Origin of the sequence: Bradyrhizobium sp. BR13661 (genome assembly GCF_029892425.1) — a bacterium.
Taxonomy (GTDB): domain Bacteria; phylum Pseudomonadota; class Alphaproteobacteria; order Rhizobiales; family Xanthobacteraceae; genus Bradyrhizobium.
This window is the reverse complement of record NZ_JARXWB010000001.1, coordinates 115,344-171,448: the sequence shown is the minus strand read 5'-3', so window position 1 is coordinate 171,448 and position 56,105 is coordinate 115,344. Positions and strand designations below refer to the sequence as shown.

At 64.9% G+C, this 56,105-nt stretch carries 53 protein-coding genes and 1 other RNA gene (2 of these 54 cut by a window edge); 20 read left to right on the top strand and 34 right to left on the bottom strand.

Annotated elements, in window-relative coordinates; translation table 11 throughout:
- Nucleotides 1–1,244: the 3' portion of a dicarboxylate/amino acid:cation symporter gene (locus tag M2427_RS00795; protein WP_280704151.1), read on the top strand. The gene continues 85 nt to the left of window position 1, outside the view; only the last 1,244 of its 1,329 coding nucleotides appear in the window; its start codon lies off the left edge, out of view; the stop codon is at nucleotides 1,242–1,244.
- Nucleotides 1,245–1,291: 47 nt separating this feature from the next.
- On the opposite strand, the gene M2427_RS00790 is transcribed toward M2427_RS00795, so the two are convergent.
- The 4 genes from M2427_RS00790 to M2427_RS00775 form a co-directional block, all read right to left on the bottom strand.
- Nucleotides 1,292–2,884: an ABC-F family ATP-binding cassette domain-containing protein gene (locus M2427_RS00790; protein ID WP_280704150.1), complete on the bottom strand. Its 1,593-nt coding sequence runs from the start codon at nucleotides 2,882–2,884 to the stop codon at nucleotides 1,292–1,294.
- A gap of 132 nt (nucleotides 2,885–3,016) precedes the next feature.
- A complete protein-coding gene (locus tag M2427_RS00785) occupies nucleotides 3,017–4,264 on the bottom strand; it encodes an amidohydrolase family protein (protein ID WP_280704149.1) in 1,248 nt (415 codons plus the stop codon).
- 14 nt (nucleotides 4,265–4,278) lie between these two features.
- The gene (locus M2427_RS00780; RefSeq protein ID WP_280704148.1) at nucleotides 4,279–4,776 is read right to left on the bottom strand and encodes a GAF domain-containing protein; all 498 of its coding nucleotides are present in this window, start codon (nucleotides 4,774–4,776) and stop codon (nucleotides 4,279–4,281) included.
- Nucleotides 4,773–6,131, bottom strand: a complete 1,359-nt coding sequence (locus M2427_RS00775) for an MFS transporter (RefSeq protein WP_280704147.1) — start codon at nucleotides 6,129–6,131, stop codon at nucleotides 4,773–4,775. Before M2427_RS00775 ends, M2427_RS00780 begins: the two co-directional genes overlap by 4 nt.
- 115 nt (nucleotides 6,132–6,246) lie before the next feature.
- On the opposite strand from M2427_RS00775, the gene M2427_RS00770 reads away from it, so the two are divergent.
- Nucleotides 6,247–7,170 carry a LysR family transcriptional regulator gene (locus tag M2427_RS00770; protein WP_280704146.1) on the top strand — a complete coding sequence of 308 codons (924 nt, stop codon included), beginning with the start codon at nucleotides 6,247–6,249 and terminating at the stop codon, nucleotides 7,168–7,170.
- A 13-nt stretch (nucleotides 7,171–7,183) separates the two neighbouring features.
- Here M2427_RS00770 and M2427_RS00765 read toward each other — a convergent pair whose 3' ends face one another.
- The 8 genes from M2427_RS00765 to M2427_RS00730 are packed head-to-tail and all read right to left on the bottom strand — an operon-like array spanning nucleotide 7,184 to nucleotide 14,970.
- Nucleotides 7,184–8,308, bottom strand: coding sequence for an FAD-dependent oxidoreductase (locus tag M2427_RS00765; RefSeq protein WP_280704145.1), 1,125 nt, complete (start codon nucleotides 8,306–8,308; stop codon nucleotides 7,184–7,186).
- Nucleotides 8,305–9,723 carry an FAD-dependent oxidoreductase gene (locus tag M2427_RS00760; protein ID WP_280704144.1) on the bottom strand — a complete coding sequence of 473 codons (1,419 nt, stop codon included), beginning with the start codon at nucleotides 9,721–9,723 and terminating at the stop codon, nucleotides 8,305–8,307. Before M2427_RS00760 ends, M2427_RS00765 begins: the two co-directional genes overlap by 4 nt.
- Nucleotides 9,720–10,016, bottom strand: coding sequence for a (2Fe-2S)-binding protein (locus M2427_RS00755; RefSeq protein ID WP_280704142.1), 297 nt, complete (start codon nucleotides 10,014–10,016; stop codon nucleotides 9,720–9,722). Before M2427_RS00755 ends, M2427_RS00760 begins: the two co-directional genes overlap by 4 nt.
- 27 nt (nucleotides 10,017–10,043) lie before the next feature.
- Complete coding sequence (locus M2427_RS00750; protein ID WP_280704141.1) at nucleotides 10,044–11,180, bottom strand: FAD-dependent oxidoreductase; 1,137 nt, start codon at nucleotides 11,178–11,180, stop codon at nucleotides 10,044–10,046.
- 8 nt (nucleotides 11,181–11,188) lie between these two features.
- Complete coding sequence (locus M2427_RS00745) at nucleotides 11,189–11,995, bottom strand: ABC transporter permease (RefSeq protein ID WP_280704140.1); 807 nt, start codon at nucleotides 11,993–11,995, stop codon at nucleotides 11,189–11,191.
- Nucleotides 11,992–12,867, bottom strand: a complete 876-nt coding sequence (locus M2427_RS00740) for an ABC transporter permease (RefSeq protein WP_280704139.1) — start codon at nucleotides 12,865–12,867, stop codon at nucleotides 11,992–11,994. The genes M2427_RS00745 and M2427_RS00740 overlap by 4 nt, the downstream gene beginning before the upstream one ends.
- Nucleotides 12,864–13,904, bottom strand: coding sequence for an ABC transporter ATP-binding protein (locus tag M2427_RS00735; RefSeq protein ID WP_280704138.1), 1,041 nt, complete (start codon nucleotides 13,902–13,904; stop codon nucleotides 12,864–12,866). Before M2427_RS00735 ends, M2427_RS00740 begins: the two co-directional genes overlap by 4 nt.
- A gap of 28 nt (nucleotides 13,905–13,932) precedes the next feature.
- Nucleotides 13,933–14,970, bottom strand: coding sequence for an ABC transporter substrate-binding protein (locus tag M2427_RS00730; RefSeq protein WP_280704137.1), 1,038 nt, complete (start codon nucleotides 14,968–14,970; stop codon nucleotides 13,933–13,935).
- A 134-nt stretch (nucleotides 14,971–15,104) separates the two neighbouring features.
- Between M2427_RS00730 and M2427_RS00725 the strand changes: the two genes are divergently transcribed.
- Complete coding sequence (locus tag M2427_RS00725) at nucleotides 15,105–16,004, top strand: LysR substrate-binding domain-containing protein (RefSeq protein WP_280704136.1); 900 nt, start codon at nucleotides 15,105–15,107, stop codon at nucleotides 16,002–16,004.
- Here the strand turns inward: M2427_RS00725 and M2427_RS00720 are convergent.
- From M2427_RS00720 to M2427_RS00680, 9 genes are all read right to left on the bottom strand, one after another.
- Complete coding sequence (locus M2427_RS00720) at nucleotides 16,001–17,374, bottom strand: amidohydrolase family protein (protein WP_280704135.1); 1,374 nt, start codon at nucleotides 17,372–17,374, stop codon at nucleotides 16,001–16,003. The genes M2427_RS00725 and M2427_RS00720 overlap by 4 nt on opposite strands.
- A complete protein-coding gene (locus tag M2427_RS00715) occupies nucleotides 17,371–18,954 on the bottom strand; it encodes an ABC transporter substrate-binding protein (protein WP_280704134.1) in 1,584 nt (527 codons plus the stop codon). The genes M2427_RS00720 and M2427_RS00715 overlap by 4 nt, the downstream gene beginning before the upstream one ends.
- Nucleotides 18,955–18,977: 23 nt before the next feature.
- A complete protein-coding gene (locus tag M2427_RS00710) occupies nucleotides 18,978–19,634 on the bottom strand; it encodes an aspartate/glutamate racemase family protein (RefSeq protein WP_280704132.1) in 657 nt (218 codons plus the stop codon).
- 8 nt (nucleotides 19,635–19,642) lie between these two features.
- Entirely contained in the window at nucleotides 19,643–20,527 is an 885-nt protein-coding gene (locus M2427_RS00705; protein ID WP_280704131.1) for a polysaccharide deacetylase, read from the bottom strand.
- Nucleotides 20,514–21,329, bottom strand: coding sequence for an ABC transporter substrate-binding protein (locus tag M2427_RS00700; RefSeq protein ID WP_280704130.1), 816 nt, complete (start codon nucleotides 21,327–21,329; stop codon nucleotides 20,514–20,516). Before M2427_RS00700 ends, M2427_RS00705 begins: the two co-directional genes overlap by 14 nt.
- Nucleotides 21,330–21,344: 15 nt before the next feature.
- Entirely contained in the window at nucleotides 21,345–22,109 is a 765-nt protein-coding gene (locus M2427_RS00695) for an amino acid ABC transporter ATP-binding protein (RefSeq protein ID WP_280704129.1), read from the bottom strand.
- Nucleotides 22,106–22,963 carry an amino acid ABC transporter permease gene (locus M2427_RS00690; protein ID WP_280704128.1) on the bottom strand — a complete coding sequence of 286 codons (858 nt, stop codon included), beginning with the start codon at nucleotides 22,961–22,963 and terminating at the stop codon, nucleotides 22,106–22,108. The genes M2427_RS00695 and M2427_RS00690 overlap by 4 nt, the downstream gene beginning before the upstream one ends.
- Entirely contained in the window at nucleotides 22,960–23,787 is an 828-nt protein-coding gene (locus tag M2427_RS00685) for an ABC transporter substrate-binding protein (protein WP_280704127.1), read from the bottom strand. The genes M2427_RS00690 and M2427_RS00685 overlap by 4 nt, the downstream gene beginning before the upstream one ends.
- Nucleotides 23,788–23,860: 73 nt before the next feature.
- On the bottom strand, nucleotides 23,861–24,817 hold the full coding sequence (locus M2427_RS00680) for an N-carbamoyl-D-amino-acid hydrolase (RefSeq protein WP_280704126.1): 957 nt from the start codon (nucleotides 24,815–24,817) through the stop codon (nucleotides 23,861–23,863).
- A gap of 150 nt (nucleotides 24,818–24,967) precedes the next feature.
- Between M2427_RS00680 and M2427_RS00675 the strand changes: the two genes are divergently transcribed.
- Together M2427_RS00675 and M2427_RS00670 are read left to right on the top strand one after the other, a co-directional pair.
- On the top strand, nucleotides 24,968–25,909 hold the full coding sequence (locus M2427_RS00675; protein ID WP_280704125.1) for a LysR family transcriptional regulator: 942 nt from the start codon (nucleotides 24,968–24,970) through the stop codon (nucleotides 25,907–25,909).
- An 11-nt stretch (nucleotides 25,910–25,920) separates the two neighbouring features.
- Entirely contained in the window at nucleotides 25,921–26,640 is a 720-nt protein-coding gene (locus M2427_RS00670; protein WP_280704124.1) for a type 1 glutamine amidotransferase, read from the top strand.
- A 111-nt stretch (nucleotides 26,641–26,751) separates the two neighbouring features.
- On the opposite strand, the gene M2427_RS00665 is transcribed toward M2427_RS00670, so the two are convergent.
- The 7 genes from M2427_RS00665 to M2427_RS00635 form a co-directional block, all read right to left on the bottom strand.
- Nucleotides 26,752–27,219 (bottom strand): nuclear transport factor 2 family protein, encoded by a 468-nt coding sequence (locus M2427_RS00665; protein ID WP_280704123.1) that lies wholly within the window; start codon nucleotides 27,217–27,219, stop codon nucleotides 26,752–26,754.
- Nucleotides 27,220–27,312: 93 nt separating this feature from the next.
- Nucleotides 27,313–27,762, bottom strand: a complete 450-nt coding sequence (gene ybgC / locus M2427_RS00660) for a tol-pal system-associated acyl-CoA thioesterase (protein WP_082813630.1) — start codon at nucleotides 27,760–27,762, stop codon at nucleotides 27,313–27,315.
- A 64-nt stretch (nucleotides 27,763–27,826) separates the two neighbouring features.
- The gene (locus M2427_RS00655; protein WP_280704122.1) at nucleotides 27,827–28,744 is read right to left on the bottom strand and encodes a metallophosphoesterase; all 918 of its coding nucleotides are present in this window, start codon (nucleotides 28,742–28,744) and stop codon (nucleotides 27,827–27,829) included.
- Nucleotides 28,745–28,874: 130 nt separating this feature from the next.
- The gene (ruvB, locus tag M2427_RS00650) at nucleotides 28,875–29,909 is read right to left on the bottom strand and encodes a Holliday junction branch migration DNA helicase RuvB (protein ID WP_280704687.1); all 1,035 of its coding nucleotides are present in this window, start codon (nucleotides 29,907–29,909) and stop codon (nucleotides 28,875–28,877) included.
- Between the two features lie 20 nt (nucleotides 29,910–29,929).
- Nucleotides 29,930–30,547: a Holliday junction branch migration protein RuvA gene (gene ruvA, locus M2427_RS00645; protein ID WP_280704121.1), complete on the bottom strand. Its 618-nt coding sequence runs from the start codon at nucleotides 30,545–30,547 to the stop codon at nucleotides 29,930–29,932.
- Complete coding sequence (gene ruvC / locus M2427_RS00640; RefSeq protein WP_280704120.1) at nucleotides 30,544–31,071, bottom strand: crossover junction endodeoxyribonuclease RuvC; 528 nt, start codon at nucleotides 31,069–31,071, stop codon at nucleotides 30,544–30,546. The genes ruvA and ruvC overlap by 4 nt, the downstream gene beginning before the upstream one ends.
- Before the next feature lie 94 nt (nucleotides 31,072–31,165).
- Nucleotides 31,166–31,912, bottom strand: a complete 747-nt coding sequence (locus M2427_RS00635; protein WP_280704119.1) for a YebC/PmpR family DNA-binding transcriptional regulator — start codon at nucleotides 31,910–31,912, stop codon at nucleotides 31,166–31,168.
- Between the two features lie 208 nt (nucleotides 31,913–32,120).
- On the opposite strand from M2427_RS00635, the gene M2427_RS00630 reads away from it, so the two are divergent.
- The 6 genes from M2427_RS00630 (at nucleotide 32,121) to M2427_RS00605 (ending at nucleotide 41,371) form a co-directional block, all read left to right on the top strand.
- Nucleotides 32,121–33,863, top strand: coding sequence for a methyl-accepting chemotaxis protein (locus M2427_RS00630; RefSeq protein ID WP_280704118.1), 1,743 nt, complete (start codon nucleotides 32,121–32,123; stop codon nucleotides 33,861–33,863).
- Between the two features lie 126 nt (nucleotides 33,864–33,989).
- Nucleotides 33,990–35,414: a methyl-accepting chemotaxis protein gene (locus tag M2427_RS00625; RefSeq protein WP_280704117.1), complete on the top strand. Its 1,425-nt coding sequence runs from the start codon at nucleotides 33,990–33,992 to the stop codon at nucleotides 35,412–35,414.
- A gap of 647 nt (nucleotides 35,415–36,061) precedes the next feature.
- Nucleotides 36,062–36,526, top strand: a complete 465-nt coding sequence (locus M2427_RS00620; protein WP_280704115.1) for a 2Fe-2S iron-sulfur cluster-binding protein — start codon at nucleotides 36,062–36,064, stop codon at nucleotides 36,524–36,526.
- Between the two features lie 8 nt (nucleotides 36,527–36,534).
- On the top strand, nucleotides 36,535–38,700 hold the full coding sequence (locus M2427_RS00615) for a molybdopterin cofactor-binding domain-containing protein (protein ID WP_280704114.1): 2,166 nt from the start codon (nucleotides 36,535–36,537) through the stop codon (nucleotides 38,698–38,700).
- The gene (locus M2427_RS00610) at nucleotides 38,697–40,040 is read left to right on the top strand and encodes a cytochrome c (protein WP_280704113.1); all 1,344 of its coding nucleotides are present in this window, start codon (nucleotides 38,697–38,699) and stop codon (nucleotides 40,038–40,040) included. The genes M2427_RS00615 and M2427_RS00610 overlap by 4 nt, the downstream gene beginning before the upstream one ends.
- 194 nt (nucleotides 40,041–40,234) lie before the next feature.
- Nucleotides 40,235–41,371, top strand: coding sequence for a DSD1 family PLP-dependent enzyme (locus M2427_RS00605; RefSeq protein WP_280704686.1), 1,137 nt, complete (start codon nucleotides 40,235–40,237; stop codon nucleotides 41,369–41,371).
- 264 nt (nucleotides 41,372–41,635) lie between these two features.
- Here the strand turns inward: M2427_RS00605 and M2427_RS00600 are convergent, their stop codons facing one another.
- A complete protein-coding gene (locus M2427_RS00600) occupies nucleotides 41,636–42,733 on the bottom strand; it encodes a cyclase family protein (protein ID WP_280704112.1) in 1,098 nt (365 codons plus the stop codon).
- Nucleotides 42,734–42,854: 121 nt separating this feature from the next.
- Here M2427_RS00600 and M2427_RS00595 point away from each other — a divergent pair, with 121 nt between their 5' ends.
- The gene (locus M2427_RS00595) at nucleotides 42,855–43,919 is read left to right on the top strand and encodes a GTP-binding protein (RefSeq protein ID WP_280704110.1); all 1,065 of its coding nucleotides are present in this window, start codon (nucleotides 42,855–42,857) and stop codon (nucleotides 43,917–43,919) included.
- 227 nt (nucleotides 43,920–44,146) lie between these two features.
- Here the strand turns inward: M2427_RS00595 and M2427_RS00590 are convergent, their stop codons facing one another.
- From M2427_RS00590 to M2427_RS00570, 5 genes are all read right to left on the bottom strand, one after another.
- Nucleotides 44,147–44,971 carry a TIGR00282 family metallophosphoesterase gene (locus M2427_RS00590; protein ID WP_280704108.1) on the bottom strand — a complete coding sequence of 275 codons (825 nt, stop codon included), beginning with the start codon at nucleotides 44,969–44,971 and terminating at the stop codon, nucleotides 44,147–44,149.
- Nucleotides 44,949–45,545 (bottom strand): 5-formyltetrahydrofolate cyclo-ligase, encoded by a 597-nt coding sequence (locus M2427_RS00585; RefSeq protein WP_280704107.1) that lies wholly within the window; start codon nucleotides 45,543–45,545, stop codon nucleotides 44,949–44,951. The genes M2427_RS00590 and M2427_RS00585 overlap by 23 nt, the downstream gene beginning before the upstream one ends.
- 172 nt (nucleotides 45,546–45,717) lie before the next feature.
- A non-coding RNA gene (gene ssrS, locus M2427_RS00580) (6S RNA) lies at nucleotides 45,718–45,878 on the bottom strand.
- A gap of 257 nt (nucleotides 45,879–46,135) precedes the next feature.
- Nucleotides 46,136–46,519, bottom strand: a complete 384-nt coding sequence (locus tag M2427_RS00575) for a cell division protein ZapA (RefSeq protein ID WP_212241336.1) — start codon at nucleotides 46,517–46,519, stop codon at nucleotides 46,136–46,138.
- Nucleotides 46,516–46,806 carry a DUF4164 domain-containing protein gene (locus M2427_RS00570; protein WP_280704105.1) on the bottom strand — a complete coding sequence of 97 codons (291 nt, stop codon included), beginning with the start codon at nucleotides 46,804–46,806 and terminating at the stop codon, nucleotides 46,516–46,518. The genes M2427_RS00575 and M2427_RS00570 overlap by 4 nt, the downstream gene beginning before the upstream one ends.
- A 341-nt stretch (nucleotides 46,807–47,147) precedes the next feature.
- Between M2427_RS00570 and tkt the strand changes: the two genes are divergently transcribed.
- The 8 genes from tkt to M2427_RS00530 form a co-directional block, all read left to right on the top strand.
- Nucleotides 47,148–49,133: a transketolase gene (tkt, locus tag M2427_RS00565; RefSeq protein ID WP_280704104.1), complete on the top strand. Its 1,986-nt coding sequence runs from the start codon at nucleotides 47,148–47,150 to the stop codon at nucleotides 49,131–49,133.
- Between the two features lie 149 nt (nucleotides 49,134–49,282).
- Nucleotides 49,283–50,290: a type I glyceraldehyde-3-phosphate dehydrogenase gene (gene gap / locus M2427_RS00560; RefSeq protein WP_280704102.1), complete on the top strand. Its 1,008-nt coding sequence runs from the start codon at nucleotides 49,283–49,285 to the stop codon at nucleotides 50,288–50,290.
- 154 nt (nucleotides 50,291–50,444) lie between these two features.
- Nucleotides 50,445–51,641 (top strand): phosphoglycerate kinase, encoded by a 1,197-nt coding sequence (locus M2427_RS00555; RefSeq protein ID WP_280704100.1) that lies wholly within the window; start codon nucleotides 50,445–50,447, stop codon nucleotides 51,639–51,641.
- 39 nt (nucleotides 51,642–51,680) lie between these two features.
- Nucleotides 51,681–52,748, top strand: a complete 1,068-nt coding sequence (fba, locus tag M2427_RS00550) for a class II fructose-bisphosphate aldolase (RefSeq protein ID WP_280704098.1) — start codon at nucleotides 51,681–51,683, stop codon at nucleotides 52,746–52,748.
- Nucleotides 52,749–52,992: 244 nt separating this feature from the next.
- On the top strand, nucleotides 52,993–54,033 hold the full coding sequence (locus tag M2427_RS00545) for a class I fructose-bisphosphate aldolase (RefSeq protein ID WP_280704096.1): 1,041 nt from the start codon (nucleotides 52,993–52,995) through the stop codon (nucleotides 54,031–54,033).
- A gap of 3 nt (nucleotides 54,034–54,036) precedes the next feature.
- Nucleotides 54,037–54,717 carry a thiamine phosphate synthase gene (locus M2427_RS00540; RefSeq protein WP_280704095.1) on the top strand — a complete coding sequence of 227 codons (681 nt, stop codon included), beginning with the start codon at nucleotides 54,037–54,039 and terminating at the stop codon, nucleotides 54,715–54,717.
- Nucleotides 54,714–55,814, top strand: a complete 1,101-nt coding sequence (locus M2427_RS00535) for an HcpA family protein (protein ID WP_280704094.1) — start codon at nucleotides 54,714–54,716, stop codon at nucleotides 55,812–55,814. The genes M2427_RS00540 and M2427_RS00535 overlap by 4 nt, the downstream gene beginning before the upstream one ends.
- A 106-nt stretch (nucleotides 55,815–55,920) precedes the next feature.
- A protein-coding gene (locus tag M2427_RS00530; RefSeq protein ID WP_280704092.1) for an inositol monophosphatase family protein crosses the window boundary here: on the top strand, nucleotides 55,921–56,105 show its start. The gene runs 607 nt beyond the window's last position; the window shows 185 of its 792 coding nt (coding positions 1–185); it begins with the start codon at nucleotides 55,921–55,923; the stop codon falls past the right edge of the window.

Below are 56,105 nucleotides of genomic sequence, written 5' to 3'. Positions count from 1 at the left end.
TCGCGTTCGGCGTGCTCATTGGTTATTTCTATCCGGACCTCGGCAAGGCGCTGAAGCCGCTCGGCGACGCTTTCATCGCGCTGATCAAGATGATGATCGCGCCGGTCATCTTCTGCACCGTGGTGCACGGCATCTCCTCGATGGGCGACCTCAAGCGCGTCGGCCGGGTCGGGCTGAAGTCGCTGATCTATTTCGAAACGGTCTCGACCGTGGCGCTCGCCATCGGCCTCCTGGTCGGCGAGATTCTCCAGCCCGGGCACGGCTTCAACATCGATCCCGCGACCATCGATCCGAAATCGGTCGCGACCTATTTGACCAAGGCTCATGAAGACGGCATCGTCGCCCATCTGATGGCGATCATTCCCGACAGCTATGTCGGCGCGATTGCGCGCGGCGACCTTTTGCAGGTGCTGCTGGTCTCGATTCTCTCCGGCTTTGCCATCGCTTTCCTCGGCAAGGCCGGCGAGCCCATTGCGGACGCGATCGACAAGGCCGCAAAAATGTTCTTCGGCATCATCCGCATCATCGTGCGCGTGGCGCCGATCGGTGCCTTCGGCGCGATGGCTTTCACCGTCGGCGCCTATGGCCTCGGCTCTCTGCTCAATCTCGCCGCCCTGATCGGCACGTTCTATCTCACCAGCATCCTGTTCGTGCTGATCGTGCTGGGCTCGATCGCGCGGCTCGCCGGCTTCTCCATCATTCGCTTCATTGCCTATATCAAGGACGAGCTCCTGATCGTGCTCGGCACCTCGTCGTCGGAGACAGTGCTGCCGCAGATGATCCAGAAGATGGAGCATCTCGGCGCCTCGCGCTCGGTAGTCGGCCTCGTCATCCCGACCGGCTACAGCTTCAACCTCGACGGCACCAACATCTATATGACGCTGGCGACGCTGTTCCTGGCGCAGGCGACCAATACGCACCTGACGATCTGGCAGGAGCTCGGCATTCTCGGTATCGCCATGATCACCTCGAAGGGCGCCTCCGGCGTGACCGGCGCGGGCTTCATCACGCTTGCCGCGACGCTGTCGATCGTGCCTGACATTCCGATCCAGTCGATCGCGATCCTGGTCGGCATCGACAAGTTCATGAGCGAATGCCGCGCGCTGACCAATCTGATCGGCAACGGCGTCGCCTGTGTCGTCATCAGCATCTCGGAAGGGGAGCTCGATCGCGAGGCGCTGCACGAGACCATGGCGCATCCGCTGGAGATCGGCGAGGCGCTGGAGCCCGGCGGCAGCACATAAGGCCGCCGCGACGTGAAGATCGGCCGCAAGCTGGCATCATTGCTCCGTCAGCCGGGACGATCGGCCAGATCGAGCCGACGCGTGACCCCGATTGCCTCCAGGAACGCCTCGTCATGGCTGGCGACGAGCAGCGCGCCGTCATAGGCCCGCAGGCCGGCCTCAATCACTTCGATGGATTCGAGATCGAGATGGTTGGTCGGCTCGTCCAGGATCAGCAATGACGGCGGCGTCGCCCCGCCGAGCACGCAGGCGAGCCCCGCGCGAAAGAGCTGACCGCCGCTCAGGCTGCCGACGTCTTGCAAGGCCGCATCGGCGCGAAACATGAAGCGCGCCAGCGCGGCATGGCATTCATTCGCACCTGCCCGCGGATTGAGACGCCTGAAGTTGTCGAGGATCGAGACCACGGGATCGAGCAGGCTGACCTTCTGATCGAACTGCGCGAAGTCAGGCCTGACCTGCAACGCGCCCGAGGCGGGCCGCAGCTCACCGGTAATGAGCCTCAGGAGCGTCGTCTTGCCGGAGCCGTTGGGACCGACGATCGCGACGCGCTCCGGACCGACGATGGAGAGCGACAGATCGCGCAGGATCGGCTGCTCCGGCTGATAACCGGCACTGACGCGATCGAGCCAGACTACCTCCCGCCCCGCCGGCAATTGGGTCGAGGGCAATTTCACGGCGAACGGTTGAAGGATTTCGATGCGCCGGCGCGCGGCGTCGAGCGCATCAATCGCCTCCGCGCGCCGCCGCTCGGCCATCTGCGCGGTCTTGCCGCCGCTGTCCTCGCTGCGATCCCTGCGCGCACCGGCCAGGATTCGCGGCATGTCGCCTTTGGCGCGTTTTGCCCTTCCGCCGCCGTCCTTGCGCGCCTTGCGCTCGGCTGCCTCCTGCGCCTTGTCATCGATCTCCGCGAGATACTTCTCGGCATGCGCGAGATCGTGCCTGACGGCGGCAAGCTCGACGGCCTTCTGCGCGCGATAGCTGCTCCAATTGCCGCCGTAGCGCGTCGCGCCGAGCGAAGTCAGCTCGACGATGGCGTCCATCGTGTCGAGCAGGGCCCGGTCGTGACTGACAACGATTGCGCCGCCGCGCCAGGCAGCAAGCAGATCGATCACGGCATGGCGCCCGTCGCGATCGAGATTGTTGGTGGGCTCGTCCAGCAGCAGGACGTCCGGCTCGTTAAACAGTAACGCGGCGAGACGAACGCGCGTGACCTGCCCGCCGGACAAGCGATCCAATTCCGTATGGGGAGCAACATCGAAGCCGACGCGCGCAAGAGCGGATGCCAGCCGCGTCTCGAGGGTCCAGTCGACCTCATTGACCTGCTCGGCCGAGGCATCGCCGCGTTCGGCCCGGCGCAGCAGCTCCAGCGCATCGCGCACGCCGAAAAGGTCAACGACCGTCGCACCCGCAAGCATCTGCGCGTCCTGACGCAAGAGCCCGACGGTTCCGTTGGCGATCACGCGGCCTGATTGCGGCGCATGCTCGCCCGTGATCGCGGCGAGCAGCGTCGTCTTGCCGACGCCATTGCGGCCGACAAGACCGGCGCGTTCCGCGCCGAAGGTCAGATCGATGTTGTAGAGAAGTAGGCGGCCGTCAGGCGTGGACAGCGACAGGTTCGACAGGATGATCGAAGCAGGCATGGAATTCCCCGTGAGCAATGCGGATGGGCGTTGCGGTCGGGGTAAAATCCATGGCTGCTGATATCCTTGATGGGAGTTGTTAATTAGCCGTGCTGAAGCGAGAGATCAAGCCGCGCCTGACGCAAATGGTGGCTATGCCGCCAGCCTGTCGAACTGAACCTTGCCCGCCTTCATCACCAGCGGAATGTGCTCGCCCTGACCGAGCAGGCAACCAACATCGCGCAACGGGTTGCCGTCGACCACCAGCAGATCCGCGAGCGCTTCGGGCGCGATCCGGCCAAGCTTGCCCTCCATGCCGAGCACCTCGGCCCCGATCAATGTCGCGCTGGCGATGGCCTCGCGCGCGCCCTGGATTTCAGCACGGATGCGGAACTCGTCGCTCTGGAGGCGCTGCGACGGACCGAGCAGATCGCTGCCATAACCCATCTTCACGCCGGCCTTGCGGTAGATCTCGAGCGAGCGCAGGCCAGCATCGCGGACGTCGGCGATCTTGGCGACGCTCTCCGGCGGCAGGCCGTATTGCGCACCCTCATTGGCCAGCGCCTCATAGGTGATCAGGGTCGGCACGACATAGGCGCCCTTCTCGGCCATCAGGCGCGCGGTCGGCTCGTCGACGAGATTGCCGTGCTCGATGGTGCGCACGCCGCAGCGAACCGCGCGCGCGATCGCCGGAGCCGTATAGGCATGGGCGAGCACATAGGTCTGCCGGCCCTGCGCCTCGTCGACGATGGCGCGGATCTCGTCCTCGGAGTAGCCGAAGGCACCGACCGGATCGGTCGGAGAGGCGACGCCGCCGGACGCCATGATCTTGATCTGGTCCGCGCCCATCTGCAGCTCCTCGCGCACCGCCTTGCGCACGCCATCGACGCCGTCGGCAACGCGCGCCAGCGCGCCGACGCGCACACAACAGGGACAGACGGAATCGCTGGTCAGATAGTCCGAGCGGGCTCGACCGTCACCATGTCCGCCGGTCTGGCTGAGCGCGCGGCCGGAGACAAACAGCCGGGGGCCGTCGGTGAGGCCCGTCTCGATGGCCTGCTTCATCGGGTGGCCGGCGCCGCCGGCATCGCGGACGGTCGTGAAGCCTCGCCGCAGCATGCCTTTGAGGATCAACGTCGAACGCAGCGTCACCAGGACGTTCGGCATTTTCGCCTGCGCCGCCAGATTAAGCTCGATCGCGATCGTATGCACATGAAGATCGATCAGCCCGGGCATCAGCGTCTTGCCCTTCAGATCGATGGTTCGATCTGCAGTGGCCTGGATCGGCCGGTCCGAGACCTCCTTGATCAAGGTGCCTTCGACCAGCACATCGTGGCCCATCAGCAACTCCGGCTGAAGCGGATCAAGCAGGGCGGCGTTCTTGAAGAGAGTGCTGGGCATGGAGGTTTCCTCTGTCAGGCAATTGGAAGCAGCGCCGGCAATGCGAGCTGTGCGAACGGAAGGCAGGCGGCCACGTCGGCCTCACCGTACCAGCGCGCTTCGTGGAGCAGATTGAGTGAGCCGAGCGTGCGTCCGCGCCAGCGCACGGGCATGTTGAGCACGCTTTCGCAGCCTAGCGAGGCGATCAGCTCGTGGTCGGGGAACACGGCGCGCAGATCGTCCTGCGTTCGGCCGATATACGCCTCGCCTGAATTAAGCACGGCCTCGGTCCAAGGTCCCGGTGCGAGGCGCTTGCGCCCGCCCGTGGGATACGGGCCGGGCAGGTTGGAATAAAGCCGCGCGGCTTCACCAGTGTCGCCGTCATAAGCCAGGATCGTGAACAGCTTGTGCCCGATCGCCGCCTTCAGGGCCTGGTCCAGCGCCGCAAACAGTGCTTCCGGCTGATCCGTCCTGTCCTGCGCCGCCGCAACGGCGCAGAGCAGCGGATCGGCCGGCAGTCTGTCTCGCCTCATGCCGTTTCGCCCGCCGCGATCTCTTCGAGCGAGCGGCCGCGCGTCGGCACGCCCATCAAGACGACGGTGACTGCCCCGAGCAGCAGCACCGTGGTGGTGACGCCGAACACGCCGGCGAAGCCAAAATTGGGATAGAGATAGCCGACCAGGATCGGCGAGACGATCGCGCCGATCCGGCCGATGGCCGATGCGAGCCCCGCGCCGGTCGTCCTGATCGGCGTCGGAAACACCTCCGCGGTGTAAGCATAGACGCCGGCATAGGTGCCGTTCATGAACAGCGACAGCAGAATGCCCGCGAACATGATGTGCTGGTCGGTCTGCGCGAAGGCAAGACCGAGCGCACTGACGCCACCGAGCACCATATAGGTCGCGATCGTCGCCTGCCGGCCGATGCGCTCGTTGAAATACGCGGCGCTGAAATAGCCGGGAATCTGCGCGCAATAGATCGCGATCGAATAGCCAAAGCTCTTGGTGATGCTCATGCCGTTCTGGACCAACAGACCCGGGATCCAGACGAAGAAGGAATAATAGCTGAAGGTGATCGCAAGCCACATGATCCAGGTCATAATGGTGATACGTGCCTGGCGCGCCGCAAGAAGCGCCGCGAAATTGGCGAGCAGCGTTCCACCGGTGCCGGTGGGCGCCGCGACTTCGACGACCGGCTGCGGCAGGGTGATGCCCTCGCGCGCAAAGCTTGCCTCGATCTTGTCCAGCACGGCCTCGGCTTCCTTCTCCCGGCCGCGGGCCTCTAACCAGCGCGGCGATTCCGGCAGAGCCCGCCGCCACCACAGCAGCATAACGACCGGTACTGCCGTGATGACCAGCACGATGCGCCAGCCATTGTCATACGAGGGCACGATGAAGTAACCGAGCAAGGCCGCGGCCACGAAGCCGAAAGAGAAGAAGCCAGCGAGCGCGCCGGTGAAACTGCCGCGGTAGCGCCGCGCCACGAACTCCGCGAGATAGGGCGCGATGATCGCGCTCTCCGCGCCGGTGCCCATGCCGGCCACGATCCGCGCGACGAAGAAGGCCGGCCAGGTATCTACCATCGCACTGACGATCGACGCTGCGCAGTAAAGCGCCAGGGCCGACATCATCACCGCACGGCGCCCGATCAGGTCACCGAGCGTGCCGGCGAGGAGAGCACCGAACAGGAAGCCGATATAGGTGCTGCTGCCAAGCACGCCGATCTGGACGCTCGACAGATTCCACGCCGTGCGCAGCACCGGCAGGATGAACGCGAGCACCGCCGCATCCATCGCGTCGAACGTGTAGCCGAGCCCGCCCATCAGAAGCAGATGCGTGTGGAAGCGCGCGAACGGAAGGCGCTCGATGCGCGCCGATATCATTGACATGAAAGTCCCCTTCGATCCCCGCGGGCCGGCACCGCTTGTCGTCGGGAGGAAACAATAGACAAAATGACGTTATCGTCATAATTTATAATGATGATCTAATACATCACTATGGTGAATGTTCTTGTCCTTCCGGGCGCTCGACCTCAACCTGCTGAAAGTCTTCGAGGCGTTGATGACCGAGGGCAGCGTCACGCGCGCGGCGAGCGCGCTGACGATGACCCAGCCCGCCGTCAGCAACGCGCTCGCGCGCCTGCGTGCTGCGCTCGGCGATCCCCTGTTCGTGCGGTCTGGCACCGGGATCCGTCCGACCCAGCGCGCCGTCGTTCTCTGGGAGCCGATCGGTGAGGCGCTGGAAAACGTCCGCAGCGCGCTCGACGGGCAGGTGTTCGATCCCGCCCGCGCGCAGACCGAATTCAGCCTGTCGATGTCGGACTACGTCGCTTCGCTGGTGATGCCGAACCTAATGAACCATCTCGGCGACGTCGCACCCAAGGCACGCGTCCATACCGTCCCCAACACGATTTTGGACATTGCCGATCAGCTCGAAGACAACCGGGTCGATTGCGTGCTGAGTGTTTACGTCAACGAAGCACAGCAGCCAACCGCCATTCGTTCGCGCTCACTCTGGACCGTCGATTATGCCTGCTTCATGCGGCGCGACCACCCGCTGGCGGCCCAGAAGCGGCTCAGCACGCGCGCATTTCTGAACGCTCGGCATGTCGACGTGAACTTGGCCGGGAAGCGCGCCCCGACCTATGACCTGTTCCTGGCCTCACGCGGGCTGTCGCGCAACCTGGTCGCGACCGTCAATCATTACAGCGCCGCCTATGAGATCGTGCGTCAGTCCGACCTCATCGCCGTGCTGCCGAGCGATCTGCGCTCCCAGTCACGCCACGCACCGTTCCTGCATGCGGTGCCGCTGCCGCTGCAGGCACCGGCGCGCATCGTCAGCCTGTTCTGGCATCAGCGCAACGACACCGTGCCTGCGCAACGCTGGCTGCGCGAGACGCTCGTGGAAATGTTCGCTGTCTCCGACTGAACGGATCAGCGCTTCAGCGGGCGACCGAGGGATGGAAGCGATCGATGCCGAGATCGCTGATGCGGGTCTGGGTACCACCATTGACGATTAGCTCCGCCATCACGGCGCCGGCGCCGGGGCCGAGCTGGAAACCGTGCAGCGAGAAGCCGAACTGATGAAAGAGCCCCTTGTGGCGCGAACTCGGGCCGAACACGGGAATGTCGTCCTTCATCTTGGCCTCGATACCGGCCCAGGCGCGGACGATGGTGGCACTGCGCATCACCGGGAACAGTTCGAACACGGTGCGCGCGCTGATGGCGAGACTCTTCCAGTCCAGCACCGTTTCGTTGCGATCCTGATAGGGCGTCGCCAGATGGCCGCCGCCGATCAGCACGGTGCCGTTTGAGAATTGCTTGAACGAGAGCTTTCGCCCGCGCAGGATCACCACGGGGTCGATGAAGTGCGGCACGCGCGAAGTGATCATCAACATCGGCGCGACGGTCTCGACCGGCACCGGCTCGCCAAGATCAGCGGCGATCTTCCCGGCCCAGGCGCCGGCGGCGTTGACGAGCACCGGCGCGGCGAAAGTCTCAGTCCCGACATCGACGTGCCAAAGACCGTCACTGTAGCGAATATTGCTGGCCGCCACGCCCTCGCGCACGGTGGCCCCTGACTGCTCGGCTTTGCGCCGGAACGCCGTCGTCGTCTGCGCCGGATTGGCCGCGCCGTCGCGGCGCGAGACCACGCCGCCGGGGCAGGTCTCGGCGACCGCCGGCACAAGCCGCCGCAGCTCGGTCGCGTCGATCAGCTCTTCATGGGTGAACCCTAGCGCATTGAGCTCGGCGACGCGCGCGCGGCAGACCGCGAGTTCCTCCGCGCTCTCGGCGACCAGCACCTGGCCGTGGCTCTCGAAGCTGCAATCGTCGTCGAGAAGGTCCTTGATCTTCTCCCAGATCCCCATGGAGCGGATCGAGAGCGGGATCTCGGGAATGTGCCGCGCGAGCTGACGGACGCCGCCGGCATTAACGCCTGAGGCATGGCGGCCGGCATAGTCCTTCTCGATCAGCACCGGCTTCAAGCCGGCAAGGCACAGATGCAGCGTGGTCGAGCATCCGTGGATGCCGCCGCCAATGACGATCGCATCCACGTTTATCGTCATCCGCGCACCACGGCCTTGACGTCGTCTTCCGTTTTCGGAACGGCAGCAAGCTCTGCGAGCGTGATCGGCTTCACCGGCGCGCGCAGCCGGTAATAACCGATCTCCTGCGGATTCTTGCCGCGCGCCTGCGCCATCAGCTCGGTGACGGTAAGGCCGCATAGCCGGCCCTGGCAGGGGCCCATGCCGGTGCGGCGATAGGCCTTGAGCTGGTTCGGTCCGGTCGCGCCGATCGCAACGGACTCGAGAACGTCCTTCGCGGTCACCTCCTCGCAGCGGCAGACGATGGTGTCGCCGGTGGGAATGCGGAACTGCTGTGACGGGCGGAACAGCGTGTCGAGGAAAACGCGGCCGCGTTCGGCTTTGGCAAGCTCAGAACGGAGCGTCGCCATCGCGGGCAGCTTCGCAGCGGCCGCAGGCGCCAGCGTCTCCACCGCCGCGCGCGCCGCAATGCGACCGCGGACCACGGCGGCATTCGCGCCACCGATGCCGGCGCCGTCGCCGGCGATGGCAATGCCGGCGACCGAGGAATTGCCGTTCGCGTCGAGCACGGGCGACCAGCACAGCTGCAGATCATCCCATTGATGTTTGATATCCGCCGACATGGCGAGGTTGACGTTAGGAACGACTCCCTGATGCAGCAGCAGCAGGTCTGCGGGAATGCTCTCGCGCCTGCCGCCGGCGACGTAGCTGACGCTGGCAAGCTGGCCCTCTCCGGATGCAGAAAGCTCGGTGACGCCCGAGACGACCTGCACCTTGGCCTTGACCTCGCGCATCATCGACAGGCCCTTGGTGAAATAGGGCGAGGTCAGGAAGGCAAGAGCGTGAGGCAGCGCGGCGAAATAATTGCCGCGCTCGGTGGTATCGAGAATGCGGTCGATCCGGCCGCCGAGGCGCAGGATCTGCGCGGCGAGCAGCCAGAGTAGCGGTCCCTGCCCCGCAATGACAGTGCGTCCATCAGGCACCAGCGCCGATGATTTCAACATCGTCTGCGCGGCCCCCGCAGTCATCACGCCCGGCAGCGTCCAGCCGGGAATCGGGAACGGCCGCTCCAATGCACCGGTGGCGAGAATGACGCGCTTGGCCTTGACGAATGCCGAGGCGCCGCCGATGGAAACGGCGATGTCGAGATTGCGATCGAGGCTCCAGACGGTGGCACGATGGATCACCTCGGCACTACTCGCGCGCAGCGACTGCACGAGATCGGCACCGACCCAGTAATCCGCACCGAGCCGATTTCGATCCGTCACCGGCGTGGAGGAGATCGCGCGAAACACCTGACCGCCCGGGCCGATGTTCTCGTCGAGCAACAGCGTCGACAGGCCGGCCTCAGCTGACGTCGCCGCGGCCGCGAGACCAGCGGGCCCGGCGCCGATCACCACGACATCATAATCTTCGCGTTTGGGAGCCACGCTCATCGTCCGATCTCCCGCTTGCCCTTCTGGATCTCGACCTGCATGCCTTCGGCAACAGGCACGAGGCAGCCCTGGCGGTTGCCGACGCCGTCGATGGTGACGAGGCAGTCGAAGCACACGCCCATCATGCAGTAAGGCAGACGCGGCGCGCCGCTGACCGCCGTCGAGCGCCGCGCGTCCTGACCGGATGCCAAGAGTGCAGCGGAAACCGTATCGCCCTGGCGCGCCGCGACGGCAATGCCATCGACGAAGATCTGCACGGGTGGGCGCTTGTCCTGTTCGGATCGTCTAAACATGGGATGCCTCGTGGCTCCTTGATATATCTAATAGCCGCTGTTGTTCGCCGCGCCCGCGCCACCAAAACGGCTCGCCGAGAATGCGCCGACCAACTGCGGCTCGAGCGCGCCCTGCGCGACCATACGCGCGACGTCGAAGGCGTGGTTTGAGGCGAGCGTGACGCCGGAATGGCAGCACGCGACGAAGGCGCCGGGATGCGTCTCCGACTGGTCGTAGATCGGAAAACCGTCCTGCGGCATGACGCGGATGCCGGACCAGCTCCTGACAACGTTGAGCCGCGCGAGATGCGGAAACATGCGCTGCGCGCGATCGGCCATCACGCCGCTGATCGAAGGCTTCAAGGTGCGATCATCCAGCTCGTCTTCCTTGCTGTCGCCGATCATCACGGTGCCCTCGTCGGTCTGGCGGATCGTGGTCAGCGGATGCGGCAGGAACGGCATGGTGCGCTCGGTCACCACGACCTGACCGCGGGTCGGGCCCATCGGCGCTGAGAGGCCCACCATCGGCGCCAGCGTCTGGTTGGCATTGCCGGCGGCGAGCACGATTTTGGCGGCGCGCAGCTCGCCCTTCGGGGTGGTCAGGCGGAATTCGCCGCCGCTCTTGCTGATCGCCGAGACCGGCTGCTCCGGGAAATAGTCGATGCCGAATTCTCTGAAGCCGGTGTGGAACGCACGGAACGTGCGCAGCGAATTAACGTGGCCGTCGAGCGGGCAATAGCTGCCGCCGGACACTTCGGGCCCGATCAGCGGCAGCAACTTCTTCACCTCGGAGGCCGAGAGCATCTCCATCTTGTAGTCGGCCGCGCCAGTCTGGTTGTGCATGCGCTTGACCAGCTCAACACGCTGGCCGAATTCGTCGTCACCGAGCGTCAGATGGAAGCCGCCATTCTGCTGGAGCGCGACATCGAGACCAGTCTGCTGCTTCAGCTCCGAGGCGAGCCGGCTCCAGGCTTCTGACGCCCGCACGGTCCAGACCGTATAAGCGGGCATGCCGAGGCCCTTGCTCTGGACCCAGACCAGCGCAAAGTTCGCGCGCGAAGCGCGCTTGGTGATGTCGCCTTCGTCGAGCACGGCGACGCTCTTGCCGAGCCGGCCGAGGCCCCAGGCAATGGCGGAGCCGAGCAATCCGCCGCCGACGACGGCGACGTCATAATCCTTGGGCATCATTTCTCCTATCGTCCCGTGTCGCCCTTGCCGGCGAGCACGCGGTCGAGCCCGTAGAAGCGGTCGAGCAGAATGAGGGCGGTCATGGTCACAGCGATCACGCAGGCCGAGACCGACGTCACCAGCGGATCGATGTTGTCCTGGATATAAAGGAACATGCGCACCGGCAACGTCTCGGTGCCGGGCGCCGCGAGAAAGACGGTCATGGTCAGATCGTCGAAGGACTGGATGAAAGCGAGCGCCCAGCCGCTGATGACACCAGGAAGGATCAGCGGCAGCGTCACGCGCCGAAACAGCGTCCAACCGCCGGCGCCGAGCGAGACCGCCGCCATCTCGACCGTGCGGTCCATGCCGGTCGCCGCCGCCAGCGTCAACCGCAGCGCGAACGGAAACACGATGATGACATGGGCGATGATCAGCGCGGCAAAGCTGCCCCCGAGACCCGCCGAGGTGAAGAAGCGCAGAAAGGCGATGCCGAGCACCACATGCGGGATCATCAGCGGCGACAGGAACAGCGCCGCCAGCGCGTCCCGGCCACGGAAGCGATAGCGCGCGATCGCGAGCGCCGCAGGGACGGCAAACAGCAGTGCCACGAAGGACGACAGCGCACCGAGCCCGAGGCTGACCCAGAAGGCGTGGATGAATTCGGGATAGTTGCCGATCGCCCTGAACCAGCGCAGCGAGAATCCGTTGGTCGGCAGCGACAGGAAGCCTTCGGGTGTGAAGGCGACGAGGCAGACCACCACGATCGGCGCCACCATGACGATGACGAAGACAGTGTGGAAGATCAGCGCCAGCGGGCCGTTCCGTCTCATCGGAACACCTCCGCATAGCGCCGCTCGATCAGCGCGTTGCTGCCGACGACGATCAGCACCAGCGCGACCAGCAGCAGCGTGGCGACCGCAGCTCCCAGCGGCCAGTTCAGCGTGTTGAGGAATTCGTCATAGGCCAGCGTCGCCGCCACCTTGAGCCTTCGGCCGCCGATGATCGCAGGCGTCGCAAAGGCGCTGGCCGAGAGCGAGAACACGATGATCGCGCCCGACAGGACGCCCGGCATGATCTGCGGCATGATGATGCGGCGGATGATGGTGACCGGGCCGGCGCCGAGCGACATCGCGGCATTCTCGATCTGCGGATCGAGCCGCTGCAGCGCCGCCCACACCGACAGCACCATGAACGGCATCATGACATGCGCGAGCGCGACGACCATGCCGGTTTCGGTAAACATGAAGGGAATGGGGGAGCGGATCGCACCGAGCGACATCAAGAGCTTGTTGACGAGACCGTTGTTGCCGCCGAACAACAGCGCCCAGCCGAGCGTGCGCGCCACCACCGAGATGAGCAGCGGCCCCAAGATGACCAGCAAGAAAAAACTCTTCCAGCGGCCGCTCATGCGGTTGAGGATGTAGGCCTCGGGCGCGCCGAGCAAAGCCGTAAGCAACGTCGTCAGGATCGCAATGCGAAACGTCCGCCAGAACATCTCGGCGTAATAGGGATCAGTCGCGATCTCCCTCCAGTTCTTCAGGATGAAGACCGGCTCGATGCCCTTGTACTGGCCCCAATCGTAGAACGACAGCATCACGGTCATCGCCAACGGAATCAGCAGCACGCCGACGAACAGCATCAAGGCAGGCGCCGTCAGTGCCCAAGGTGCACGCGCGCTGCGCTCCTCGGCGGCCGCACTCATGCGCCAGCCCTCGCGCGCACGCTCATATCCTCGGGCCGCCAGGTGAGGCGAACGGCCTCGTCTTCGCCCGGTTGCGCCGTGCCGTCATTCTGACGGATCACGATCGCAGGGCCGCATTCGCTGTCGCACTGAAACAGCCAGTGATTGCCCTGGAAGATGCGCGTGACGATCTTGGCGCTGAGGCCGGCATCGCCGAAGCCGATGCGTTCGGGGCGGATACTGACCGTCACTGGGCCGTTGAGGCCAGCAGGCGCCGGCGCACTCCACGAACCAGCGACGAGCCGTGCCGGCATCGCGTTCCGATCGATCGCCGCGGCAAAGTCGTTGGTCTTGCCCAAAAACTGCGAGACAAAGGCCGAGGCCGGCCTCTCATAGGTCTCCTGCGGCGTGCCGATCTGCTCGATCTTGCCCTGGCTCATCACCACGATGCGGTCGGACAGCGACATCGCCTCGTTCTGATCGTGGGTGACGAGGATCGTGGTGGTACCGATGGTGCGCTGAATCTGGCGCAGCTCGATCTGCATCTCCTCGCGCAGCTTGGCATCGAGGTTCGACAGCGGCTCGTCGAGCAGCAGCACGCTCGGCTTGATCACCAACGCACGCGCCAGCGCCACGCGCTGCTGCTGGCCGCCGGACATGCGGCGGGGATGGCGCTCCTCGTAGCCGGCAAGGCCCACCATTGCGAGCGCAGCACGAACCCGTTCGGCTCTTTCGGCGCGCGACACATGGCGCATCTCGAGGCCGAAGGCGACGTTCTCGGCCGCCGTCATGTGCGGAAACAGCGCATAGCTCTGGAACACGATGCCGAGCCCGCGCTTGGCCGGATGGATCGCGGTGAGGTCCTTGTCCTCCAGGCGGATCGCGCCGCGCGTGGGATCGAGGAAGCCCGCGATCATCTGCAAGGTCGTGGTCTTGCCGCAGCCGGAGGGCCCAAGGAAGGAGATGAACTCCCCCTTGCCCACCGCAAGACTGAAGTCATCGACCACAGTCTGCGCGCCGAACTGCTTGGCGACCCGATCGAGCTCGAGAAAGGCCATGCCGCTGTCTCCGCTGTGGACGATCAGATCAGCGCTCGACCTCGCGGTTCCAGCGCTTGGTCCATTCCTCGCGCTTCTCGTTGATGGCGGTCCAGTCGGGATTATAGAGCTTGGCTGCGCGCTCGCCGATCGGCGCCATCTTGCCGAGCTCCGGCGGCACGACCAGCGATTTCAGCACCGGGCCGTAGCCGTAGTCCTTCAGCATCACGAGCTGAATCTTGGGATCGAGCAGCATCTTGACGAAGTTTGAGGCCAGCGGCGAAGCATTCGGCTTGGCGATCGGACAGGCCGTCGTCAGCAGCGTTGCCGCGCCTTCCTTGGGGTAGACGAAGTCGACGGGGAAGCCGGTGTTGGCAAAGCTCTGCACGCGGCCGGTGCCCCACACCGCGATCACGGCCTGGCCGGACTGGAACAGCTCGGTCATCTTGCCCGGCGACGGCTCGTAAGCGAGCACGTTCGGATTGATCTCTTCCTTGAAGATCTTGAAGCCCGAATCGACGTTGGACTCGCCGCCGCCATTCATCTTCGACAGCATCACCAGCGCTTCGAGACCATAGGTGTTGTTGATCGGCGGGATCACGAGCTGCTTGGCGTATTTGGTATCCTTCAGATCATTCCACGAGGTCGGCGGCGCCCAGCCTTTCTCGGCGAACACCTTGGTGTTGTACATCAGGCCGGTCGCGACGATGCCGATCGCAACGGCGCGATCGTCCTTGAAGCGCGCGGTGTCGTAGAGATCGGCGGCCGGCAGGCCTTCGAGCTTGCCGCAGAAGCCGAGCTGGATCGCCTGGTACATCGGACCGTCGTCGACGATGGCGACGTCGATCTGCTGGTTGCCCTTCTGCGCCTGCAGCTTGGCCAGCGTATCAGTCGAATTGCCGGCGACGTATTCGACCTTGACGTTGTTCTCCTTCTCGAAGGTCGGGATCACCTCGTCGCGGATGGTCTTCTCGAACGAGCCACCGTAACCGGCGACATAGAGCGTTTTCTGCTGAGCGGAGGCGGCCGACGGGGCGCCGACAAGCGCTGCAATGCTGACCGCTGCGAGAAGGCTGAAAGTCTTCATGTGGTCCGATCTCCAATCTGCCGAAAAAGCGGGCTGTCTTCAGTCCTGATGAAAAAGATCGCAAACCCCGGCTTCCATCGTCCAATGAATAATGGCACCCTCTACATGCCGAAATGTTATGAATGGAAATTGGGATGGCGCGGATCAATTCGCGGCAGGTGGAGGCCTTCCGGGCGACGATGCTGACCGGCAGCGTCACCGAGGCTGCGGCGCTGATGACGGTAACGCAGCCGGCGGTGAGCCGGTTGCTGCGCGACCTCCAGGCGCTGTTGAAAATGGAGCTGTTCGAGCGGCGCGGGACGGGCCTGGTGCCGACCGCCGCGGCCATGGCGCTTTACACCGAAGTCGAGCGCTCCTTCGTCGGCCTCGAGCGTATCACTGCGGCTGCCGAGGAAATCCGCGGCCGCAGGACCGGCTCGCTACGGATCGCAGCACTGCCGGCGCTGTCGAACGGCTATCTGCCGCGGCTGACCGGCCACTTCCTGAAGGAGCGGCCGAACCTCAATCTCGCTTTCTTCGGCGTGATCTCGCCGATCGTGGTCGACTGGGTGCTGAACAATCAGTGCGACGTCGGCTTTGCCGAGGTGCCGATCGCGCATTCCGGCCTACCAAGCCAGAAATTGCCGGCGCCCGCGCGCGTCGCTGTGCTGCCGATTGGCCATCGCCTCGCAGAAAAGGAAGTTCTCGAGCCACGCGACTTCGAGGGCGAGACCTTCATCTCGCTGTCGGCGGGATCGTCGAGCCGGCATCTAATCGACCAGATCTTCCATCGGCACGATGTTCGCCGGGTACTGCGGGTAGAGACCGCGCTGTCCGAGATCATGTGCGGCATGGTGTCGTCAGGGCTTGGGGTCGCCATCTGCGATCCCTTTACGGCGCAGGAATTTTCCACCCGCGGCGTCGTCGTTCGCCGCTTCCTGCCGCGCATCGACTTCGAATTCTCCGCCGTGTTTCCCGCGCAGCGTAGCCCCTCGCCGGTGGCGCTGGATCTGGTCGAGACTATGCGCAAGTCACTCGCGGAGTTCGAGAGCTAGCCGTTGAACGCGGCCTGCGCCTCCGGCAGATCCCAGATCTTGCCGATCGCGGCTGTGCCCGCCGCGGTGATCGCCGCCTCGTTCGCACCGAGATAGCGCCCCTCGTCGACCAGCATGCGGCCATCGACCATGACCTGATCGATGTTGGCACGGTTGGCGAGCGCGATCAGCGCGCGGCGCGGGTCGAACAGCGGCTGGAGATGCGGATGGGTGAGATCGACCACGGTGAGGTCGGCGGTCGCACCTAGCTCGATCCGGCCGAGGTCCGGCCGCTTGATGACGTCGGCGGCAATAGCCGTGTTCGCCTCGATCAGTTCCGGCGAATTGGCGACATCGGCGCGTGCCGAGGTGACCTTGGAGATCAGCGATGCCGCATTGAGCTCGCCGAGCAGGTCCATGTTGTAACCGTCGGTGCCCACCACGGTTCGCACGCCATGCTCGGCGAAGCGGCTGAAGGCGGCCGTGATGCCGGCGCGCGCGAATACGCGTGGGCAGTTCAGCACGGTCATGCCGCGCGCGGCCATCAGCTTGAGATCGTCGTCGCTGCTGAACATGCAGTGCGCCGCCATCAGGTCTGGCGCGAGCAGGCCGAGCCAGTCCAGATACTCAGCCGGGGTGCGGCCGCCATAGCGCTTGCCGATGGTCTCGACCTCGCCGCGGCTCTGCGCCATATGCGTCGTGATGGGCACGCCGAGCTCGCGCGCCCGCGTGGCGCAGGCTTTCAGGAGATCGGGGCCGCAGGTGTCGGTGGCGTGCGGGCTCATCGCGAGGTTGATGCGACCGTCGCCGCGATTGTTCCAGCGCTGGTAGAGCGCATCCCACGTCGCCATGTCGGCGGTGCCGTCGTCGCCGGAATAACGGACCACGCCGTCCGCTCCCGCCTTGGCGTCGGAGGTCGAGAACAGATAGGGCGCGCCATAGAAGCGGATGCCCATCTCCTCCGCCGCGTCGAACATCTCGGGGATCGAATTGCGGAACGGCTCCATCACCGTGGTAGCGCCGCCCTTGAGCAGTTGGAGGATGCCGAGCCGCGCGACGGCCAGCCGCTCCTCCGCCGACAGGATTTCGGCGCCACGCTTGGTCAGCGGCAGCAGCACCGTATAGACGATACTCTGGTTGTTCTTGCGGCCATTGCCGTCCTCGCTGTGGCTGCGCGCCACCGCTTCGGAGAAGCAGTGATTGTGCAGGTTCAGGAGGCCCGGCAGCATGAAACGGCCGGGACGGTCGTAGACCTGATCCGCACTAGGCTTGTCGCGCGTGATGGCGGCAATCTTCTTGCCTTCAACGAGAACCCAATGGTCGCGCAGCACGTCCTGCGCACCGTCCTTGCGTGACAGCACATAGCTGCCGAAAATTGCTGTGGTGCTCATGCGGGGCGCACGTTCCAGAAGACGGCGGTGCCGTCGAGAATGCCGGTGATGTCTTTGCGATAGGCAGTCGGCTGCTTGTACAGGCCGATCGGAATATAGGGGATTTCCTCGAATGCGACCGCCTGTATCTCACGGCAGATGCGCTGTTGCTCGGCAACCTCGGAAGCCGCCAGCCATTGGCTGCGCAACGGCCCCATCTTCTCGCTCGCATACCAGCCGGCAACCTTGCCCTCGCCGCGAATGTTGGCGTTGCCGGCCGGATTGAGCCAGTCGATGCCCTGCCAATTGCCGACCGCGGCGCTCCAGCCGCCTTGCCCGATCGGGTCCTTCTTCAACTGGCGCTGCAGCACGACGGCGAAATCGAGCCCGGCATATTCGACATTCATGCCGGCCTTGCGCAAACTATCCACCGCGATCTCGCCGAGCGGCTTCTGCGCCAGCGAGTTGGTGGGCACGAGCAGCACGATCTTCTCGCCGTTGTAGCCGGCAGCCTTCAAATCGGCCTTGACCTTGTCGTAGTTGCGCGGACCGCGGAACACGTCGAGACCAACCTCGTTCGCCATCGGTGTCCCCGGCGCGAAGAAGCCGATCGGCGAGACCTGGAAGGCGGGATCGGTGCCGGCGACTGCAGTCATGAAGGCGGACTGGTCGATCGCGCCGAGCAGCGCGCGGCGAACGGCGGGATTGTCGAACGGCGGCTGCAGGTGATTGAGGCGTAGCATGCAGGCATAGCCCCTGGAATCGAGGATGCGCGTCTCGATATCGCCGGCGGCCTTGATGATCGGCAAAAGATCGTGCGGCGTGGTCTCCTGCCAGTCCTGTTCGCCCGTCTGCAGCGCGGCGACGCCGGTGCCGGCGTCGGGCGTGGTGGTCCATACCACACGGTCGTAGTGGACGATCTTCGGACCCGCCGTCCAATCCGGCTTGCCGTCGGTCCGCGGCTGGTATCGCTCGAACTTCGCGTAGGCGTTGCGGGCGCCCTGCACACGCTCGTCGGCGAGATAACGGAACGGACCGCTGCCGATCACCTCGGTCAGTGGCTTGAACGGATCCTGGCTCGCCAGCCGCTCCGGCATCATGAAGCAGGCGTTGATTGCGGCCTTGCCGAGGGCCTGCGGCAGCAGCGGGAACGGTCGCTTGAGACGGAAGCGAATGGTGTGATCGTCGGCGGCTGAGAGTTCAGCAGTTGCTTCCATCAGTTCGCCGCCAAAACCGTCGCGCGCGGCCCAGCGACGGATGCTGGCAACGCAGTCGCGCGCGAGCACGCGCTCGCCGTCGTGCCAAAACAGGCCGTCACGCAAGCTGAGGTCCCACTGGAGCTGGTCGCCGGAGATGGTGTGGCCCGACAGCATTTGCGGCGAGACCTGGAACGAGGAGCTCATGCCATAGAGCGTGTCGTAGACCATGAAGCCGTGGTTTCGCGACACCTGCGCGGTCGAATAGATGGGATCGATGAAGGCGAGGTCGATGACGGGGATGAAGCGCAACGTGGACTGCGATTCAGCGCGGACGATGCCCGGCAGCGACAACGCCGGTACCGTTGCGGCGGCCTTGAGGAGCGAGCGGCGGGAGAGAGGCATTGCAAGAGGCTCCTGAAGGTACCTTACGTATTCAACAAAACCGCACCGATTGCGACGGCCACCGCCTGTTGCGCCGGCTCGACAACGGGCACGCCGATCGCCTCCGCAATCGCCGCGCGGTGCGAGGCCATGCCGGCGCAGCCCATCACCACGACATCGGCGCGGCATTGGGTGACCAGCGCGCGGCCGGCCTCGATCAGCCGTCCGCGGATATCAGCGCCCGCCGTCTCGGCCGCACTCGCGCCGACCGACCAGCTTCCGGCATAGCGGCCATCGACGCCCATCACCCGCACCATGCGCTGCTGGCGGCGGATGCTCGACGGCGACAGCGCGATGATGCCAAAGCGCTCGCCGAGCATCAGCGCGCGGAAAATGCCGCATTCGGCGATGCCCATCACGGGGCGACCGCTCGCCGCCTCGCGCACCGCATGCAGGCCGGGATCGCTGAAGCAGGCGAGCACGAAGGCATCCGCGTTGTCGCGCGACACACGGTTCACCAGCGGCATGACGACACTGTCGGCATCGCGCTGCGAGCTGATGCCGGGCGGCCCCTCGGCAAGGCCCACCACCTCGATCTCAGGCCCGCCTGAGATGCGCAGCGGCGCGACCGCGTCGTCAATCGCCGCCGTCACCGACGCCGAGGAGTTGGGGTTGATGACGAGGATGCGGGGACGGGTCATAGCATCGCTCAACGGTCAGCAGCCTCGTGGCGCAGGAAGTTGTCCGCGATCTTCTCGCCGGTGGTGATCCAGACGTCAGGGCACGACTTTGCGTAGGTCAGAAACTCGCGCAGCAAGCGCAGCCGCATTGGACGGCCGCTGCATTGCGGATGCAGCACCGTGGTCACCATCGCGCCCCAGTCACGGACCTCATCCAGCTCGTCCTTCCAGAGCGAGAGCACATGCTCCCTCGGGAAGATCGAGCGCGGGCTGAAGCGGGCCGAGAGGCCGTGCATCCAATCGTCATAGCTCGCGGTGACAGGCAGCTCGATCGTGCCGGGCTTGCCGTCGGCGAGGCGATGGCGATAGGGCCTGACGTCGTCGCGGAACGAGGAGGTGTAGACGATGCCGTGGCGCACCAGCGCGACGCGCAGCTCCTCGGTGAACTCGCCGTAAGGAGCCCGATAGCCTGATGGCTTGACGCCGAGCCGTCGCTTCAGCGCCTCGAAACCGCGCTCCAGCTCCTCCTCAATCCAGGGATCGCCGGGATCGGGCAGCAGATGATGATAGCCGTGATGGCCGATCTCGTGGCCGGCCTTGAGAATGGATTCGGCCATCGCCGGATGCGCGTCGACGGACCAGCCCGTGACGAAGAAAGTCGCCTTGAGATCGAGTTGATCAAGCAGCTCCAAAAGCTTCGGCGTGCCAACGCGCGCCTCATAGCCGCCATAGCTCATCGTGATGAGCCGCTGCGCATGCACGGCATCCTTGCTGGTCCACGCGCTCTCCGCATCGACGTCGAAGGAGAGGAACATCGCCGATTTGTACGGCTTTGGCCACGGATAGTCCGGCGCGGGATCCGCGGTGTTGGCTGGGGTGAGCGGAATGCTCTGGAGCGCTTTACTGTCCAGCATTGATGGTCGCCTTCTCTATTGCGTTGTCGGTGAGTTTCCACTTGGCAAGCAGGGTCTTGTAAGTGCCATCCGCGATCAGCGCATCGAGTGCGTCGGCCACAGCCTGTTGCAACGCCTTTTCCTTGACCGGCAGCGCGATACCCGTGAACTGCGTCGCGAAAGGGTCACCGACCGGCGCGTAGGTGCCGGGCTCGAGGTCCATCACATAAGGCAGCGTCTCGTTACCCTGCACGGCGGCGTCGATGCGGCCCTGCCTGAGCTGCGTGCGGGCATCCGCCGAGCCGTCTGTCCCGACGAATTGGACCGGATTGCTGGCGCAATTCTTCTGGCTCCATTTGTCGATCTCTGCCGGGAACATGGTCCGGCGGCTGGCGCCGACCTTCTTGCCACACAGCGCCACCATGTCCTTGAACTCGGACGCACGTGACTGCTGCACGAAGAACTTCGGGCCGCTGCGCAAATAGTCGACGAAGGAGGCAATGTCGTGCCGGCTCGCATAGTCGGTGAAGCCGGACAGGATGGCATCCACCCTTCCCGTCGAAATCGACGGCATGAACTCGGCAAAGCTGGTCTCGGTCCATTCGATCTTGACGCCGAGCTTGCGCCCGAGCGCCTCGCCGAGATCGATGTCGAAGCCGGACAGCGCGTTGGTGGCGGGATCGCGGAACTCCATCGGCGGATAGTTCGGGACCAGCGCAATCTTGATGCTGCCGCGCTTAGTGATCTCCGGTGGGAGGTCGATCGCCAAGGCCGAAACGGTCATGGCACCGAACAGCGCCGCCGCAACCAGAATTCTCTTCATCAACTCGCCCCCATTTCAGATCACAGCCGAAAGAAATGCCTTTGTCCGCTCCTCGCGCGGCGCGCCCAGCACGTCCGAGGCGCGGCCCTGCTCGATGATCGCACCCTGGTCCATGTAGACGACGCGATCGGCGACCTCGCGGGCGAAGCCAAGCTCGTGCGTCACCACCATCATGGTCATGCCGCTCTTGGCCAGCTCCTTCATCACCGCGAGCACTTCGCCGACGAGCTCCGGGTCGAGCGCGCTGGTCGGCTCGTCAAACAGCATCAGCATCGGCTTCATCGCCAGCGCGCGGGCAATCGCCACGCGCTGCTGCTGACCGCCGGAGAGCTGCGCGGGATACGAATCCGCCTTCGCCGATAGGCCAACACGCCGGAGCAGCTCCAGCGCCTCGGCGCGTACCTCGTCAACTTTGCGTCGCTGCACCTGGAGCGGGCCTTCGGTGATGTTCTCGAGCGCCGTCTTGTGCGGAAACAGATTGAAGCGCTGGAACACCATGCCCGTCTTCAGCCGCTGCCGTCCGATCTCGCGCTCGCTGAGGCGATGCAGTCGCCCACCCTGCTCGCGCACGCCCAGCAACTCGTCATCGAGCCAGATGCCGCCGCTATCGATCGCGGCGAGCTGGTTGATACAGCGGAGCAATGTGGTCTTGCCTGATCCCGAGGCTCCGATCAGGCACATGACCTCGCCGGGCCAGACGTCGAGCGAGATGCTTTTGAGAGCCTGGAACTCTCCAAAACTCTTGCTGACGGAGCGGATGGCGACGAGGGGTTTTGTCATCGCGCGAGCCGCGCTGTGCCGCGGGCGAAGCGGCGTTCGAGCAGCATCTGGAGCGGCGTCAGGATCGAGACCACGAGCAGATACCAGAGCCCGGCAACGATCAGGAGCTCGATCACGCGCGAGTTGGCGTAATAGATGTTCTCCGCGTTGTGCAGCACTTCCGGATACTGGATCACGCTCGCAAGCGAGGTCGCCTTCACCATGCCGATGAACTCGTTGCCGAGCGGCGGGATCACCACGCGCATCGCCTGCGGCAGGATGATCCGGCGCAGCGCGCGCAGCCGCCCCATGCCGATCGCCTGCGCTGCCTCATATTGCCCGATGTCGACCGACAGCATGCCGGCGCGCATCACCTCGGAGGTATAGGCGCCCTGGTTGATGCCGAGCCCGAGCAGCGCGGCGAGGAACGGCGTCATCACATCGACGGCACGCGCGCTCCACAGGCCGGGGATGCCGATGGTCGGGAACACCAGCGCGAGGTTGAACCACAGCAGCAATTGCAGGATGAGGGGCGTGCCGCGGAACAGCCAGGTGTAGCCGGCCGCGACCGTCTTCAACACCGGATTGGGCGACAGCCGCATGATCGCAACGACAACGCCGAGAAAGATGCCGAGCGCCATCGCCAGCACCGCCATCACCATGGTGTTGACGATGCCTTCGAGGATCACCTTGGCCGTGATGAAACGGCTGACATAGGACCATTCGATCTGGCCGTTGGCAAAGGCACGCGCGATCGCCGCCAGCACCAGGACGATCAGGGCCGCGCTGATCCAGCGAAACCAGTGCGGCTCGCGCGCGATCCGCATCCCCGACAGGTCAGGGAAACCTTCCGCGAGTGCCGGCGCCGGCCTCATTGCGGCGCCGCGTTCAGCATCGGCTGGGTCACCGCATTGGCGCCCAGGCCCCATTTGTCGAGAATGGCCTTGTACGAACCGTCGGCAATCATCGCAGTGAGCTTTTCCGTCACGACTTCGCGGAGCGCCGCATCATCCTTGCGAAACATGATGCCCTGATAGCCGATGGTCAACTGCGCACCGATGACGCGGTATTTGCCGGGCTCCTGCGTCTGCGCATAAGGCAGCGTCTCGCTGCCTTGCACGGCAGCGTCGATGCGGCCCTGCTTGAGCTGGTTGCGAACATCGATCGAATTCTCGCCCGGCACGTACTGAATGGCTGGCTTGCCGGCACCCTCGCAATTCTGCTTGCTCCACTTCTCGATCTCGGCCGGGAAGCTGGTGCTGCGGGTGGTGCCGACCTTCTTGCCGCAGAGATCGGTCGCGGCCTTGGCCTCGCTCTCGGCCATCACGAAGAACTGCGGGCCGGTCGTGAGGTAATCGACGAAATCAGCGGTCTCGCGCCGCGAGGCACGGTCGGAGATGCCGGAGATGATGAAATCGGCGCGCTTGGTCTGGAGCGAGGGAATCAGCTCGGCGAATGGCGTCTCGCTCCAGACGATCTTGAGGCCGCCGAGCCGCTTGGCGATTTCGTTGGCAAGATCGATGTCGAGTCCGACCAGCTCATTGCTGGCGGGATCGCGATATTCCATCGGCGCGTAGGTGGAGTTGACCGTGAGCTTCAGCGCGCCCGCCTGCTTGATTTCCGCCGGAAGCTCGGCCGCCTGCACGGAGGTCACGGAAGCCAGCGCTGCAAGCGAGAGGAAATGCGAGAGGCGTGTCATGTCAGTTCCTTTGCGAACCCAGTGCTTTACCAATCTTTTCGTTTGCCAAGCCTTTGCCAGCGCCGTGCCAAAGTCAGTCCGCGTCGAGCACGGCCGGCTCGATGACGCCAGCGCGCTCGGTGATCACCCTGTATTGCTCGGGCCGGCGGTGGGCGGCGAAATTGAACATCTTGTCCTTGCCCTGACGGCAGAGGTCGAGATCGATGTCGGCGACGATCACCTCGTCGGTCAGCGTCGCGGCCTGCGCGACGATGCGGCCGTTGGGATCGACGATGCAGGAGCCGCCGATCAGGCCCGAGCCGTCCTCATCGCCGGCCTTGGCGACCGAGATCGCCCAGGTCGCGTTCATGTAGGCATTGGCCTGCGTCACCAGCGTCGAGTGGAAGGTACGCAAGGAGGCATCTTCGGTGGTGCCACCATTGGGATCATAGGCCGCCGAATTGTAACCGATGCAGACGAGTTCGACGCCCTGCAGACCGAGCACGCGCCAGGACTCCGGCCAGCGGCGATCGTTGCAGATCATCATGCCCATGATCGCATGCGCCCAGGCCGAACCGGCGCGGAAGGCGGGAAAGCCGAGATCGCCATATTCGAAATAGCGCTTCTCGAGCTGCTGGTAGCGTGCGCCCTCGCGCGGCTCGACCGAACCCGGCAGATGTACCTTGCGGTAACGGCCGAGAATCTCGCCGTCGCGATCGACCAGGATGGCGCAATTGTAACGACGCCCTTCGGGGGTCAGCTCGGCATAGCCGACATAGAAGCCGACGCGCAGCTCACGCGCACGATCGAAAAGCTTTGCCACGGCGGGGTTCGGCATGCCGTGCTCGAAATACTGATCGAGCGCATCGCCTTCGAGCAGCCAGCGCGGAAAGAATGTGGTGAAGGCTAGCTCGGGAAACACGACCAGGCTCACGCCGCGGCTGGCGGCCTCCTCCAGCATGTCGAGCATCCGCTTCAACGTATGCTCGCGCGTATCGGCTTTTTGCGTCGGCCCCATCTGGGCTGCGGCGGCGCGAAGGACACGAACCAAGACTGCCTCCAATATGTGCGCAATGCTGCCTCAATGGGCGGCGAACCCTTTGATCCAGCATGCAAATCCGAAAGCATTAGGCGCAAGCGGCGCTGCAAAAGCAATTCATCGTGCTATGATGTTTTGGCCTAGAGTATAAGAGGCAGTGATATGAACCTGCGCCAGCTTGAGATTCTGCGTGCCGTCATCCGCCACCGCACCACGGTGGCGGCGGCCGAGGAGTTGGCGCTGTCGCAGCCTGCGGTCAGCAACGCGCTGAAGACGATGGAGGCGCAGGCGGGCTTCGCGCTGTTCGAGCGCGTCAACAACCGGCTGTTTCCGACCGCGGAAGCGATGGCGCTCTATAAAGAGAGCGAGGCGATCTTCGCGCTGCACGCCAAGCTTGAGAACCGCGTGCGAGACCTGCGCGAAAATCGCGCCGGGCACCTCTCCATCGTGGCAACGCCGCCGCTCGCCTACAGCATCATTCCCCCCGCACTCTCGGGCTTCCTGCGCCAGCGCCCGGAGACGCGCGTATTCTTCGACGTGCGGCGCTACGAGGGCATCATCGAGGGCGTGCTCAGCCGCGTCGCCGAACTCGGCTTTGCGCTGGGGCTGACGCATCACCCCGGTATCGCGCATGAGGTGGTGCACACCGGTGAGATGGTCTGCGTGCTGCCGCCGCAGCACCCGCTGGCCGACAAGCCAGTGATCTCGGCCGCGGATCTTTCTGGCCTTCCGTTTATCGGGCTCGAGCGCGGCACCCGACTTGGCGAAGCCGTGCGCGACAGTTTTGCCCGTGCAGGCGCGCCGTTTCAGCCGACGGTCGAGGTGCGCTATTGCAACACGGCCTGCGTGCTCGCGAGCGCCGGCGTGGGAGCCTCGGTGGTCGATCCCTTCTCGCCGCGACAGAATGGCGGCCACGGCCTCGTCGTGCGGCCGTTTACGCCAACGACGCACGCGGTCGCCTACATGCTATGGTCGGAAGCGGAGCCGCTGTCGCGGCTGGCCAAGGCCTTTCTCGGCGAGATCCGCAAGGAGAGTGCGCTCTTGGAACGCACAGCGCCACACCAGCAAGATGGGGCAAAAGCGACTGAGCGTCGCAAGCTTTGACCTGAGGACACATGGCACGCATCACCATCATCGAAACAGGACAAGTCCCGACAAAATATCGCGAGCAGCACGGCTCGTTTCCGGACATGTTCGAGCGCATGGTCCGCGCCGAGGACCCGACGGCCACCGTCGATGTCGTCAGCATTCCGAATGGCGACACCCTGCCCGATCCGAGCAAGCTCGAGGCCGTGCTGATCACCGGAGCGGCCGCCGGGGTCTATGACGGCCTCGACTGGATCGCGCCGCTGGAAGAATTCGTTCGAACCGCCTACGCCAACAAGACGCCGATGGTGGGTATATGTTTCGGCCATCAGCTGATCGCGCAGGCGCTGGGCGGCACCGTGCGCAAATCTGAAAAGGGCTGGGGCATCGGCCGGCACGTCTATCAGGTGCTGCCGGAGAACGGTGTCGTCGATGGCAACGAAGTCGCGATCGCCTGCTCGCATCAGGATCAGGTGATCGAGGCGCCCAGTGATGCGCTGACGATCCTCTCGTCCGAATTTACGCCGCATGCCGGCCTGCTCTACGCCAACGGCGCGACGCTCACCGTGCAGCCGCACCCGGAGTTCGACGTGGAGTTTGCGCAAGTGTGCTGCGAGCTGCGCGACGGCAAGGCGCCGGAAGATGTCGTGGCGACGGCAAAGGACTCGCTGGCACGGCCGCTCGACAACGCGAAGCTGGGTGGAGCGATTACAAGGTTTCTGGCGCGCAAATCCATCTCCTCATCCTGAGGGCCCGCCAAAGGCGGGCGTCTCGAAGGATCAAGGCCCAGCTGCAGCAGCGGGGCCTGCATGGTTCGAGACGCCGCTTCGCGGCTCCTCACCATGACGGTTGAGAGTTACTCAGAACGGCTCCGCCCCCAGTCCCGGCACATCCGCGGGCCGCGAGCCCGGGGCCGGCCAGTGGAAGCGGCGGTCCTTCTCAGCGATCGCGATGTCGTTGATCGAGGCCTCGCGCCTGCGCATCAGACCGTGCTCGTCGAACTCCCACTGCTCGTTGCCGTAGGAGCGATACCACTGGCCGCTTGCGTCGTGCCATTCGTACTGGAAGCGCACGGCGATGCGGTTCTCATCGAAGGCCCAGAGATCCTTGATCAGGCGGTAGTCATGTTCCTTCTCCCATTTGCGGGTAAGGAAGGCGACGATAGCCTCGCGGCCGTGAAACACCTCGGAGCGATTGCGCCAGCGGCTGTCCTCGGTATAGGCGAGCGAGACGCGCACCGGATCGCGCGAATTCCAGGCGTCCTCCGCCATGCGCGCCTTCTGCGCGGCGGTCTCACGGGTGAAGGGCGGAAGCGGCGGGCGCGACATGATGGCCTCATCGGTTGATTGGGGCCGCAATCTATCGCTGCAGCTGGCGGAGTCGAGAGGCCATTGCTTATCGACCGATCACATATCGGGCGATCAGGAAATCAGATCGGCCTTCATCAGCGTGCGGATCGATTTCGGGATCGGCTGGGCGCGGCCGCCGCTGATGAAGGCGACGCGCACCTCGGCCTTGACCAGCACGTCCTCGCCGCGCCGCACCTCCTGCGCCAGCATGATGGAGGCGCCCTTCACCGCGACCGGCCAGGTCACGACATCGAGCACATCGTCCATCCGTGCCGGCTTGAGGAAATCCAGATGCATCGAGCGCACGACGAAGGCGAAGCCGGCGCCTTCGGTCTCTACCTGATCAAACAGCGCCTGCTGCTCGGCACCCATCAGCCGCAGATGATTGGTGCGCCCCCGCTCCATGTAGCGCAGATAGTTGGCGTGATAGACGATGCCGGAAAAATCCGTGTCCTCGTAATAGACGCGGACCTGCATGTGGTGGCGGCCGTCGCGGATCTCGCCGTCGAGATGAGCTGTCACGTCGCGAGCCTCTTCGCTTGTCGCTGCAGGTCCGTTTTGCGCAAAAACGGACCATTGCGCAAGCTTACGCCACCACCGGCGCGCGCCCCAAGGTCACCTCGACGATCTCCGGCGGCACGCCGACGCGGACCGGCACGATGCTGCAGCCTAGGCCGCCCGAGATGATCACATCGCACTTCGTCCGCAGATGGCCATAAACGAGCGGAACGCCATGCCGCGGGGGAAGCGCAGGCGTCCAACCGAACAGACGAACCTGGCCACCATGGGTGTGACCGGACAGTTGCAGCGCGACCCGGGCGGGCACGCGCGTCGCGATATAGGGCTCATGCGCGAGGAGAATGATCGGCGCGTCATCGGTGATCTTGGCGAGCGTCGCAGTGAGATCGTCGGCACCAAAGCTCCTCGCGTGGCCATAGCGCGGCCCCGGAACATAGGCGAGCTGATCACCAAGACCCGCGAGCCAGAACGAGCGGCCATCCTTGGCCAGACGCACGACGTCGTTCTCGTAGACGGGAATGCCGGCCGTCTCCAGGGCCCGATGGGCAACCGTCCGCCCGTACCCTGCACGCTGCACGACCTTGTCGTCCCAATAGTCGTGATTGCCCATCACAGCATGAACACCGAGCGGCGCCTTCAGCCCGGTCAGCACCCTCGCCCACTCGCCGGCCGGGATGATCCGCGTGACATGACGATGACCGGCGACGTAATCCCCGAGCAGCGCGATCATGTCGGGCTTGAGCGCATTGGCCTGGTCGACGATAGCCTCGATGCGCTCCAGCGACATCCAGGGATCGCAGGCGTGGATGTCGGCGATGACAGCGATCTTCAGCGGAAGGTCAGCGGGCCATTGCGGCGGGGTCGGATGATAGCGCGTGACGCGCGGCCGCAACTCCGGCTCGACACCAACACCATAGGCGGCCGTCGAGACACCGAGCGCGGACAGGCCGCCAACGGAACGGATGAGATGACGCCGAGAAATCATGGAAGCCCGCTTCTGATGCGCTTCCGTGATGCGGCTTGAATTGAGCGGAATTGGGGTGCGCTTGTGCAGTTCATCTGCACAGAGATTACCGAAATTTCATGACGGCCAGAACAATCAACGATGGCGCAGATCACTCGTCGCCCTCCTCCGTGCCGAACAGGCCGAACTGTGCCGCCGCATCGCGCGAGGGCTCGGCGATGCCGAGATGGCGGAAGGCATGGGAGGTGAGCAGACGGCCGCGCGGGGTGCGCTGGAGATAGCCGCACTGGATAAGATACGGCTCGATGATGTCCTCAATCGCATCGCGCGGTTCCGACAGCGCGGCCGCCATCGTCTCCACGCCGACCGGACCGCCACCATAGTTCGTTGCAATCGTCGTGAGGTAGCGGCGGTCCATGGCATCCAAGCCGGCGGCATCGACTTCCAGCGCGCTGAGCGCATGGTCGGCGATCTTGCGATCGATCTTGTCGGCATCGGCGGCCGAGGCGAAATCGCGCACCCGCCGCAGCAGACGGCCGGCGATGCGCGGCGTGCCGCGGGCGCGGCGCGCGATCTCGTTGGCGCCATCAGCGCTCATGCCGACATTGAGCACGCGCGCACCGCGGGTGACGATGCTCTCGAGCTCCTCGATCGTATAGAAGTTGAGCCGGACCGGAATGCCGAAACGATCGCGCAAGGGATTGGTCAGCAGGCCGGCGCGCGTGGTGGCGCCGACGAGCGTGAACTTCGACAGCTCGATCTTCACCGAGCGCGCCGCAGGACCCTCGCCGATGATGAGATCGAGTTGAAAATCCTCCATCGCGGGATAGAGCACTTCTTCGACCGCCGGGCTGAGACGATGGATCTCGTCGATGAAGAGCACGTCGCGCTCTTCGAGATTGGTCAGCAATGCAGCGAGATCGCCGGCCTTGGCAATCACGGGACCTGACGTTGCGCGAAAGCCGACGCCGAGTTCTTTCGCAACGATCTGCGCCAGCGTGGTCTTGCCGAGACCGGGCGGGCCAACGAACAGCACGTGGTCCAGCGCCTCGCCGCGCTTGCGCGCCGCCTCGATGAAGATCGAGAGATTCTTTCGCGCCTGCTGCTGGCCGACGAAGTCGGACAGCGATTGCGGGCGCAACGCGGTGTCGCCGACATCGTCGCTGCGGCGCTCGGGCGAAACCATGCGGTTGGCCTTGGGATCGCTCACTTCGCGAGCTCCTTCAGGCCGAGGCGAATGAGCTGTGCCGTCTCGGCGTTCTCACCTGCGCTGCGCGAGGCGGATGCGATCGCTGCGGCGGCCTGCGGCTGGCCATAGCCGAGATTGACCAGCGCCGAGATCGCGTCCGCAACGGGGCGCGGTGCACGCTGTTCGTCGACGGCACCGGCGAGATGCACGACGGCGGGATCGACATTGGCGAAGGCCGGCGCCTTGTCTTTCAATTCGGTGACGATGCGCTCGGCGACCTTGGGCCCGACGCCCGGCGTGCGCGCCACCGCGGCCTTGTCGCGCAAGGCAATCGCATTCGCAAGATCGGCCGGCGCCAGCGTGCCGAGCACGGCGAGCGCGACCTTCGCGCCGACGCCCTGGACGGTCTGCAACAGGCGAAACCATTCGCGCTCCTGATCGGTGCGGAAGCCGAACAGCTTGATCTGATCCTCGCGGACATAGGTCTCGATCGACAGCACGGCGGCCTCGCCCGGCGAAGGCAGATGCTGCAAGGTGCGGGACGAGCAATGCACTTGATAGCCGACGCCGCTGACGTCGAGGATCACATAATCCTCACCGTAGGTATCGATCAGCCCCTTGAGCTTGCCGATCATAGTCCCACCACCTTCAGCCTGAGCGCTGCGCTCTGGCGGTGATGGGCGTGGGTGATGGCGATGGCCAGCGCGTCCGCGGCATCCGCCGACGGCGGCTCGGCCTTGGGCAGCAGGATCTTCAGCATCATCGCGATCTGTTGCTTGTCGGCATGGCCGGCGCCGACCACCGTCTTCTTCACCTGGTTCGGCGCGTATTCGGCAACACTGATGCCGAACATCGCGGGCGCCAGCATGGCGACGCCACGGGCCTGGCCGAGCTTCAGCGTCGCAACGCCGTCCTTGTTCACAAAGGTCTGCTCGACCGCGGCTTCCATCGGCTGGTGACTGGAGAGAATGGCGGCGAGCCCCTCATGGATCGCCAGCAGCCGGCTCGCCAGCGGCAAATCGTCCGGCGGTTCCACCGATCCGCAGGCGATGTAGATCAGGCGATTGCCATCGGCCTCGATCACGCCCCAGCCGGTGCGGCGCAGGCCGGGGTCGATGCCGATGATGCGAACGGGTTGGCGAATCGGGAGCGCGGTCATGGGCCAGTGATAGCGGTTGGCCCATGATAGCGAAACAGAAACAGAACAGAAGTCCCCCGGGGAAAGCCGGGTGACGGAAGCTGAGGATGACGCCTCAGCCGCCCATCTTCGCGACCAGCGCGTCCGAAATCTCGAAATTGGCGTAGACGTTCTGGACGTCGTCGTGCTCGTTGAGCAGGTCCATCAGCTTCAAGAGCTTCTCGCCGGTCTCGTCGTCGACCGCCACCGTGTTCTGCGGCCTCCAGATCAGCGCGGCCTTGCGCGGCTCGCCGAACTTGGCTTCCAGCGCCTTGGCGACGTCGCGATAGCCTTCGGTGGAGGCGTAGATCTCATGGCCGCCTTCACCCGATACGACGTCATCCGCGCCGGCCTCGATCGCGGCATCCAGCACGGAATCGTCATCAGCGACACTGCGGTCATATTCGATGATTCCCGTGCGGTCGAACATGAAGGAGACCGAGCCGGTTTCACCGAGATTGCCGCCGGATTTGGTGAAGAAGGAGCGGATGTCGGAGGCGGCGCGGTTGCGGTTGTCGGTCAGTGCCTCGACGATGACGGCGACACCGCCGGGGCCATAGCCCTCGTAGCGGATCTCGTCATAGTTCTCGCCATCGCTGCCGAGCGCCTTCTTGATGGCGCGCTCGATATTGTCCTTCGGCATGTTCTCCTGCCGCGCGGCGATCACGGCGGCGCGCAGGCGGGGGTTCATGGCGGGGTCGGGCGTACCCAGCTTGGCCGCGACGGTGATTTCGCGCGCCAGCTTGCCGAACAGCTTCGACTTCTGCGCATCCTGCCGCCCCTTGCGGTGCATGATGTTCTTGAATTGGGAATGTCCGGCCATGCGAGATCTTCTCTAGGGAATCGTGCGCCAAAGGTGAGCGTAGGGAAGCGCGGCCTTATAGGCCGCCAACCCACCGGAATGAAAGAGCCTCTCATACTTTAAGGTAACACCGTAGGGAACCATGCCCAGAAGTCAGGCACCGTTAACCCTGATTTCATTCCAGCCTGCGAAAATAGCGTCCGCCCATCTCCCGACAAGAGTAGACCCAATGGCGTTCGCATTATTTCGGAAGCGCCTGCCGGACGCGCCCGCACCTGCGGCAACCCCGCAGGCCGCGCAGCCGGCGGCTTCGCCCGCCCCGGCTGCTGAGGTCGATTCGGCCCGCGAAATCCTGGAACTGCTGGAACTCGAGCTCGGCGCCATGATCCGCCAGCTCGAGCGCGCCGCCAATTCGGTGGCCGGTGGTGCCGAGGCGACGGCCGCGACGCTGGCCGACATTCGCCAGCGCACCGATGCGCTGACCGGGCGGACCAATGCCGCGCAGTCCAATGCCTCGAGCTTTGCCCATGCCGCCGACAAGTTCACGCAATCCGCGCAAGGGATCGGCGCGCAGGTCCGCGAGGCAGGCAAGCTTGCCGACGAGGCCAGCGCTGCCGCCCAGGAAGCGCGCGCCAATGTCGATCGCCTGCGCGAATCCTCCGCAGCGATCGGCAACGTCGTCAATCTGATCGCCCAGATCGCACGGCAGACCACCCTGCTCGCGCTCAACTCCACCATCGAGGCCGCGCGCGCCGGTGCCGCGGGCAAGGGCTTTGCCGTCGTCGCCACCGAGGTGAAGGCGCTGGCGGTACAGACCCAGAGCGCGACGGAGGAGATCTCCAAGAAGATCGACGCGTTGCAGCGCGATGCCGCAGGTTCCGTCGATGCGGTGCATCGGATCTCGCAGGCGATCGAGGCAATCCGGCCGGTATTCGATACCGTCAACGGCGCAGTGGCCGAGCAGAACGCGACCACCAGCGAAGTTTCCGGCAACGCCAGCAGCGCATCGCAATTCATCATCTCGGTCGGCGAGAGCGCAGCCGAGATCGACGCCGCGACCAAGGCGGCCGAGACCCATGGCGAGAACGTCGCCAGCGCCGGCAAGGCCGTGACGACTTTCGCCCAGAAGCTGAAATCGCGCTGCGCGGTGCTGCTGCGCCAGAGCGAGCACGACGATCGCCGCAAGACCGAGCGGCTGCCCTGCCATCTCAAATTCGAGGGCGCGCGCGGCGTGCTGCCCGTCTACGAGATCGCGATGGAAGGCGTGCTGATCGGCGGTGCGGAAGCAAGCCGGCTCGCACCGCAGTCCATCATCGACGGAACTCTCGAAGACGTCGGCGCCTGCAGCCTGCGCGTGATCGAGCAGTCCAAGGCCGGCGCCCGCACGCAGTTCGTCAGCCCGAACGCCGAGCTGCGCGAGAAGATCGAGGACAAGCTCTGGTCGATCCACGAGGAGAATACCGAGTTCGTCACCCGCGCGATGGAAGCGGGCAACGCGCTGACCCGGATTTTCGAGCAGGCCGTCGCGCGAGGCGAGGTCAAGCTGGATGACCTCTTCGACACCGACTACGTCGAGATGTCAGGCACCAACCCGCAGCAATACCGCACGAGATATCTCGACTGGGCCGACCGGGCGCTACCGCCGTTCCAGGAGGCGTTCCTCGCCAAGGAACCTCGCATGGCCTTCTGCGCCATGGTCGACCGCAACGGTTTCCTGCCGGTGCACAACAAGATCTATTCGCATCCGCAGCGGCCGGGCGATGTCGCCTGGAACACGGCCAATTGCCGCAACCGCCGCATCTTCAACGATCCGGCGGGGTTGGCGGCCGCGCACAACCTGCGCTCGTACCTGATCCAGAGCTATGCGCGCGACATGGGCAACGGCAACACGGTGATGATGCGCGAGATCGATGTTCCGATCCGCGTGCAGGGCCGGCACTGGGGCGGATTTCGCACGGCCTACAAGCTATAATGCACGCTCCTGTTCACGCTCCTGTTCACTCTTGGGCAAGACGCCGGGCGCGAATCACGATCTGAATTCGGAATGGGAATGTCGCGGTGGGCCGATGAACGGTCCCGACTGGAGGATTCGCGAAACATGTCCGTTGCGCAAGTTGCAGTGCTGGACACCGGCTCCAACCGGACGCTCGCCGAACGGCTGATCGACCAGCTCGCCGACCGCATCGGCGGTCTCGGGGTCGAGCTCGCCGACATCGCCGGCAACGTGCAGGAAGTCGCCAGTCGCGTCGCCAGTCAGTCGGAGCGGTTCCATCATCTGCAGAAGACGGCGGAGACCATGGTCTCCGCTAACCACGACATCGCCAATGCGTCGCAGGCGGTGCAATCGACCACATCAGCGGCAGTCGGCGAGATCGCGCAATCGCGTGGTGCAGTCGATACCGCGGTCAGCCATATCGCCGAGCTCGTCGCGGCCGTGGAACGGATCGAGGCGCGCCTCTCCGCCGTCGGCTCGGCGCTGGCGCAGGTCGCGAAGGTCTCGGGCTCGATCGAGGCGATCGCCAAGCAAACCAATTTGCTGGCGTTGAATGCGACGATCGAGGCAGCACGCGCTGGCAATGCCGGACGTGGCTTTGCGGTCGTCGCCAGCGAGGTCAAGAATCTCGCCGAAGCCACGCGACAGGCCACGCAGGAGATCTCCGACACCGTGCGCGATCTCGACGGCCAGATCGAAGGCCTGATCGGCGAGAGCAGCGATGCCTCGCAGCGCGCCAAGACCGCGGGCGAAGGCGCGCAAGCGATCTCCGGCATCATCTCGCGCGTCCAGCAGGGCTTTGCGTCCGTGGAAGCCGAGATCGACAGCGTCACGCGCGCCGCGACCTCCAATCTCGGCCATTGCGACACCGTGATCTCCGAGCTCAACGAGCTCGCCAGGGGCGTCGACCTCTCCTCGCGCGATCTCAGAAGCGCCGACCAGCGGGTGACAAAGCTGCTCGACACCTCCGAGGACCTGATCGCGCTGATCGCCGACAGCGGCGTCGAGACCTCGGATGCGCCGCTGATCCGTGTCGTCGTCGAGACTGCCAAGCGGATCTCGACGGAGTTCGAGGCCGCGATCGGTCGCGGCGAGATCACGCTCGACCAGCTCATGGACGAGAACTACCGGGAGATATCAGGTACCGATCCCAAGCAGTACACCACCGCCTATGTCGACTTCACCGATCGCGTGCTGCCCGCGATCCAGGACCCGATCCAGAAGTCCGATCCGCGCATCGTGTTCTGCGTCGCCTGGGCCAAAGGCGGCTATCTGCCGACGCACAATCCGAACTACCGGCTGCCGCAGGGCAAGGACCCGGTCTGGAACAACGCCAATTGCCGCAACCGCCGCCTGTTCAACGATCGCGCGGTGAAGAAGGTCGCGGCCAACACAAAGCCGTTCCTGCTGCAGACCTATCGCCGCGACATGGGCGGTGGGCAGTTCGTGCTGATGAAGGACCTGTCGTCGCCGATTCTAGTCCGCGGCCAGCACTGGGGCGCATTCCGGATGGGATTCCGGCAGAGCTAAAGGCCGCGCTTAAATCAAAGGCCGAAAACAACCCCATGCACAGTAGGCGAGTCGCGAAGAATCAACGGCTTGCATCGGCAGGCCGCAATTCGGCTTGATGCGTCGGGCAAAACAGGGGTATATTGCTATTATTCCGAAATCGAGCGTGCAGGCGTCATCCTTCTCCCCTTGCGGGAGAAGGTGGCGCGAAGCGCCGGATGAGGGGTATCTATCGGCGGGTTCAAACTGCGAGTTGGACGCGCGGAGACATACCCCTCACCCAAATGAGTTCGTGTCTACCAGCGGAGCTGCCCTCTCCCGCAAGGGGAGAGGGCGCAACAATTGTCGGCCGTGCTCGCCGCCCCTTTTCCCAATCGCACGACTTTCGTCATCGCATGATTTTGCGCGTTCGCACGATTGCCTGCGGCGATCGACGGCGTGAATGACGAAAACGCGTCAAAACATGACGCTTATCATATCAATTAGCCCAAACGCTTTGCAACAATCGCCGCACAAAATCGTGAACGTCATGGCCTGACGGTTCGCCAGCGCAGATATGCATTGCTGCGAATTTGAAAGCTTCATGGTTTCACATCGCTATGATTATGGTCGCGCGCGAGTTCGCCGACCGGATCGCCGCAAGCGATCAGGCGAAGAAGGGGATGCATATGGCAACTAAACTCACCATCAACGGCGAAACGAAATCCTTCGACGCGCCACCCGACATGCCGCTGCTGTGGGTGTTGCGTGACATCCTGGGCATGACCGGAACCAAATTCGGCTGCGGCATCGCGCAATGCGGCGCCTGCACCGTGCATGTCGACGGCAAGGCGGTGCGCTCCTGCGTGCTGCCGGTGAGTGCGGTGGCGAACCTCGCGATCACCACCATCGAGCATATCGGCAGCACGCCTGTTGGTGCGAAGGTGCAGAAGGCCTGGCTCGAGGCCGAAGTGGTCCAGTGCGGCTATTGCCAGTCCGGCCAGATCATGTCGGCGGCCGCGCTGCTGGCGGCAACGCCCAATCCTGACGATTCCGACATTGACGCCGCGATGGCCGGCAACATCTGCCGCTGCGGCACCTATGTCCGCATCCGCGAGGCCATCAAGCACGCCGCCAACGGCAAGCAGTCGTGAGGTCCGCCATGAATGCACACGACAATGTCTCCCGCCGCGCGCTTCTGACCGGCGGCCTCGCCACCGGCGTCCTGCTCGCCTTCCATCTGCCGCTGCGCGCCGCTCCGAACGAGCCGGTGCAGAAGGACACGACCGACGGCAAGTTCGCGCCCAACGCCTTCATCCGCATCGACGAGACCGGCCGTACCGTGCTGATGATGCCGCAGGTCGAGATGGGCCAAGGCACCTACACGTCGATTTCTGCCGTGCTCGCCGAAGAGCTCGATGCCGACTGGAGCAAGGTCGAGGTGCAGCATGCGCCGCCCAATGACAAGCTCTACGCCAACCCGACCTTCGGCCTGCAAGTCACCGGCAACTCCAACTCGATCCGTGCCTGGTGGATGCCGCTGCGAAAGGCCGGTGCCACCGCGCGCGCGATGCTGGTGCAGGCAGCTAGCAGCCAATGGGGCGTCGAGCCCGCAAGCTGTACTGCATCGAAGGGTGAGGTCGCGCACGCCGCCAGCGGACGCAGGCTCGGCTATGGCGAACTGGCGCTTGCCGCCCAGAGCCAAACCCCGCCCAAGGACGTTGCGGTCAAGGATCCCAAGGATTTTGTCCTGATCGGTCAATCGCTGAAGCGCCTCGATACGCCCGACAAAGTGAACGGCAAGGCGCTCTACGGCATCGACGCGATCCTGCCTGACATGAAGATCGCTGCGATCGCCAATTGCCCGGTGTTCGGCGGCAAGGTCGGCAAGGTCGACGATAGCGCGGCGATGAAGATCGCCGGCGTGCGCAAGGTTGTCGTGCTCGACGACGCCGTCGCCGTGATCGGCGATCACATGTGGGCGGCGAAGAAAGGTCTCGAAGCCCTCGAGATCGAGTGGAACGAAGGCCCGAACGCCAGGATCAGCACCAAGGACATCTGGCAGAACCTGCGCGATGCCAGTGCAAAGGACGGCGCGGTCGCGAAATCCACCGGCGACATCGTCAAGGCGCTCGCGTCAGGCGACAAATTCGAGGCGTCCTATGAGCTGCCATTCCTGGCCCACGCCTCGATGGAGCCTGTTAACGCCACCGTGCGGGTGACGAAGGACTCCTGCGAGATCTGGACCGGCACGCAGATCATGACGCGCGTGCAGTCGGAGGCGGCGAAGGCCGCAGGTCTCCCCGTCGACAAGGTGATCGTCAACCAGCACCTGCTCGGCGGCGGCTTCGGCCGCAAGCTCGAGCCGGACATGGTGATCGCGGCCGTGAAAATTGCAAAACAGGTCGACTATCCCGTCAAGGTGATCTGGACCCGCGAGGAAGACATCCAGCACGACGTCTACCGTCCTGTTTATCGCGACCAGATCACGGCCTCGCTGGTCGACGGAAAAATCGCGGCCTGGAAGTACAAGATCGCCGGCTCCGCCGTGATCGCACGCTGGCTGCCGCCGGCGTTCCAGAAGGGCATCGACATCGATGCGATCGATGCCGCGGTCGATGCGCCCTACGACTTCGCCAATTTCCACGTCGAATATGTCCGTGCCGAGCCGCCGGCGGTGCCGACCGGCTTCTGGCGCGGCGTCGGTCCGAACAACAATGTGTTTGCGATCGAGTGCGCCATGGACGAGCTGGCGCGCAAGGCCGGCAAGGATCCGATCGAATTCCGGAAGTCGATGCTGACCAAGAACCCGCGCATGCTCGCGGTGCTCAACCAGGCGGCCGAAAAATCCGGTTGGGGTCAACCGCTGCCGCCCCGCGTCGGGCGCGGCGTCTGCGTGCAGCCGTCGTTCGCGAGCTTCATCGCAACCGTGGTGGAGGCTGAAATCGATGACATCGGCGAGATCGTGCTTCGTCGTATCACCTCAGTGGTGGATACCGGCATTGCGGTCAACCCCGACACGGTGAAGGCGCAGATCGAAGGCGGCCTCATCTTCGGTCTCACCGCCGCACTCTATGGCGAGATCACCATCGAGAAGGGCCGCGTGCAGCAGTCGAACTTCCACGACTATCGCATGATGCGGATCAACGAGACACCGAAGGTCGAGGTCATCGTCGTCAGGAGCGGAGAAGCGCCGGGCGGCATCGGCGAGGCCGGAGTCAACGCCGGACCTCCGGCGCTGCGCAACGCGATCTATGCTGCGACCGGCGTGGCGCTGCGGCGCCTGCCGATCGATCGGAAACTGCTGGCCGTGGGGAAGAAGGCATGAGCCGGACAATGCGTATCCTCGTACGCCTCGTCGTGATCGCCATCGTCGCGGTGGTTGCAGGCGTCTTCATCATCCGCGGGCCCGGCCCGCTCGATTTCGCCGGCGGCACGAAAGTGGCGCTCGCCGAATACCGCGCCGGCAAGCCGACCGGCGTGCCCGCGAAGCTCGAGAAGGCAAGCCTGATCGAGCGCGGCGAATATCTGGCGAAGGCGGCCGACTGCATGGTCTGCCACACCAAGCCCGGCGAGAAAGACTATGCCGGCGGGCTCGCCTTCAAGCTACCGTTCGGCACGCTCTATTCGACCAACATCACGCCTGATAAGGACACCGGCATCGGCAATTACAGCGACCAGGACTTCCTCAACGCGGTCCAGCGCGGCAAGCGGCATGACGGCGCCCGGCTCTATCCGGCGATGCCCTACACGTCATATACCTACATGACCGACGAGGACGTGCTGGCGGTGAAGGCCTATCTGTTCAGCCTGCCGGCAGTGAGCGCGAAAGCGCCCGACAACACGCTGTCGTTCCCGTTCAACCAGCGCTGGGCGATGATTGTCTGGTCGGCCGTGTTCAATCCGGACACGCGCTTTTCGCCTGATACGTCGAAGAGCCCGGAATGGAATCGCGGCGCGTATCTGGCTGAGGCATTGGCACATTGCGGCGAGTGCCACACGCCGCGCAATCTCGGTTTTGCTCTCGACAACCGCAAGAAGTTCGCCGGCGCCCTCACCGCCGGCTGGCACGCCTTCAACATCTCCTCGGACAAGGCGACCGGGCTTGGCAACTGGAGCGATGCGGACCTGATCTCGTACCTCTCGCTCGGCCACGCTGCAGGCCATGGCTCGGCCTCGGGTCCGATGGGTGAAGCCGTCGATCACAGCTTTAGCCAGTTCGCGCCGGAGGACATCAGCAGCATCGTCGCTTATCTGCGCAGCGTGCCGCCGGTCTCCTCACCCGATCTGCCGGCGACGACGGCGCCGGTCGCCCCCGCCTCTCACAAGGACGGCGTAACGGCCGACGCGCGTGGCAAGAAAGTGTTCGCCAGCGCCTGCGCCAGCTGCCACGGCTGGAGCGGCGAGAGCCCGGTCTCGCCGCTGGCGACGCTGACCGGCACCTGGGCCGTCAACGACCCCGCCGCCACCAACGTCGCGCAGATCGTGATCTCGGGCACCAAGCGCAACACGCCTGACGGTGCGCTGTCGATGCCCGCGTTCGGCAATGCCTATACGAATGACGAGATCGCGGCGGTGGCGAATTACGTCACGGCAAGGTTTGGTGCGAAGGGCTCGAAGCTCACGGCGAAGGATGTGGCGGAGTTAAGGGAGCAGACGGCGGAGTGACGCTCAGGGGCGGCTGCGGGAGATCGATGCTCGCGCCGCTCTCCGCTGGGGCGTTGCCAGCCCGCCTGTCTAAAATGGCAATCCCGCCAGCCGGGCGCCAAGCGGCGCCCGGCACTGGTACGGCGGCCGATGCTGCCGTAGAAAGGCCGCCGCACATTCGGGGCGCGGACCCGAACACAATCAGCTGGTTTGCGATGTCCCTTCCACCCGCCCAAATCGGTGCGCCGCTTTCCGAGATCGATACACCGGCGCTGATCATCGACCTCGACGCCTTCGAGCGCAATCTCGACACGATGGCGGCAGCGGCCGGCAAGCTCGGCGTTCGATTGCGCCCGCATGCCAAGACCCACAAGTCGCCGATCATCGCGGCCAAGCAGATCGCCCGCGGTGCGGTCGGCATATGCTGCCAGAAGGTCGCCGAGGCCGAGATCCTGGTGGCGGGCGGGGTCAGCGACGTGCTCGTCAGCAACGAGGTGGTGGGCTTGCGGAAGCTGGAGCGACTGGCGGCGCTGGCGCGCCACGCGCGCATCAGCGTTTGCGTCGACGATGCGATCGTGGTCGAGCAACTGGCGCAGGCTGCGGAACGGGCAGGATCGCAAATCGAAGTGCTGGTCGAAATCGACGTCGGTGCCGGTCGCTGCGGCGTCAGGCCGGGGCCAGCGGCAGCCGACCTGGCGCGGCAGGTGGCGGGGTCGCGCTTCCTGTCGTTCGGCGGCTTGCAGGCCTATCACGGCTCCGCCCAGCATTTGCGCACACCCGAGGAGCGGCGCGCTGCCATCACCAATGCCGCGAACGCGACGACGGAGACGCTGCGCGTCCTCAAAGAGGCAGGCTTCCAATGCCGGACGATCGGAGGCGCGGGAACCGGGACATTCGAGCTCGAAGGCGCGAGCGGCATCTGGAACGAATTGCAGGCGGGTTCGTACATTTTCATGGACGCCGACTACGCCAAGAACGTCGCCGACGGGGCGCGCAATGCCAAGGCGTTCGAGCACGCGCTGTTCGTGTACGCGACCGTGATGAGCACCGGCGCCGGCGAACGCGCGGTCATCGATGCCGGCCATAAGGCCCTGTCGAACGACAGCGGATTCCCGGCCGTGCTGGGCCGGCCCGACCTGCGCTACCATCGGCCCTCCGACGAGCATGGCCTGCTCGACTTCGACAGTGCGTCGTCCCGGCTGGCGATCGGCGACAAGGTGACGCTGATTCCCGGACATTGCGACCCGACCGTCAATCTGTACGACTGGTATGTCGGCGTGCGCGGCTTCAACACGCCGGAAGCCCGCGTGGAAGCGCTCTGGCCGATCGCGGCGCGGGGCGCGGTCACCTGAGATTTGCGCAGCATTGCGCGCCAATCTTCGCCGTCGTCCCGGACAAGCGAAGCGCAGATCCGGGACCCATACTCCGCAGCAGGAGTTGGGCGAAGATGAGTCATGACCATCGCGCGCAACAACTTCTGCTGCGGCGTATGGATCCCCGCCCCCCGCGCGCAAGTGCGCGCTAGGCGAGGATGACACCGAGGGTGTGGCGCCGCTCTCAACTCAACTCAACCAAAACATCGGCGCGGGCGCTCGCCACCCGCGCCGATCTCCCGCTCACGTAATCGCGATCGGGCAACCGTTGCTGCCCGTGGCGCCCTTGATCGGGGCGGGCGCGAAGCAATAGACGAACTGGTACTTCTTGTCGGCGATCAGATCGTCGAAGATGAGGTTTTCGTGGTTGTGGATGCCGTGCTTGGTTTGCAGCTCGGCATGGACCACGAAGGCAAGTGACTTGTCGGGATTGGGCACCACCTCGACCGCCCAGGTGTCGGCGCCGGTCAGCGCGAGGTCCTTTTCGATCACCCATTTCGCGGCATCGAGGCCGATGCCCGGCTCGCCGCTGTTGAAGCGATCGTTGTTCTTCATCCACAGCGAGCCCCAGCCGGTGTGGAAGAAGATCGCGTCGCCCGGCTTGATGTCGGCCTCGTTCATGTTCTGCTTCTGCAGTGCCGCCTTGATGTCGGCGGAGGTGATCTCCTGGCCGGCGTCCATCATGCCGCCCTTGAGCGCGACCATGTCGAGCAGATGACCGCGCGTGAACAACGGCTTCAGCTTCTCCACGCCGAGCTTCTTCAGGCCGTAGGCGTCGCTGATCTCAAGCGCAGAGAAGCCGTTGTAGAATTTCATCTCGCTCTTGTCGCCATCCTTGCCCAGCTGGATGCCGATGTGGCCGAGGCCGTCGAACTGCGTGCCGGTCTGGCCGATCTCGGTGGAGACAAACTCGTCGTGATAGACCAGCTTGTTGTCGCCGAACGGACCGCCAGTCGGACTGCCGGGAATCCGGAGTGTGAACGCGCGCGGACCAAACAGCGGCATCGCGCCCTCGTAAACGCGCCCGATCTTGTAGATCTTGCCGTCCTTGATCCATTTCGCGGTGTCGAGAACTTTTTCGGGCGTGATGTGATTGGATGCACCGCACTCGTCGTCCTTGCCCCATTTCGACGGCCACCACGGCCCGGTGACGTTTTTGGGCATGGCGGTCGCGGTCTGCGCCTGGGCCTCGCTGATCGGCGCGAGCGAGAACTTGCCGTGCATGGAACCGGCGAGCGCCGCACCGGCAACGCCGGCGATGCCAGCGGTGCGGAGCAAGGTGCGGCGATCGGTCGTGGCGCCGCTGCCGTCTTGATCTACGTTGTTGATCTCATTGGACATTGCACCCTCCCAGGTTGTGGTCAGAACAAAATCTGACTCTCAAATTGTTTCCGGCTAGCCTCCTCCTCCGCTACGCTGTTGTCCAGCGACAAAAATAAGACGGATCGTGGGAGGACCTGCCGTGAGCCTGTTCGAAGGCGACAAATCGGCGCAGCGACTTCCGGTGTCGCTGATCACCGGCTTTCTCGGCAGCGGCAAGACCACGCTGCTCAATCGCCTGCTGCGCCACGACGACATGAAGGACAGCGCCGTCATCATCAACGAGTATGGCGAAGTCAGCCTCGATCATCTCCTGGTCGAGCGCGTCGACGGCGAGGTTGCCGTGCTCGCAAGCGGCTGCGTCTGCTGCACCATCCGCAGCGATCTCGAGCAGACGCTGCGAGACCTGCTGGTGAGGCGCGACCGTGGCGAGATCACGCCATTTCGCCGCATCCTGGTCGAGACCACCGGGCTCGCCGATCCCGCGCCGATCGTGCAGTTACTGCTCAACAACCCGCTGGTCTCGCACTTCCTGCGGCTCGACACCATCGTAACCACGGTCGACGCGGTCAACGCATCGCATCAGCTCGATCGTCAGTATGAAGCGGTGAAACAGGTCGCGCTGGCGGACCGGCTGCTGATGACGAAGCGCGATCTTGTCGAGGACATTGCCGCGCTGGAGCTGCGTCTACGCCAGATCAACGTCGGTGCTGGAATCGAAACCGTCGATCACGGCGAGATCGATCCGGCAAACCTGTTTGGTGCCGGCCTGATCGATCCCGAGAAGAAGATCGACGTCGCACGCTGGCTCAATGAGCATGCCTTCACCGAGCCGCACGCGCATGCCGGTCATTCGCATCGTGACCACCACGCGCACCATGACCATGATCATCATGATCACGATGCATCCATCATCAGCTTCATGCTCCCGTTCGACGAGCCGCTCGACTGGATGGACGTGACGCACTGGCTCGCGCATTTGCGCAGCGCGCGTGGTGCGGACCTGCTGCGGGTGAAGGGGATACTCAATCTCCACGGCGAGGCTGCGCCGGTCGTGATCCACGGCGTGCACCATGTCTTCCATCCACCGGTGGCGCTGGCCGCCTGGCCCGACGGCGATCGCCGCTCGCGCATCGTCTTCATCACGCGCGGGATTTCACGCGCGGACGTGCTGGAGCTGTGGCAGGCGGTCCGCGCGGCGGCGTGAGGCGTTCGGAGCGAAGGGAGCAGACGGCGGAGTAGGCGCTTTTCTTACCCTCCCCTGGAGGGGGAGGGTCGCTGTGCATGCAGCGAAGCGGAATGCGCAGCGGGGTGGGGTGACAGTCTCTCCACCTCGCACACTGCCCGCGTGGAGAGATCACCCCACTCCGCTCGCGCTTCGCGCGATCGACCCTCCCCCTCCAGGGGAGGGTGACACCTTTAATGCGGCGCGAGCTAGCTCAACCAGAACCTCGGCGTCGCGGGCTCGAGCCTTCCACCGATGCGCACCGGCGCAATCTTCAGCGCGAGACCCGTCGCATCGTCCGTCTCCACCGCGACACCACTCAGCGTCGCCACACCCGCCGCAGGCTCGAACCGTCCCGACGGAATGCCCGAGGTGAATCTCCGCAGCGGCTCTTCCTTCTGCATGCCGATGATGGAGTCGTAATCGCCGGTCATGCCGGCGTCGGTCATGTAGGCGGTGCCGCCTGACAGGATCTGATGGTCGGCGGTCGGGACATGCGTATGCGTGCCGACGACGAGGCTGGCGCGGCCGTCGCAGAAGAAGCCGATGCCCTGCTTCTCGCTCGACGCCTCGCAATGGAAATCGACGACGATGGCATCCGCCGCGACGCCGAGCGGACAGGCGCCCAGCTCGCGCTCGAGTGCGGCGAAGGGATCGTCGAACGGGGTCATGAAGACGCGCCCCAAAGCGTTGACGACGAGCGCATGCTTGCCGTTCTTGGTCTCGACCAGGGCGGCGCCGCGGCCGGGCGTGCCGCGCGGATAGTTCGCGGGGCGCACCAGACGTTCGGCGCGCTCGATGAACACGAGGGCTTCGCGCTGGTCCCAGGAATGATTGCCGAGGGTTACGGCGTCGGCGCCGGCCTCGATGAACTCCTGATAGATCGTTTCGGTAATACCGAAGCCGCCCGCCGAGTTCTCGCCGTTGACGACGACGAAATCGAGCGACCAGTCCTTGACCATGCCGGGCAGATATTCGGCGATGGCATCGCGCCCGCTACGGCCGACGACATCACCCACGAACAGAATGCGCAACTTCAGAACTCCGGAAATCGAAAACGTCCGATTCCGTTAGCACATAATCCAGCGCCACGTCGTGGGCCAATGCCGGAACCGCCTCGATCTCCTGCGCCGCAAAAGCGAGCCCGATGCCGACGATGTGCTTGGCCTTGCGCAAATGCGCGAAGGTGAAATCGTAATGCCCCGCACCATAGCCGATGCGATGGCCGAGACGATCGAAGGCCGCGAGCGGCGTCAGCATGATATCGGGGATGACCTCGGCGGCTGCCGGCGACGGCTCGGGAATGCCGAGCGGGCCGAGCATCAGGCGGTCGTTCGGATGGAAGAGGCGGAAGACCAGCGCCTGGCCGCGCGCGGTGACGCAGGGCAGCGCCAGCCTGGCGCCTTGTTCCGCGAGCTTCTTCAGCAGCGGCAGGGGATCGATCTCGCTGCGGATCGGCGAATAGCCCGAGACGATGCTGCCGGGCAAGAGCTTGAACGGCAGCCCGCGCTTGGCGAGCTTTGCAGCGGCGGCGCTGCGCTTCTTCTCGCTGAGTGCGTCGCGCGCCGCGAGAGCTTTGGCGCGGAGTTCGGATTTTGTGTTGGTCATGCGCTTCGGTCCCGATGTCATCACCCGCGAAGGCGGGTGATCCAGTATTCCAGAGGCGGTGACGATTCACGCAAGGGCCGCGGCGTACTGGATTCCCCGCTTTCGCGGGGAATGACACCTACTGAACTGGCCGCAGTCATTTCTACAGGCAAGAACCAGAAGGAAGAAACAGTGCGAAGCCGCGGACGCCGTTGAAGCACTCGATCCCGGAGTTCCCTACGAAAGTAGGTGGGCACCATATGTCCGGGCCCACGGGCCCGGCCAGGGACAGTTCCCTAAAGGATCGATAAGGCCCCGGGGATATATGGCTCCTGACGCGCGTCGCAGCCTCGCTTGCGCAATGTAACAACGATACTGACGAATCGCCAGCCCGGCGAGCGGCCTCGCTGTAGCGCGGGGTTCTTACCCTCCCCTGGAGGGGTCCGGGACGAGCGTAGCTCGCCCGTGGGTCGGCTCACATGAAGCGCAGCGAATGTGAGCCGGGGTGGGGTGACGGTCCCTCCGCGACGAACAGTGCCCGAGTGGAAAGATCACCCCACCCCGCTCGCGCTACGCGCGATCGACCCTCCCCCTCCAGGGGAGGGTGGCCCCTACCCGATCGCGATGCCGCCTCCGACGGTGCGGTTCAGCACCTGGGTCGACTTTTCGATGCGTTCGGCGGCCGAATTCAGCGCATTCACCACGGCCGTTTGCGTCAACCGGGCGCGCTCGACGGCGGCGTTGCGGAAATCCCTGAGCTCGGTCAGCTCCTGCTCCATGGTGCGGATGCGGTTGCCGGCATCCACCAGCTCGTCGCAGACGGTCAGCGCGGCCATCACGGTCAGGCGCGCATCGCCGATCTCGCCGAACTTTCCGCGCAGCGACTGGATCCGCGTCTCCAGGCTTTCGGCGAGCTTGAGCAGCCGCACCTCCTGGCCTTCCTCGCAGGCCATGCGGTATTGCCGGGCATTGATGGTGACGTTGATGTGGCTCATCCATCCTCTCCGGTATCGAGCACCGAGCGTATCGTGACGATCGCGGAATCAAGCCGTTCGGAAATCTCGCGATTGGTGCGCTCGAGCTTACGCGCTTTCACCAATGCGCCGTCGAGCTCGTCGGCAAGGCGCGAGCGGTCCGCGCCCAGCGCCTGGATGCGCGTCGCCAGCTCGTTCTCGTCGCGATCGGCATCGCGCCGCCGCTCGACCGCGCTTTCGAGTCCGTCGAGCGCCGCCATGAGCCTGCGGGTCGCGATCTCGATCTCGACGGCGGACGACTCCGTCATGGCAGAGCTTTTGGAAACGCGATCGTTCATGCAGTCAGCGGCGGAACCTGTGGGCCTTGCCCTTGAACTTTACCTTGGGCCTTTACCTCAGAGCTTGCCGGCCGGCAAAAGACTCGGTTCGGCAAGCGGTTAGAAGCAGAAATTTACGTGGCAAGCTAGCCAAGCGCAACGCCGCCGCGAAACTATGCACCGATAAGCAGCTTTTCGCGCCGTGGCGCGTTTGACTGCCTTGGCCTGCCGGAACCGAGGTGCTATCCCAGCCCCGATCTTCAGCAGCCGCCAGCCTTCTCCCGCGCGGCCCGCACCACCGCCAAGCGCCTCATTTCAGACGGATTTCAGACATGACGCAAGTCGACCACAACCGCATGGCCAACGCGATCCGCGGCCTCTCGATGGACGCCGTCGAGAAGGCGAAGTCGGGCCATCCCGGCCTGCCGATGGGCGCCGCCGACATCGCCACGGTGCTGTTCACGCAGTTCCTGAAATTCGACGCCGCAGCGGTCGACTGGCCCGACCGCGACCGCTTCGTGCTCTCGGCCGGTCACGGCTCGATGCTGCTCTACTCGCTGCTGTATTTGACCGGCAATGCGGCGATGACGCTGGACCAGCTGAAGAACTTCCGCCAGCTCGGCTCGCTGACGCCGGGTCACCCCGAGAACTTCCACACCAAGGGGATCGAGACCACCACCGGCCCGCTCGGCCAGGGCATCTCGACCGCGGTCGGCATGGCGCTCGCCGAAAAGATGCTCGCCGCCGAGTTCGGCAAGAAGATCGTCGACCACCACACCTACGTGCTCGCCTCCGACGGCGACCTGATGGAGGGCGTGTCGCAGGAAGCGATCGCGATGGCCGGCCACTGGAAGCTCGGCAAGCTGATCGTGCTCTACGACGACAACGGCATCTCGATCGACGGCCCGACCTCGATCGCCGACTCGGTCGACCAGGTGAAGCGGTTCAAGTCCGCGGGCTGGGCGGCCGAGACGATCGACGGGCACGACCAGGCCGCCATCGCGGCTGCGATCACCCGTGCGCAGAAATCCAGCAAGCCGACGCTGATCGCCTGCCGCACCACCATCGGCTTCGGCGCGCCGCACAAGGCCGGCACCGCGAAGGCGCATGGCGAAGCGCTCGGCGCCGACGAGCTCAAGGCCGCCAAGGAAAATCTCGGCATCTCGCAGGACGCCTTCTCGGTGCCCGACGACGTGCTGAAGGCCTGGCGCGCAGCAGGCAGCCGCGGCGCTGCGGCACGGCAGGAATGGGAAGGACGGTTCGGCGAGCTCGGCGGCCGCAAGCGCGCCGAGTTCGAACGCCGCCTGCGCCACGAGCGTCCGGCCTCGCTTGCGAAAGCCGTGCGCGCCTACAAGAAGGAACTGCTGGAAAAGCCGATGAACGCGGCGACCCGCAAGTCCTCGGAAGCGGTGATCGAAGTGATCGCCGGCGCGATGCCGATGGAATTCCTCGCCGGCTCCGCCGATCTCACCGGCTCCAACAACAACAAGGCGAAATCGGCGACGGCGTTCTCCGCCAAGACGCCGAAGGGCCGCTTCATCCATTACGGCATCCGCGAACACGGCATGGCCGCCGCCATGAACGGCATCTTCCTGCACGGCGGCTTCGCACCCAATGGCGCGACCTTCCTGGTGTTCACCGACTATGCGCGTCCGGCGATGCGCCTCGCCGCGCTGATGGGCGCCGGCGTCGTCTATGTGATGACGCACGATTCCATCGGCCTCGGCGAAGACGGCCCGACCCATCAGCCGGTCGAGCATCTCGCAGCGCTGCGCGCCATTCCGAACATGCGCGTGTTCCGCCCCTGCGACTCCATCGAGGTCGCCGAGTGCTGGGAGCTTGCGCTGAACCGCGTGGACGGTCCGACCGTGCTGGCGCTGACGCGCCAGAACCTGCCTCAGCTTCGCAACAACGCGCCGAACGAAAATCCGTGCGCAGCCGGCGCCTATGAGCTGGTCGCAGCCCAGGGCGAAGCCAAGGCGACGCTGTTCGCCTCGGGCTCCGAGGTCGAGATCGCGGTGGCCGCCCAGAAGCAGCTCGCCGAGCGCGGCATCCCGTCGCGGGTGGTCTCGGTGCCCTCGCTCGAGCTGTTGTTAGCGCAACCAGAGGCCAAGCGCGCCGCCATCATCGGGAACGCGCCGGTGAAGGTCGCGATCGAGGCCGCGGTGCGCTGGGGCTGGGATGCCGTGATCGGCCAGGATGGCGAATTCGTGGGCATGCATTCCTTCGGCGCCAGCGCGCCGGCCAAGGACCTTTACAAGCATTTCGGCATTACCGCCGAGGCCGCAGTTAACGCTGTGGTGAAGCGCGTTTCCTGAGTGTTGAGCTTGTCAAAAAAAAGGACTACGACATCTCGCATATGATCAAGCACCGCCCGGCCGAACCGGGCGTCCGCCCCTAAAAAACCCTCGCAGGCGCACCGAAGCGCGTTGTGCGGGATGACAACGGTCATTGAAGGAGACGAAACATGGCAGTCCGCGTTGGAATCAACGGTTTTGGTCGCATCGGCCGCAACGTCCTGCGGGCTATCGCCGAGTCCGGCCGCAAGGACATCGAGGTCGTCGGCATCAACGATCTCGGCCCGGTCGAGACCAACGCCCATCTCCTCCGCTATGACAGCGTCCATGGCCGTTTCCCCGGCGTCGTGACCGTCGAGGGCGACTCCATCAGCCTCGGGGCCAACAAGATCAAGGTGACCGCCGAGCGCGATCCCTCAAAACTGCCCTGGAAGGATCTCGGCGTCGACATCGCGCTGGAATGCACCGGCATCTTCACCTCGAAGGACAAGGCCTCCGCGCATCTCGCCGCCGGCGCCAAGCGCGTGCTGGTCTCCGCGCCGGCTGACGGCGCCGACGCCACCATCGTCTTCGGCGTCAACCACGACACGCTGACCAGGGATCATCTGGTCGTCTCCAACGGAAGCTGCACCACCAACTGCCTCGCGCCGGTCGCCAAGGTGCTGAACGATCTCGTCGGCATCGAGACCGGCTTCATGACCACGATCCACGCCTACACCGGCGACCAGCCGACGCTGGACACGCTGCACAAGGATCTCTACCGCGGCCGCGCGGCTGCGATGTCGATGATCCCGACCTCGACCGGCGCTGCGAAAGCGATCGGCCTGGTGCTGCCCGAGCTGAAGGGCAAGCTCGACGGCGTCGCGATCCGGGTGCCGACCCCGAACGTCTCGGTCGTCGACCTCAAGATCGTCGCCAAGCGCTCAACCGACGTCAAGGAAATCAACGCGGCCATGAAGCGCGCCAGCGAGCAGCAGCTCAAGGGCGTGCTCGGCTACACCAGCGCGCCGAACGTCTCGATCGACTTCAACCACGACCCGCACTCCTCGACCTTCCACGAGGACCAGACCAAGGTGCAGAACGGCACGCTGGTGCGCGTGATGTCCTGGTACGACAACGAGTGGGGCTTCTCGAACCGCATGGCCGACACCGCCGTTGCGATGTCGAAGGTGATCTAAGAACGCAGGTCTCGTGTCCCGGACGCGGTGCTGCGCGCTTGCGCTGCTCCGCAGAGCCGGGACCCATCTAACCGCGGGACTCGCTGTGACGTGGGTCCCGGTTCTGCAGCGCACCGCTTCGCGCTGCGCAGCGCCCGGGACAAGGAAGCGTCCGATGACCAACAAATTCCGCACCCTCGACGACGTCGAATTGAAGGGCAAGCGCGTGCTGCTGCGCGTCGATCTCAACGTGCCCATGGACAATGGGCGCGTCACCGACGCGACCCGGCTCGAGCGCGTCGCGCCGACCATCAATGAAATCTCGGACAAGGGCGGCAAGGTCATCCTGCTCGCGCATTTCGGCCGGCCGAAGGGACGCGATGCCAAGGACTCGCTGAAGCCGGTTGCGGAAGCGCTGTCGAAGGTCGTGAACAAGCCCGTTGCGTTTGCCGACGATTGCATCGGCGAGCCCGCGGCCAAGGCGGTGGCCGAGATGAAGGATGGCGACATCCTTTGTCTGGAAAACACCCGCTTCCACAAAGAGGAAGAGAAGAACGATCCGGCCTTCGTCGCGGAGCTGGCAAAGCTCGGCGACATCTGGGTCAGCGACGCGTTCTCGGCGGCGCACCGCGCCCACGCCTCGACCGAAGGCCTCGGCCACAAGCTGCCGGCCTATGCCGGCCGCACCATGCAGGCCGAGCTCGATGCGCTGGAGAAGGCGCTGGGTTCGCCGACCAAGCCTGTCATCGCCATCATCGGCGGCGCCAAGGTCTCGACCAAGATCGACCTCCTGGAAAACCTCGTCACCAAGGTCGATGCGCTGGTGATCGGCGGCGGCATGGCCAACACCTTCCTGCACGCCCAGGGCGTTGCGGTCGGCAAGTCGCTGGCCGAGAAGGACCTCGCGCCGACGGCGCTGCGCATCATGGAAAAGGCGGAAGCCGCCAATTGCGCGATCATCCTCCCCGTGGACGCAACCGTCGCCTATCACTTCGCGGCGAATGCGCCCTCGCACGCCTACGGGCTCGATGCGATCCCGGCCGACGGCATGATCCTCGACGTCGGCCCGCAATCGATCGTGCGCATCCATGCCGCGATCGACGATGCTGCCACGCTGGTGTGGAACGGCCCGGTCGGCGCCTTCGAGATGCAGCCGTTCGACCGCGGCACGGTTGCAGCCGCCAAGCATGCGGCCGAGCGTACCAAGGCCAAGAAGCTGATCTCGATCGCGGGCGGCGGCGACACCGTCGCTGCGCTGAATCAGGCCGGCGTCGCGTCCGATTTCACCTATGTTTCGACCGCCGGTGGCGCGTTTCTTGAATGGATGGAAGGCAAGCCCCTGCCCGGCGTCGAGGTTCTGCGCATCAAGTAAAATGGCGGCCGAACTGGCCCAAACGGGAGAAAGATACACATGGCTCGGATCACGTTGCGTCAATTGCTCGACCATGCGGCTGAGAACGATTACGGCGTACCGGCCTTCAACATCAACAACATGGAACAGGCCCTGGCGATCATGGACGCGGCCAACCAGGTCGACGCGCCCGTCATCATCCAGGCCTCGCGCGGCGCGCGCTCCTACGCCAACGACGTCATGCTCAAGCACATGATGGACGCGGTGACCGAGATCTACCCGCACATTCCGGTCTGCGTGCATCTCGACCACGGCAACGAGGCCGCGACCTGCATGACCGCGATCCAGGCCGGCTTCACCTCGGTCATGATGGACGGCTCGCTGAAGGCCGACGGCAAGACGCCCGGCGACTGGGCCTACAATGTCGGCGTCACCAAGACCGTGACGGACATGGCCCATCTCGGCGGCATCTCGGTCGAGGGCGAGCTCGGCGTGCTCGGCTCGCTCGAAACCGGCATGGGCGACAAGGAAGACGGCCACGGCGCCGAAGGCAAGCTCTCCCACGACCAGCTCCTGACCAATCCGGACGAGGCCGTGAAGTTCGTGCAGGAGACCAAGGTCGACGCGCTCGCGATCGCGATGGGAACCTCGCACGGCGCTTACAAATTTACCCGCAAGCCCGACGGCGACATCCTCGCCATGAACGTGATCGAGGAGATCCACCGCAAGCTGCCGAACACGCATCTGGTCATGCACGGCTCGTCGTCGGTGCCGCAGGACCTGCAGGACATCATCAACGCCTATGGCGGCAAGATGAAGCCGACCTGGGGCGTGCCTGTGAGCGAGATCCAGCGCGGCATCAAGCACGGCGTGCGCAAGATCAACATCGACACCGACAACCGCATGGCCATGACCGGCCAGATCCGGAAAGTGCTCAAGGACAATCCGGAAGAGTTCGATCCGCGCAAATATTTGAAGCCGGCGATGGAAGCCATGACCAAGCTGTGCAAGCAGCGGCTGCAGGAGTTCAACACCGCGGGGCAGGCCTCGAAGTTCAAGAAGATCCTGACCCCCGCCGACATGGCCAAGCGCTACGCCAAGGGCGAGCTCGATCCCCGCGTCGCGTAAGCGATCGCGAAGGTGGCGTAAGCGAAAGGCAGTCTCTCCGTCATTCCGGGGCGCCGCAACGCGGCGAGTCCCGGAATCCATGGTGCCACCGTCGACGCGGATCGATGGATTCCGGGCTCGCGCCAAGGGGCGCGCCCCGGAATGACCGATGTCCCCTCCCCCGCGACCAACGTTAACTCGGCAATTGCCCGAGAACGGTCTAACTTCACAGGCAAGGGCAGAATCGTTTTGGGAGGACCTCTCGATGAATCTGACTGAGCTCAACAAGGTCGCGACCGCCATGGTCGTATCAGGCAAGGGCATCCTTGCCGCTGACGAATCCTCCGGCACCATCAAGAAGCGCTTTGACGCGATCGGCGTGGAATCGACCGAAGCCAACCGCCGCGACTATCGCGAGATGCTGTTCCGCTCCAGGGAGGCCATGAGCCGGTACATCTCAGGCGTGATCCTCTACGACGAGACGATCTGGCAGGATGCGAAAGATGGCACGCCGCTGGTGAAGCTGATCGAACAGAGCGGCGCCATTCCCGGCATCAAGGTCGACGAGGGCACGCAGACCCTGCCGATGTGCCCGGGCGAGCTGGTCACCGTCGGGCTCGACAAGCTCGCCGAGCGGCTGAAGAAGTACTATGAGCGCGGCGCGCGCTTTGCCAAATGGCGCGCGGTGATCGATATCGGCAGCGGCACTGACGGCCGGGGCATTCCCTCGATGACTGCGATCAGCGTCAACGCCCACGCACTGGCGCGCTACGCCGCGCTGTGCCAGGCCGCGCAGATCGTGCCGATCGTCGAGCCTGAGGTGCTGATGGACGGCGATCACGACATCGACCGCTGCTATGAGGTGACGAGCCGCGTGCTCAACAAGACGTTCCAGGAATTGCGCGTGCAGCGCGTCGCGCTCGAAGGCATGGTGCTGAAGCCGAACATGGCGATCTCAGGCAAGAAGTGCCCAAGGCAGGCTTCCGTCGAGGAGGTCGCCGAGAAGACCATCCGCCTGCTCAAGGCCTGCGTGCCGGCGGCTGTGCCGGGCATCGCCTTCCTCTCCGGCGGCCAGTCGGACGAAGAGGCGACCGCACATCTCAACGCCATGCACAAGCTCGGACCGCTTCCCTGGGGCCTGACCTTCTCCTACGGCCGCGCGCTGCAGGCCGCGCCGCAGAAGGCCTGGTCGGGCAAGCCTGAGAATGTTACGGCCGGACAGAACGCATTCAGTCATCGTGCCCGCATGAATGGCCTCGCCTCCAGGGGCGAATGGCAAAGCAGCCTGGAAAAGAAGGCAGCCTAGATCTTGTCGAACAAATCGCCTCCGCCGCGCCCGGCGCCGCGCCTTTATCTCGCGACGCCCCTGCTCGATGATCCCGCCGCGCTCCTCGCCGAGCTGCCGGCGCTGCTCGCAGCCGCCGATGTCGCGGCCGTGCTGGTGCGGCTGAAGGAGACCGACCAGCGCACCATGATCTCGCGGATCAAGGCGCTTGCGCCGGTCGTGCAGAACGCGGGAGCGGCCCTGCTCGTCGACGGCCACCCCGAGATCGTCGCGCGCGGCGGCGCCGATGGCGCGCACCTGCCGGATATCGCCGCGCTGGAAGAGGCGATGCCCTCGCTGAAACCTGATCGCATCGCCGGCGTCGGCGGGCTCGAGACGCGCCACGAATCCATGAACGCGGGCGAGATGGGTGCCGACTACGTGTTGTTCGGCGAGCCCGACACCAAAGGCCAGCGGCCCTCGGCGCAGGCGATTGCCGAGCGGCTGGACTGGTGGGCCGAGCTATTCGAGCCGCCCTGCGTCGGCTTCGCCATCTCGTTCGAAGAAGCCTACGACTTCGCCGCCAGCGGCGCTGATTTCGTGCTGGTCGGCGATCTCGTCTGGGCCGATCCACGCGGGGCCAAGGCCGCGCTGATCGAGGCTGATGCCGCGATCAAGAAGGCCTTCGCGGCTGCTGCCGCGGGCCAGAGCCAGCATCCGACATGACGCTCCCGCGCATCACCCTTCTGGCCACGCTGCTGCTGGCGGCGCCTGCGGCCGCGCAGCTCCAGATCACGCCGCCGGCGACCATCCCGAGCCCTGGGTCCGAAAAGCAGAAGCCCAAGGAGCCGGCCAAGGAATCGGCAAAGGAAAAGCCAAAGGCCGCGCCGCACACGATCACCAAGAAGAAGGAGCCGGCGCCAAAGCCGTCGGCCTCGCCGAGCCCGACGCTGCCGGCAACCGTGATCCCCGCACCGACCCCCGACAATCCCAATGTCGACCTGGTGTTCGGCGCCTATCAGCGCGGCCAATACAAGACCGCCTTCGACCTCGCCAGCGCGCGCGCCCAGACCGGCGACGCCAAGGCCATGACCATGCTGGGCGAGCTCTATTCCAACGCCATGGGCATCAGGCGCGACTACGCCAAGGCGGTCGAGTGGTACAAGCGCGCCTCCGACGCCGGCGATCGCGAAGCGATGTTTGCACTCGCCATGCTGCGCATCGCCGGCCGCGGCGGCCCGGTCGACAAGGGCGAGGCGGTCAAGCTGATGGCCTCTGCCGCCAAGCTCGGCGAGCCCAAGGCGGCGTATAACCTCGCTCTGCTTTATCTGGATGGACAGACCCTGCCGCAGGACGTCAAGCGCTCCGCCGAGCTATTGCGCCAGGCCGCCGATGCGGGTCTGCCCGAGGCGCAATACGCGCTCGCGACCTTCTACAAGGAAGGCACCGGGGTGCCGAAGGACGCCGAACGATCGGTGCGGCTGCTGCAGGCCGCCTCGCTTGCCGACAATGTCGATGCCGAGGTCGAATATGCCATCGCCATGTTCAACGGCACCGGCACGCCGAAGAACCAGCCCGCGGCCGTGGCGTTGCTGCGCAAGGCCTCTCGCCAGGGCAGCGCGATCGCGCAGAACCGCCTTGCCTGGGTCCTGATCAACGGCATGGGCACGCCCGTCGACAAGATCGAGGGGTTCAAATGGCATCTGGTGGCCAAAACCTCCGGCAAGGGCGATCCCGAGCTCGACAAGCAGCTCGCCGACCTGCCGGCCGACGACCGGGCCAAGGCGGAAGCCGCCGCCAGGAAATGGCTCGGGAACAAATGAGCTGCGCCAAATGGCCCTGATGACTTGACCTTTGGCCCCTCGCGGGGCACCCAATCCCCCTCAAACGGCGCCCTTTCGCGCCCCTTCCCCATCAAAGACTGATCTCATGCTGTATTCCGCCACTATCAACGTCATGGTCAAAGCGGCGCGCCGCGCCGGCCGCAGCCTCAAGCGCGATCTCGGCGAGATCGAGCATTTGCAGGTCTCGCTGAAGGGGCCGGCCAACTTCGTCTCGCTTGCCGACAAGCGCGCCGAGGAGATCCTCTACCAGGACCTCGCCAAGGCCCGTCC

Excerpts from the sequence above, each read along its gene's own strand:
- M2427_RS00765 (WP_280704145.1), bottom strand. The coding sequence starts at position 8,308 with ATGACGATAAACGTGGATGCGATCGTCATTGGCGGCGGCATCCACGGA.
- M2427_RS00575 (WP_212241336.1), bottom strand. The coding sequence starts at position 46,519 with ATGAGCCACATCAACGTCACCATCAATGCCCGGCAATACCGCATGGCC.
- M2427_RS00535 (WP_280704094.1), top strand. The coding sequence starts at position 54,714 with ATGACGCTCCCGCGCATCACCCTTCTGGCCACGCTGCTGCTGGCGGCG.
- M2427_RS00740 (WP_280704139.1), bottom strand. The coding sequence starts at position 12,867 with ATGAGTGCGGCCGCCGAGGAGCGCAGCGCGCGTGCACCTTGGGCACTG.
- tkt (WP_280704104.1), top strand. The coding sequence starts at position 47,148 with ATGACGCAAGTCGACCACAACCGCATGGCCAACGCGATCCGCGGCCTC.
- ruvB (WP_280704687.1), bottom strand. The coding sequence starts at position 29,909 with ATGGTTTCGCCCGAGCGCCGCAGCGACGATGTCGGCGACACCGCGTTG.
- M2427_RS00775 (WP_280704147.1), bottom strand. The coding sequence starts at position 6,131 with ATGTCAATGATATCGGCGCGCATCGAGCGCCTTCCGTTCGCGCGCTTC.
- M2427_RS00670 (WP_280704124.1), top strand. The coding sequence starts at position 25,921 with ATGGCACGCATCACCATCATCGAAACAGGACAAGTCCCGACAAAATAT.
- M2427_RS00610 (WP_280704113.1), top strand. The coding sequence starts at position 38,697 with ATGAGCCGGACAATGCGTATCCTCGTACGCCTCGTCGTGATCGCCATC.
- M2427_RS00690 (WP_280704128.1), bottom strand. The coding sequence starts at position 22,963 with ATGAGGCCGGCGCCGGCACTCGCGGAAGGTTTCCCTGACCTGTCGGGG.
- fba (WP_280704098.1), top strand. The coding sequence starts at position 51,681 with ATGGCTCGGATCACGTTGCGTCAATTGCTCGACCATGCGGCTGAGAAC.
- M2427_RS00625 (WP_280704117.1), top strand. The coding sequence starts at position 33,990 with ATGTCCGTTGCGCAAGTTGCAGTGCTGGACACCGGCTCCAACCGGACG.
- M2427_RS00630 (WP_280704118.1), top strand. The coding sequence starts at position 32,121 with ATGGCGTTCGCATTATTTCGGAAGCGCCTGCCGGACGCGCCCGCACCT.
- M2427_RS00570 (WP_280704105.1), bottom strand. The coding sequence starts at position 46,806 with ATGACGGAGTCGTCCGCCGTCGAGATCGAGATCGCGACCCGCAGGCTC.
- M2427_RS00755 (WP_280704142.1), bottom strand. The coding sequence starts at position 10,016 with ATGTTTAGACGATCCGAACAGGACAAGCGCCCACCCGTGCAGATCTTC.
- M2427_RS00790 (WP_280704150.1), bottom strand. The coding sequence starts at position 2,884 with ATGCCTGCTTCGATCATCCTGTCGAACCTGTCGCTGTCCACGCCTGAC.
- M2427_RS00785 (WP_280704149.1), bottom strand. The coding sequence starts at position 4,264 with ATGCCCAGCACTCTCTTCAAGAACGCCGCCCTGCTTGATCCGCTTCAG.
- M2427_RS00615 (WP_280704114.1), top strand. The coding sequence starts at position 36,535 with ATGAATGCACACGACAATGTCTCCCGCCGCGCGCTTCTGACCGGCGGC.
- M2427_RS00720 (WP_280704135.1), bottom strand. The coding sequence starts at position 17,374 with ATGAGCACCACAGCAATTTTCGGCAGCTATGTGCTGTCACGCAAGGAC.
- M2427_RS00715 (WP_280704134.1), bottom strand. The coding sequence starts at position 18,954 with ATGCCTCTCTCCCGCCGCTCGCTCCTCAAGGCCGCCGCAACGGTACCG.
- M2427_RS00725 (WP_280704136.1), top strand. The coding sequence starts at position 15,105 with ATGGCGCGGATCAATTCGCGGCAGGTGGAGGCCTTCCGGGCGACGATG.
- M2427_RS00665 (WP_280704123.1), bottom strand. The coding sequence starts at position 27,219 with ATGTCGCGCCCGCCGCTTCCGCCCTTCACCCGTGAGACCGCCGCGCAG.
- M2427_RS00735 (WP_280704138.1), bottom strand. The coding sequence starts at position 13,904 with ATGGCCTTTCTCGAGCTCGATCGGGTCGCCAAGCAGTTCGGCGCGCAG.
- M2427_RS00600 (WP_280704112.1), bottom strand. The coding sequence starts at position 42,733 with ATGTCCAATGAGATCAACAACGTAGATCAAGACGGCAGCGGCGCCACG.
- M2427_RS00545 (WP_280704096.1), top strand. The coding sequence starts at position 52,993 with ATGAATCTGACTGAGCTCAACAAGGTCGCGACCGCCATGGTCGTATCA.
- M2427_RS00605 (WP_280704686.1), top strand. The coding sequence starts at position 40,235 with ATGTCCCTTCCACCCGCCCAAATCGGTGCGCCGCTTTCCGAGATCGAT.
- M2427_RS00620 (WP_280704115.1), top strand. The coding sequence starts at position 36,062 with ATGGCAACTAAACTCACCATCAACGGCGAAACGAAATCCTTCGACGCG.
- M2427_RS00655 (WP_280704122.1), bottom strand. The coding sequence starts at position 28,744 with ATGATTTCTCGGCGTCATCTCATCCGTTCCGTTGGCGGCCTGTCCGCG.
- M2427_RS00760 (WP_280704144.1), bottom strand. The coding sequence starts at position 9,723 with ATGAGCGTGGCTCCCAAACGCGAAGATTATGATGTCGTGGTGATCGGC.
- ruvA (WP_280704121.1), bottom strand. The coding sequence starts at position 30,547 with ATGATCGGCAAGCTCAAGGGGCTGATCGATACCTACGGTGAGGATTAT.
- M2427_RS00770 (WP_280704146.1), top strand. The coding sequence starts at position 6,247 with ATGTTCTTGTCCTTCCGGGCGCTCGACCTCAACCTGCTGAAAGTCTTC.
- M2427_RS00745 (WP_280704140.1), bottom strand. The coding sequence starts at position 11,995 with ATGAGACGGAACGGCCCGCTGGCGCTGATCTTCCACACTGTCTTCGTC.
- ruvC (WP_280704120.1), bottom strand. The coding sequence starts at position 31,071 with ATGACCGCGCTCCCGATTCGCCAACCCGTTCGCATCATCGGCATCGAC.
- M2427_RS00585 (WP_280704107.1), bottom strand. The coding sequence starts at position 45,545 with ATGACCAACACAAAATCCGAACTCCGCGCCAAAGCTCTCGCGGCGCGC.
- M2427_RS00730 (WP_280704137.1), bottom strand. The coding sequence starts at position 14,970 with ATGAAGACTTTCAGCCTTCTCGCAGCGGTCAGCATTGCAGCGCTTGTC.
- M2427_RS00675 (WP_280704125.1), top strand. The coding sequence starts at position 24,968 with ATGAACCTGCGCCAGCTTGAGATTCTGCGTGCCGTCATCCGCCACCGC.
- M2427_RS00555 (WP_280704100.1), top strand. The coding sequence starts at position 50,445 with ATGACCAACAAATTCCGCACCCTCGACGACGTCGAATTGAAGGGCAAG.
- M2427_RS00710 (WP_280704132.1), bottom strand. The coding sequence starts at position 19,634 with ATGACCCGTCCCCGCATCCTCGTCATCAACCCCAACTCCTCGGCGTCG.
- M2427_RS00780 (WP_280704148.1), bottom strand. The coding sequence starts at position 4,776 with ATGAGGCGAGACAGACTGCCGGCCGATCCGCTGCTCTGCGCCGTTGCG.
- M2427_RS00695 (WP_280704129.1), bottom strand. The coding sequence starts at position 22,109 with ATGACAAAACCCCTCGTCGCCATCCGCTCCGTCAGCAAGAGTTTTGGA.
- gap (WP_280704102.1), top strand. The coding sequence starts at position 49,283 with ATGGCAGTCCGCGTTGGAATCAACGGTTTTGGTCGCATCGGCCGCAAC.
- M2427_RS00685 (WP_280704127.1), bottom strand. The coding sequence starts at position 23,787 with ATGACACGCCTCTCGCATTTCCTCTCGCTTGCAGCGCTGGCTTCCGTG.
- M2427_RS00705 (WP_280704131.1), bottom strand. The coding sequence starts at position 20,527 with ATGCTGGACAGTAAAGCGCTCCAGAGCATTCCGCTCACCCCAGCCAAC.
- M2427_RS00635 (WP_280704119.1), bottom strand. The coding sequence starts at position 31,912 with ATGGCCGGACATTCCCAATTCAAGAACATCATGCACCGCAAGGGGCGG.
- M2427_RS00700 (WP_280704130.1), bottom strand. The coding sequence starts at position 21,329 with ATGAAGAGAATTCTGGTTGCGGCGGCGCTGTTCGGTGCCATGACCGTT.
- M2427_RS00750 (WP_280704141.1), bottom strand. The coding sequence starts at position 11,180 with ATGCCCAAGGATTATGACGTCGCCGTCGTCGGCGGCGGATTGCTCGGC.